Origin of the sequence: Mycobacterium paraense, from assembly GCF_002101815.1 — a bacterium.
In the GTDB taxonomy this organism is placed as follows: domain Bacteria; phylum Actinomycetota; class Actinomycetes; order Mycobacteriales; family Mycobacteriaceae; genus Mycobacterium; species Mycobacterium paraense.
Genome location: NZ_LQPM01000003.1, coordinates 1 through 55336, shown reverse-complemented (window position 1 = coordinate 55336; position 55336 = coordinate 1). Strand labels below are relative to the sequence as shown.

General features: G+C 69.2%; 57 protein-coding genes and 2 tRNA genes (1 of these 59 cut by a window edge). 35 read left to right on the top strand and 24 right to left on the bottom strand.

The window, feature by feature from the left end:
* Positions 1-604, bottom strand: partial view of an Abi family protein gene (locus AWB89_RS01430; protein ID WP_142282403.1) — the 5' portion only. The gene continues 71 nt to the left of window position 1, outside the view; the window shows 604 of its 675 coding nt (coding positions 1-604); its start codon is at positions 602-604; its stop codon lies beyond the left edge, outside the window.
* 146 nt (positions 605-750) lie between these two features.
* A complete protein-coding gene (locus AWB89_RS26830) occupies positions 751-1182 on the bottom strand; it encodes a hypothetical protein (RefSeq protein ID WP_142282402.1) in 432 nt (143 codons plus the stop codon).
* A gap of 405 nt (positions 1183-1587) precedes the next feature.
* Between AWB89_RS26830 and AWB89_RS01420 the strand changes: the two genes are divergently transcribed.
* The 12 genes from AWB89_RS01420 (at position 1588) to AWB89_RS01365 (ending at position 13958) form a co-directional block, all read left to right on the top strand.
* A complete protein-coding gene (locus AWB89_RS01420) occupies positions 1588-1992 on the top strand; it encodes a hypothetical protein (RefSeq protein WP_142280184.1) in 405 nt (134 codons plus the stop codon).
* Between the two features lie 122 nt (positions 1993-2114).
* A complete protein-coding gene (locus AWB89_RS01415) occupies positions 2115-2552 on the top strand; it encodes a hypothetical protein (protein ID WP_085171244.1) in 438 nt (145 codons plus the stop codon).
* A gap of 67 nt (positions 2553-2619) precedes the next feature.
* Complete coding sequence (locus AWB89_RS01410) at positions 2620-4062, top strand: catalase (RefSeq protein ID WP_085171243.1); 1443 nt, start codon at positions 2620-2622, stop codon at positions 4060-4062.
* Between the two features lie 52 nt (positions 4063-4114).
* Entirely contained in the window at positions 4115-4762 is a 648-nt protein-coding gene (locus tag AWB89_RS01405; RefSeq protein WP_142282418.1) for a sensor domain-containing protein, read from the top strand.
* 134 nt (positions 4763-4896) lie between these two features.
* Complete coding sequence (egtA, locus tag AWB89_RS01400) at positions 4897-6156, top strand: ergothioneine biosynthesis glutamate--cysteine ligase EgtA (RefSeq protein ID WP_085171241.1); 1260 nt, start codon at positions 4897-4899, stop codon at positions 6154-6156.
* Positions 6153-7448: an ergothioneine biosynthesis protein EgtB gene (gene egtB, locus AWB89_RS01395; RefSeq protein WP_085171240.1), complete on the top strand. Its 1296-nt coding sequence runs from the start codon at positions 6153-6155 to the stop codon at positions 7446-7448. The genes egtA and egtB overlap by 4 nt, the downstream gene beginning before the upstream one ends.
* Complete coding sequence (egtC, locus tag AWB89_RS01390) at positions 7448-8146, top strand: ergothioneine biosynthesis protein EgtC (protein WP_085171239.1); 699 nt, start codon at positions 7448-7450, stop codon at positions 8144-8146. The genes egtB and egtC overlap by 1 nt, the downstream gene beginning before the upstream one ends.
* The gene (egtD, locus tag AWB89_RS01385; protein WP_085171238.1) at positions 8143-9108 is read left to right on the top strand and encodes an L-histidine N(alpha)-methyltransferase; all 966 of its coding nucleotides are present in this window, start codon (positions 8143-8145) and stop codon (positions 9106-9108) included. The genes egtC and egtD overlap by 4 nt, the downstream gene beginning before the upstream one ends.
* The gene (gene egtE / locus AWB89_RS01380) at positions 9105-10247 is read left to right on the top strand and encodes an ergothioneine biosynthesis PLP-dependent enzyme EgtE (protein ID WP_085171237.1); all 1143 of its coding nucleotides are present in this window, start codon (positions 9105-9107) and stop codon (positions 10245-10247) included. The genes egtD and egtE overlap by 4 nt, the downstream gene beginning before the upstream one ends.
* A gap of 213 nt (positions 10248-10460) precedes the next feature.
* Complete coding sequence (locus AWB89_RS01375) at positions 10461-10733, top strand: PPE domain-containing protein (RefSeq protein WP_085171236.1); 273 nt, start codon at positions 10461-10463, stop codon at positions 10731-10733.
* Between the two features lie 2 nt (positions 10734-10735).
* The gene (locus tag AWB89_RS01370; protein ID WP_085094946.1) at positions 10736-12070 is read left to right on the top strand and encodes a PE family protein; all 1335 of its coding nucleotides are present in this window, start codon (positions 10736-10738) and stop codon (positions 12068-12070) included.
* Positions 12071-12560: 490 nt separating this feature from the next.
* Positions 12561-13958: a PE family protein gene (locus AWB89_RS01365; protein ID WP_139830547.1), complete on the top strand. Its 1398-nt coding sequence runs from the start codon at positions 12561-12563 to the stop codon at positions 13956-13958.
* Positions 13959-13969: 11 nt separating this feature from the next.
* Here AWB89_RS01365 and AWB89_RS01360 read toward each other — a convergent pair whose 3' ends face one another.
* Positions 13970-14647, bottom strand: a complete 678-nt coding sequence (locus AWB89_RS01360) for a class I SAM-dependent methyltransferase (protein ID WP_085171235.1) — start codon at positions 14645-14647, stop codon at positions 13970-13972.
* Positions 14648-14665: 18 nt separating this feature from the next.
* Positions 14666-16138, bottom strand: a complete 1473-nt coding sequence (locus AWB89_RS01355) for a glutamate-cysteine ligase family protein (RefSeq protein ID WP_085171234.1) — start codon at positions 16136-16138, stop codon at positions 14666-14668.
* Positions 16139-16222: 84 nt separating this feature from the next.
* Here AWB89_RS01355 and glpK point away from each other — a divergent pair, with 84 nt between their 5' ends.
* A complete protein-coding gene (gene glpK / locus AWB89_RS01350) occupies positions 16223-17788 on the top strand; it encodes a glycerol kinase GlpK (RefSeq protein WP_142282401.1) in 1566 nt (521 codons plus the stop codon).
* A gap of 24 nt (positions 17789-17812) precedes the next feature.
* Here glpK and AWB89_RS01345 read toward each other — a convergent pair whose 3' ends face one another.
* Positions 17813-18523, bottom strand: coding sequence for a PadR family transcriptional regulator (locus AWB89_RS01345; protein WP_085094938.1), 711 nt, complete (start codon positions 18521-18523; stop codon positions 17813-17815).
* A 204-nt stretch (positions 18524-18727) separates the two neighbouring features.
* Here AWB89_RS01345 and AWB89_RS01340 point away from each other — a divergent pair, with 204 nt between their 5' ends.
* A complete protein-coding gene (locus AWB89_RS01340; RefSeq protein ID WP_085171233.1) occupies positions 18728-19117 on the top strand; it encodes a hypothetical protein in 390 nt (129 codons plus the stop codon).
* On the opposite strand, the gene AWB89_RS01335 is transcribed toward AWB89_RS01340, so the two are convergent.
* Positions 19114-19989: an RDD family protein gene (locus AWB89_RS01335; RefSeq protein ID WP_085171232.1), complete on the bottom strand. Its 876-nt coding sequence runs from the start codon at positions 19987-19989 to the stop codon at positions 19114-19116. The two genes, AWB89_RS01340 and AWB89_RS01335, sit on opposite strands and share 4 nt — an antisense overlap.
* Positions 19990-20025: 36 nt before the next feature.
* Here AWB89_RS01335 and AWB89_RS01330 point away from each other — a divergent pair, with 36 nt between their 5' ends.
* Positions 20026-21018, top strand: coding sequence for a stage II sporulation protein M (locus tag AWB89_RS01330; protein WP_085094932.1), 993 nt, complete (start codon positions 20026-20028; stop codon positions 21016-21018).
* An 18-nt stretch (positions 21019-21036) separates the two neighbouring features.
* Here AWB89_RS01330 and AWB89_RS01325 read toward each other — a convergent pair whose 3' ends face one another.
* The 5 genes from AWB89_RS01325 to AWB89_RS01305 are packed head-to-tail and all read right to left on the bottom strand — an operon-like array spanning position 21037 to position 26494.
* Entirely contained in the window at positions 21037-22359 is a 1323-nt protein-coding gene (locus AWB89_RS01325) for a DUF58 domain-containing protein (RefSeq protein ID WP_085171231.1), read from the bottom strand.
* Positions 22359-23336: an AAA family ATPase gene (locus AWB89_RS01320; RefSeq protein ID WP_085171230.1), complete on the bottom strand. Its 978-nt coding sequence runs from the start codon at positions 23334-23336 to the stop codon at positions 22359-22361. Before AWB89_RS01320 ends, AWB89_RS01325 begins: the two co-directional genes overlap by 1 nt.
* Positions 23333-24505 carry a DUF4350 domain-containing protein gene (locus tag AWB89_RS01315; RefSeq protein ID WP_193791351.1) on the bottom strand — a complete coding sequence of 391 codons (1173 nt, stop codon included), beginning with the start codon at positions 24503-24505 and terminating at the stop codon, positions 23333-23335. Before AWB89_RS01315 ends, AWB89_RS01320 begins: the two co-directional genes overlap by 4 nt.
* On the bottom strand, positions 24487-25140 hold the full coding sequence (locus tag AWB89_RS01310; protein ID WP_085171229.1) for a DUF4129 domain-containing protein: 654 nt from the start codon (positions 25138-25140) through the stop codon (positions 24487-24489). Before AWB89_RS01310 ends, AWB89_RS01315 begins: the two co-directional genes overlap by 19 nt.
* Before the next feature lie 13 nt (positions 25141-25153).
* On the bottom strand, positions 25154-26494 hold the full coding sequence (locus tag AWB89_RS01305; RefSeq protein ID WP_142282400.1) for a DUF7847 domain-containing protein: 1341 nt from the start codon (positions 26492-26494) through the stop codon (positions 25154-25156).
* Here AWB89_RS01305 and AWB89_RS01300 point away from each other — a divergent pair.
* Positions 26493-26957, top strand: a complete 465-nt coding sequence (locus AWB89_RS01300; protein WP_085094920.1) for a GatB/YqeY domain-containing protein — start codon at positions 26493-26495, stop codon at positions 26955-26957. The two genes, AWB89_RS01305 and AWB89_RS01300, sit on opposite strands and share 2 nt — an antisense overlap.
* Positions 26958-27019: 62 nt before the next feature.
* On the opposite strand, the gene AWB89_RS01295 is transcribed toward AWB89_RS01300, so the two are convergent.
* From AWB89_RS01295 to AWB89_RS01285, 3 genes are all read right to left on the bottom strand, one after another.
* On the bottom strand, positions 27020-28714 hold the full coding sequence (locus tag AWB89_RS01295; protein WP_085171227.1) for a selenocysteine-specific translation elongation factor: 1695 nt from the start codon (positions 28712-28714) through the stop codon (positions 27020-27022).
* The gene (gene selA / locus AWB89_RS01290) at positions 28702-29994 is read right to left on the bottom strand and encodes an L-seryl-tRNA(Sec) selenium transferase (protein ID WP_085171226.1); all 1293 of its coding nucleotides are present in this window, start codon (positions 29992-29994) and stop codon (positions 28702-28704) included. Before selA ends, AWB89_RS01295 begins: the two co-directional genes overlap by 13 nt.
* Positions 29995-30012: 18 nt before the next feature.
* Positions 30013-30107: transfer RNA gene (locus tag AWB89_RS01285), tRNA-Sec, on the bottom strand.
* A gap of 27 nt (positions 30108-30134) precedes the next feature.
* Here AWB89_RS01285 and selD point away from each other — a divergent pair.
* The 10 genes from selD (at position 30135) to AWB89_RS01230 (ending at position 41484) form a co-directional block, all read left to right on the top strand.
* Positions 30135-31127, top strand: coding sequence for a selenide, water dikinase SelD (selD, locus tag AWB89_RS01280; protein ID WP_085094915.1), 993 nt, complete (start codon positions 30135-30137; stop codon positions 31125-31127).
* Positions 31128-31166: 39 nt separating this feature from the next.
* A complete protein-coding gene (gene fdh / locus AWB89_RS01270) occupies positions 31167-34484 on the top strand; it encodes a formate dehydrogenase (RefSeq protein WP_174627797.1) in 3318 nt (1105 codons plus the stop codon).
* The gene (locus AWB89_RS01265; RefSeq protein WP_085171224.1) at positions 34447-35418 is read left to right on the top strand and encodes a 4Fe-4S dicluster domain-containing protein; all 972 of its coding nucleotides are present in this window, start codon (positions 34447-34449) and stop codon (positions 35416-35418) included. Before fdh ends, AWB89_RS01265 begins: the two co-directional genes overlap by 38 nt.
* 6 nt (positions 35419-35424) lie before the next feature.
* Complete coding sequence (nrfD, locus tag AWB89_RS01260) at positions 35425-36510, top strand: NrfD/PsrC family molybdoenzyme membrane anchor subunit (RefSeq protein WP_085171223.1); 1086 nt, start codon at positions 35425-35427, stop codon at positions 36508-36510.
* Positions 36511-36587: 77 nt separating this feature from the next.
* Complete coding sequence (locus AWB89_RS01255) at positions 36588-37574, top strand: LLM class F420-dependent oxidoreductase (RefSeq protein WP_085171222.1); 987 nt, start codon at positions 36588-36590, stop codon at positions 37572-37574.
* Positions 37575-37751: 177 nt separating this feature from the next.
* Positions 37752-38702, top strand: a complete 951-nt coding sequence (locus AWB89_RS01250; RefSeq protein WP_142282398.1) for an SRPBCC family protein — start codon at positions 37752-37754, stop codon at positions 38700-38702.
* Positions 38699-39868 (top strand): zinc-dependent alcohol dehydrogenase, encoded by a 1170-nt coding sequence (locus tag AWB89_RS01245; protein WP_085171220.1) that lies wholly within the window; start codon positions 38699-38701, stop codon positions 39866-39868. Before AWB89_RS01250 ends, AWB89_RS01245 begins: the two co-directional genes overlap by 4 nt.
* A gap of 13 nt (positions 39869-39881) precedes the next feature.
* Positions 39882-40436 (top strand): type 1 glutamine amidotransferase domain-containing protein, encoded by a 555-nt coding sequence (locus tag AWB89_RS01240; RefSeq protein ID WP_085094900.1) that lies wholly within the window; start codon positions 39882-39884, stop codon positions 40434-40436.
* A gap of 110 nt (positions 40437-40546) precedes the next feature.
* Positions 40547-41236 (top strand): HemK2/MTQ2 family protein methyltransferase, encoded by a 690-nt coding sequence (locus tag AWB89_RS01235; RefSeq protein WP_085171219.1) that lies wholly within the window; start codon positions 40547-40549, stop codon positions 41234-41236.
* Entirely contained in the window at positions 41233-41484 is a 252-nt protein-coding gene (locus tag AWB89_RS01230; RefSeq protein ID WP_085094896.1) for a CDGSH iron-sulfur domain-containing protein, read from the top strand. Before AWB89_RS01235 ends, AWB89_RS01230 begins: the two co-directional genes overlap by 4 nt.
* Here AWB89_RS01230 and AWB89_RS01225 read toward each other — a convergent pair.
* Genes AWB89_RS01225 through AWB89_RS01200 form a run of 6 tightly spaced genes read right to left on the bottom strand, consistent with a single transcriptional unit; the run spans position 41426 to position 47032 of the window.
* Positions 41426-42451: an iron-containing redox enzyme family protein gene (locus AWB89_RS01225; RefSeq protein WP_085171218.1), complete on the bottom strand. Its 1026-nt coding sequence runs from the start codon at positions 42449-42451 to the stop codon at positions 41426-41428. The two genes, AWB89_RS01230 and AWB89_RS01225, sit on opposite strands and share 59 nt — an antisense overlap.
* 43 nt (positions 42452-42494) lie before the next feature.
* Positions 42495-44711 (bottom strand): SpoIIE family protein phosphatase, encoded by a 2217-nt coding sequence (locus AWB89_RS01220; RefSeq protein WP_085094892.1) that lies wholly within the window; start codon positions 44709-44711, stop codon positions 42495-42497.
* The gene (locus AWB89_RS01215) at positions 44708-45280 is read right to left on the bottom strand and encodes a SpoIIE family protein phosphatase (RefSeq protein WP_085171217.1); all 573 of its coding nucleotides are present in this window, start codon (positions 45278-45280) and stop codon (positions 44708-44710) included. The genes AWB89_RS01220 and AWB89_RS01215 overlap by 4 nt, the downstream gene beginning before the upstream one ends.
* A gap of 46 nt (positions 45281-45326) precedes the next feature.
* Positions 45327-45737 (bottom strand): ATP-binding protein, encoded by a 411-nt coding sequence (locus AWB89_RS01210; protein ID WP_085095269.1) that lies wholly within the window; start codon positions 45735-45737, stop codon positions 45327-45329.
* Complete coding sequence (locus tag AWB89_RS01205; RefSeq protein ID WP_066916656.1) at positions 45727-46116, bottom strand: STAS domain-containing protein; 390 nt, start codon at positions 46114-46116, stop codon at positions 45727-45729. The genes AWB89_RS01210 and AWB89_RS01205 overlap by 11 nt, the downstream gene beginning before the upstream one ends.
* Before the next feature lie 22 nt (positions 46117-46138).
* A complete protein-coding gene (locus AWB89_RS01200; RefSeq protein ID WP_085094888.1) occupies positions 46139-47032 on the bottom strand; it encodes an STAS domain-containing protein in 894 nt (297 codons plus the stop codon).
* Between the two features lie 152 nt (positions 47033-47184).
* Between AWB89_RS01200 and AWB89_RS01195 the strand changes: the two genes are divergently transcribed.
* Together AWB89_RS01195 and AWB89_RS01190 are read left to right on the top strand one after the other, a co-directional pair.
* Positions 47185-47553: an STAS domain-containing protein gene (locus tag AWB89_RS01195; protein WP_231971434.1), complete on the top strand. Its 369-nt coding sequence runs from the start codon at positions 47185-47187 to the stop codon at positions 47551-47553.
* A 59-nt stretch (positions 47554-47612) separates the two neighbouring features.
* Positions 47613-48113: a DUF6328 family protein gene (locus tag AWB89_RS01190; RefSeq protein WP_085095265.1), complete on the top strand. Its 501-nt coding sequence runs from the start codon at positions 47613-47615 to the stop codon at positions 48111-48113.
* On the opposite strand, the gene AWB89_RS01185 is transcribed toward AWB89_RS01190, so the two are convergent.
* Positions 48087-48800, bottom strand: coding sequence for an HAD family hydrolase (locus tag AWB89_RS01185; RefSeq protein ID WP_085171216.1), 714 nt, complete (start codon positions 48798-48800; stop codon positions 48087-48089). The genes AWB89_RS01190 and AWB89_RS01185 overlap by 27 nt on opposite strands.
* Before the next feature lie 156 nt (positions 48801-48956).
* Between AWB89_RS01185 and AWB89_RS01180 the strand changes: the two genes are divergently transcribed.
* The 7 genes from AWB89_RS01180 (at position 48957) to AWB89_RS26825 (ending at position 52919) form a co-directional block, all read left to right on the top strand.
* Positions 48957-49253: a hypothetical protein gene (locus AWB89_RS01180; RefSeq protein ID WP_085171215.1), complete on the top strand. Its 297-nt coding sequence runs from the start codon at positions 48957-48959 to the stop codon at positions 49251-49253.
* A 48-nt stretch (positions 49254-49301) separates the two neighbouring features.
* Positions 49302-49571, top strand: coding sequence for a hypothetical protein (locus AWB89_RS01175; RefSeq protein ID WP_142282397.1), 270 nt, complete (start codon positions 49302-49304; stop codon positions 49569-49571).
* A 149-nt stretch (positions 49572-49720) separates the two neighbouring features.
* Positions 49721-50020 (top strand): DUF4193 domain-containing protein, encoded by a 300-nt coding sequence (locus AWB89_RS01170; protein ID WP_085171214.1) that lies wholly within the window; start codon positions 49721-49723, stop codon positions 50018-50020.
* Positions 50021-50056: 36 nt separating this feature from the next.
* Positions 50057-51466, top strand: a complete 1410-nt coding sequence (locus AWB89_RS01165) for a cytochrome P450 (protein WP_142282396.1) — start codon at positions 50057-50059, stop codon at positions 51464-51466.
* Between the two features lie 104 nt (positions 51467-51570).
* Entirely contained in the window at positions 51571-52164 is a 594-nt protein-coding gene (locus AWB89_RS01160) for a restriction endonuclease (RefSeq protein ID WP_085171213.1), read from the top strand.
* Between the two features lie 175 nt (positions 52165-52339).
* Positions 52340-52648 (top strand): DUF732 domain-containing protein, encoded by a 309-nt coding sequence (locus AWB89_RS01155; protein WP_139830540.1) that lies wholly within the window; start codon positions 52340-52342, stop codon positions 52646-52648.
* A 52-nt stretch (positions 52649-52700) separates the two neighbouring features.
* Positions 52701-52919: a hypothetical protein gene (locus tag AWB89_RS26825; RefSeq protein WP_139830539.1), complete on the top strand. Its 219-nt coding sequence runs from the start codon at positions 52701-52703 to the stop codon at positions 52917-52919.
* Between the two features lie 89 nt (positions 52920-53008).
* Here AWB89_RS26825 and AWB89_RS01150 read toward each other — a convergent pair.
* From AWB89_RS01150 to AWB89_RS01140, 3 genes are all read right to left on the bottom strand, one after another.
* Positions 53009-53082: transfer RNA gene (locus AWB89_RS01150), tRNA-Pro, on the bottom strand.
* A gap of 61 nt (positions 53083-53143) precedes the next feature.
* Positions 53144-54259 carry an L-cysteine desulfhydrase Cds1 gene (cds1, locus tag AWB89_RS01145; RefSeq protein WP_085171212.1) on the bottom strand — a complete coding sequence of 372 codons (1116 nt, stop codon included), beginning with the start codon at positions 54257-54259 and terminating at the stop codon, positions 53144-53146.
* Entirely contained in the window at positions 54256-55215 is a 960-nt protein-coding gene (locus tag AWB89_RS01140) for a metallophosphoesterase (RefSeq protein ID WP_085171211.1), read from the bottom strand. Before AWB89_RS01140 ends, cds1 begins: the two co-directional genes overlap by 4 nt.
* Between the last annotated feature and the right edge of the window lie 121 nt (positions 55216-55336).

Genomic DNA, 55336 nt, shown 5'->3' with positions numbered 1-55336 from the left:
TATATCCCGCAACGGTGAGGATGTCCGCGTAATGCGCGGCCATGTCCAGAGACCAGATTCGATGGTGGTGGCCTATTCGGTTGCGGACGGTCCGCAGCCGGCTAATGGGATCATGAACGGTTGCCTGACTCCTGTTGGGACTAAAGGGAAACGCAGCGACAAGGTTGGGCCAAATGCGCACTTGGCGCTTGGAAACTAATTGATGCCAGAACCCGAAAGAGATCTCGGAGATGATCTGACCGGGTGTCACGCGCTTCTTATTCTGACGAACGCGCGAAATGGCGGTGGCTACGTGCTGGTACGGGTAGTTATGCTTGCCGGCGCCCTGTGCGTCACGGCCGAGCTCTCGAGCGTCATCGAAGATCCAATGACTCGGCCTCCCTTTGCTTAGATGGAGGGCTTGCATCTGTCGGTCTAACGCATTACGGAGCGCCACCTCGAGGTAGCCCAGCGACTCCCAGAATGCTGCGGAGACGGCGGTATTCCACTCATACAGCTCCATTGCGCGCTGGTGGTCACCCGAGCACTCACCGAGATAGTGGACAAGCCTGGCCGAGGCGAAGTGGTGCTCGAACGACGGCCACGACATAGGGTTGTTGCTCACTTACGCTCGACCGCCTACCCTAGATCTTGAACACCCCAGAACCGTCCCTGTAGTCAATCCGGACGACCCCCGTAGTCACTACGGGGTGTACGGAATGCCCGATCAAACGGCTGGGGTTTTGTTTTGCGCATCGGCGACTGTCTCCATCACGACGACTGTTGTGCTAGTAGGTCTGTCTCCAGCGCGCGCATTGCAGCGAGACCATCTTCGATGTCACCGGCCTCGATGAGTTCAATGGCACCGCGGAGGGCGAACCGGTCTTGTAGGAGCCAGTCGCGGAAGCGCTGGATAGCGTGGCCCTTACTCTCCAGTTTCTCGGCCGTCTCCTGTAACGCTTCGGCGACCTCGGCAAGCGAGAGCGCCTGACGTGAACCTAGCTCGCCTGCAACGACCTCGTCGGTGTCGGCATCGGCCAGCATGTAGCCGCCATAGTCGACTGCGCGGGGATCGCGTGAGCGAGATTTGACTAGGACAAGTCCTTGCCGCTTGGCAGCCCGGCGTAAGCGATTCTCCAGCACCTTTTGTTCGGTGCCGGTCATGGCGTTCTTGTCACCAGAGGACGGGATGCTTGGATCCATGCCCAGAACTATACCCCAAGAGATGCTGGAGTCCATACCTGAAGCTATGCTTGGGGAGAGAGCGCATTGCGACTGTCGGTCGTAGTTACCGTTGTCGGCGCATCGAAGAGGTACAAGCCTCAGGCCTGTTTGTTCTGCGGGACGGACAAACCGGCCAGTCCGCAGCCAGTCCGCAGCAGAACTTGCGACAACTCAAACTGACCGTCGCGCCCAGCGCTGTGACTAGGCCCTTTTTGCGCAATCAACGCAGCTTCGCGGTCCCAATGCCGAGGTAACAGTTCGCGGTCAACCCGTTCAAGCCGGATTAGGCTTCCCCGGGGGTGGTTTGTGCAGGTAAACAAGGTTTTCAGCTCATAGCCGCTACTTAACTAGCGCATAGCCATAACTATTGTGAACGCCCGCATCATGAGTCTCATGAGTGAAACATCTGACACCCCCACTGCGCGGACTCACACCGCGACCGCACCGGCGCCTGCGGCTGCAACCGAAGCGGCGCTCTTCCGGACCCCCCGCGTCTTCATCGCCGCGGCATGGGTCGCCATCGTTGCCGGCGTCGTCTTCATCGTCTCGGTGATCTTCTTCACCGGGATGGCGCTCGGGCATCACGGCCACGGCGGCATGCACCACCACAAGCACCACGCCGCCTTCATGCATCCGCACCGCTTCGGCGGCCCGGGCGGTCCCGGCGGCCAGGGTGGCCCGGCCGGCGGCCCCGGGGCGGTCCAGGGCGGCGGGCCCGCGTCGGCGACACCGGGTGCGCCCGGACCCAGCCAGATCCCGTCGTCGGTCGCGCCGTCGCGCACGCCGTAGGCGGGTAGTCAAACCTCCACCGATAGCCCGGCGCTCGAATGAGCGCCGGGCTACACAATTCACAGCAACTTTTGTCGGCGCAGCCTGTTATCGCGGTTGACGAGACGGGCAATATGCAAGGCATGACCCAAACACCTGAACCGTCAACGCAACCGACTTCCGTCGCCGCGCCGCCACCGCCGGCGCCCGCGTACGAGCGGGTCAAGCCGCCCAGGCTCTACGTCGCCGCCGCGTGGGTGGTGATCGTGGCCGGGATCGTCTTCATCCTGTCGACCGTCTTCTTCGCCGGCGCCATGATCGTCGGGTTCAACCATCACTGCCACCACAAGCACCACCCCGGCATGATGTACGGCCCCGGCGGCCCCGGCGGACCGTGGCAGTTCGGTGGCCCGGGCGGTCCGGGCATGATCGTCGGCCCGTGGGGCCCGCCGCCGCCGGGATTCGGCCCGGGCGGCCCGCCTCCCGGTTTCGGTCCGGGCGGCCCCGGCGGTCCCAGCCAGTCGCCGACCCCCAGCCCACCCGCGCCCGCGCCGAACACCCCCGGCAACCCGCGCCCGTAGGCGTGACGTTGGTGCTCCCGGCACCGAACGTTCTTAGGCCCATTCGATTTAACGAGGAGGCAGCGACATGACGGAGCGCCACACCACCACCGACGCCGGAATTCCCGCGCCCAGCGACGACCAATCGTTGACCATCGGCCCCGACGGGCCGATCCTGCTGCAGGATCACTACCTGATCGAGCAGATGGCGATGTTCAACCGGGAGCGCATCCCGGAACGCCAGCCGCACGCCAAGGGCGGCGGCGCCTTCGGCCACTTCGAGGTCACCAACGACGTCAGCCGCTACACCAGGGCGGCGGTGTTCCAGCCGGGCACCAAAACCGAGACGCTGATCAGGTTCTCGACCGTCGCGGGCGAGCGCGGCAGCCCGGACACCTGGCGGGACCCGCGCGGTTTCGCGCTCAAGTTCTACACGACCGAGGGCAACTTCGACATGGTCGGCAACAACACGCCGGTCTTCTTCATGCGCGACCCGATGAAGTTCCAGCACTTCATCCGGTCCCAAAAACGCATGCAGGCAACGAATTTGCGCGACCACAACATGCAATGGGATTTCTGGACGCTGTCACCGGAGTCCGCGCACCAGGTCACCTGGCTGATGGGCGATCGCGGAATCCCCAGGAGCTGGCGGCACATGAACGGCTACAGCAGCCACACCTACAGCTGGATCAACGCCGCCGGCGAGATCTTCTGGGTGAAGTACCACTTCATCACCGATCAGGGCGTCGACTTTTTGACGCAGGAAGACGCCGACCGGCTGGCCGGGGAGGACGGCGACTATCACCAGCGCGACCTCTACGAGGCGATCGAGCGCGGCGAGCATCCGAGCTGGACGCTGAAGATGCAGATCATGCCGTATGAGGAGGCCCGCACCTACCGGTTCAACCCGTTCGACCTGACCAAGGTGTGGCCGCACGGCGACTACCCCCTGATCGACGTCGGCAAGCTGACGCTCGACCGCAACGTCACCGACTACCACACCGAAATCGAGCAGGCGGCCTTCGAGCCCAACAACACCGTGCCCGGCACCGGATTGAGCCCCGACAAGATGCTGCAGGCCCGCGGCTTCTCCTACTCCGACGCGCACCGCGCCCGGCTGGGCACCAACTACCGGCAGATCCCGGTCAACACGCCGAAGGTCGAGGTCGACAGCTACTCCAAGGACGGCGCGATGCGGATGAACAACGTCTCCGATCCGGTGTATGCGCCCAACTCCTACGGAGGCCCGCAGGCGGACCCCGCGCGCGCCGCGGAGGTGCGCTGGCACGCCGACGGCGACATGGTCCGCGCCGCGTACACGCTGCACGCCGAGGACGACGACTGGGGCCAGGCCGGCACCATGGTCCGCGAGGTGCTCGATGACGCGGCCCGGGAACGCTTGGCGCACAACATCATCGGCCACGTTTCGAAGGGCGTCAAAGAGCCGGTGCTGTCGCGGGTGTTCGAGTACTGGCGCAACGTCGACCCCGACCTCGGCAAGAAAGTGGAGGAGGGCGTGCGGGGGCAATAATCCGGCGTTCGCCCTCGCGCACTCGGCCCTGGCATGATCGAAACCCATGACCATGCGGATCTGGGCCGCGGTGGTAGCCGTCGGCGCGGCGGTCGGGACGGGGTTGGGCGTTCCAGTCGCCGCCGCGCATCCGTCGGAACCCGGGGTGGTCAATTACGCGGTCCTGGGCAAGGGGTCGGTAGGCAACATCGTCGGCGGGCCGATGGGCTGGGAGTCGACATTCACCCAGCCCTTCCAGGGCTTCTCGGTCGACGTGCCGGTCTGCAACAACTGGGCGGACATCGGGCTGCCCGAGGTGTTCGACGATCCGGATCTGGCGTCGTTCAACGGGGCGACCACCCAGACGTCGGCCAACGACCAGACCCACTTCGTCAAACAGGCGGTGGGGGTGTTTGCCACGAACGATGCCGCGGCCCGGGCGTTCCACCGTGTGGTGGACAGGACCGGCGGTTGCTCCGGGCAGACCACCGCGATGCATCTGGACAACGGCGCCACGCAGGTGTGGTCGTTCGACGGCGGTCCGGCGACGGGCACCGACGCGAATTGGACCAAGCAGGAAGCCGGCACCGACCGGCGCTGTTTCGATCAAACCAGGCTGCGCGAAAACGTGTTGCTGCAGGCCAAGGTCTGCCAGTCTGGCAACGCGGGCCCCGCGGTCAACGTCCTGGCGGGGGCTATGCAGAACGCGCTGGGGCAGTAGCGTGGACCGGAATGCTCGGGAGGGCCGTGTCGGGACGGCCGGCGGGAACGGGAATATGTCGGAGCCGTCTGCTAGATGAAGTAGTGGCGATTAATTTTCCGCCAGCTGCGCAACCAGCCCGAAGGGATCGTGATATGGCCTTCGCCGCCGTCAGCGCCGCCCAGGCCGAGATGGTCGACGCTGCCGCCGCCGCGAAATACATCGCCGAGGGCTGTCTGCTCGACGCACCGCTGGGGCGTATCGGTCTGGAGCTGGAAGGGCATTGCCACGACCCCGCCGACCCGCACCGCCGGCCCGGCTGGGACGAAATCTCCGATGTGCTCGAGCAGCTGCCCGCCCTGCCCGGCGGCAGCGCCGTCACGGTGGAACCCGGCGGGGCTGTCGAGCTGTCCGGCCCGCCCGCCGACGGGGTGCTGGCCGCCATCGACGCGATGAGTGAGGACCAGGCGGTGCTGCGGTCGGCCTTCGCAGCCGCCGGGCTGGGTCTGGTTTTCCTGGGGGCCGATCCGCTGCGCCCGCCGAAGCGCATCAACCCGGGCGCGCGCTACCGCGCCATGGAGGAGTTCTTCCACGCCAGCCGCTCCGGGGAGGCGGGCGCGGCGATGATGACGTCCACCGCATCGATTCAGGTCAACGTGGACGCCGGCCCGCGGGACGGCTGGGCGGCGCGGGTCCGGCTGGCGCACGCGCTGGGCCCGACGATGATCGCGATCTCCGCCAACTCCCCGATGCTGGGCGGCGAGTTCACCGGCTGGGTGTCGAGCCGCCAGCGGGTGTGGGGCGACATGGACTCGGCGCGCTGCGGGCCGATCCTGGGCGCCAGCGGCGATGACCCGGGCACCGACTGGGCGCGCTATGCGCTCAAGGCCCCGGTGATGCTGGTGCACGACCCCGAGGCGCTGGCCGTCACGCGGTGGGTGCCCTTCGCGGACTGGGTGGACGGCCGGGTATTGCTCGGCGACCGGCGGCCGACCGTCGCCGACCTGGAATACCACCTGACCACGCTGTTCCCGCCGGTGCGCCCCAGGCAGTGGCTGGAGATCCGCTACCTCGACAGCGTCCCGGACGTGTGGTGGCCGGCGGTGGTCTTCACGCTGGTGGCCCTGCTCGACGACCCGGTCGCCGCCGACCTCGCGGCCGAGGCCGTCGAACCGGTGGCCACCGCCTGGGACACCGCGGCCCGGGTGGGCCTGCGCGACCGGCGGCTCTTCGAGGCTGCCAACAAATGCGTGGCGATCGCCGCCGAGCGGGCGCCGGCGGAGCTAGCTGAGTCGATGCGGCTCCTGCTGGCCGGCGTCGAGCGGGGCCGATGTCCGGGCGACGACTTTTCCGACCGAGTCATCGAGCACGGCATTGCGCCGGTGGTGGCGCGGATGGCGCGAGGGGGCCTGTGACGTCCCGGGAGAGGCTTGCCGACGACATGGCGCGGGCGCGGGCGCGGACGCTGCGACTGGTCGACTTCGACGACGACGAGCTGTGGCGGCAGTACGACCCGTTGATGAGCCCGCTGGTGTGGGATTTGGCGCACATCGGTCAGCAGGAGGAGTTTTGGCTGCTGCGGGGCGGTGACCCGGCCCGGCCGGGGATGTTGCCGCCGGCCGTCGAGGGCCTCTACGACGCGTTCGAGCATTCCCGGGCCAGCCGGGTGGAGCTGCCACTGCTGTCCCCGGAGCGGGCGCGGTCGTACTGCCGGACCGTGCGGTCGGCGGCGCTGGACGCCTTGGACGCGCTGCCCGACGACCCGGCCGGCGAGCAAGCGGCGTTCGCCTTCGGGCTGGTGGTCAGCCACGAGAACCAGCACGACGAGACCATGCTGCAGGCGCTGAACCTGCGCACCGGCGCTCCGCTGTTGACCGACGGTTGCGCCCTGCCCGCGGGCCGGCCCGGGGTGGCCGGGACGTCGGTGCTGATCCCGGGCGGCCCGTTCGTGCTGGGCGTCGACGCCGCCGGCGAACCGTACTCGCTGGACAACGAACGCCCCGCCCACGTCGTGGACGTGCCGGCGTTCCGGATCGGCCGGGTTCCCGTCACCAACGGCGAGTGGCGCCAGTTCATCGACGACGGCGGCTACCACCGGCCGCAGTGGTGGTCGCAGCGCGGCTGGCAGCATCGCCAGGCCGCGGGCCTGACCGCGCCGCAGTTCTGGAGTGCCGACGCCAAGACCCGCGCCCGGTTCGGCTACGTCGAGGACGTCCCGGCCGACGAGCCGGTGCAGCACGTCACCTACTTCGAGGCCGAGGCCTATGCCGCCTGGGCCGGTGCCCGGCTGCCCACCGAAGTCGAATGGGAGAAGGCCTGCGCGTGGGACCCGGCGACCGGCACCCGGCGGCGCTACCCGTGGGGCGAGCAGGAGCCGTCCGGCGCGCTGGCCAACCTGGGCGGTACCGCGCTGCGTCCCGCGCCCGTCGGCGCGTACCCCGCCGGAGCCTCGGCCTACGGCGTCGAGCAGATGCTCGGCGACGTCTGGGAGTGGACGGCCTCGCCGTTGCGGCCCTGGCCGGGTTTCGTCCCGATGATCTACGAGCGCTACTCGCAGCCGTTCTTCGACGGCGACTACCGCGTGCTGCGCGGCGGCTCGTGGGCCGTGGAGGCGGCGATTTTGCGGCCCAGCTTCCGCAACTGGGACCACCCGATCCGGCGCCAGATCTTCTCCGGTGTCCGCCTGGCGTGGGATGTGGACGACTGATGTGCCGTCACCTGGGCTGGCTCGGCGCCGACGTGACGGTCTCGTCGCTGGTGCTGGACCCGCCGTGCGGGCTGCGGGTGCAGTCGTACGCCCCGCGCCGCCAGAAGCACGGCCTGATGAACGCCGACGGTTGGGGCGTCGGGTTTTTCGACGGCGAGGTGCCCCGGCGCTGGCGCAGCCCGGCGCCGCTGTGGGGCGACGCGTCGTTCGACTCGATCGCGCCGGCGCTGCGCAGCCACTGCGTGCTGGCCGCGGTGCGCTCGGCGACCGTGGGGATGCCGATCGAGGCCACCGCGACCGCGCCGTTCACCGACGGCCGCTGGCTGTTGTCGCACAACGGGATCGTCGACCGCGCGGTGCTGCCGCTTACCTCATCGGCCGAATCGTCTTGCGACAGCGCGATTCTCGCGGCGACCCTATTCGAGCGCGGCCTAGACACGCTGGGCGAGACCATCGCCGAGATCGGCGCCGCCGACCCGCTGGCGCGGCTCAACGTGCTGGCCGCCGACGGCTCCCGGCTGCTGGCGACCGCTTGGGGCGACACCCTGTTCATGCTGCGCCGCGACGACGGGGTGGTGTTGGCCAGTGAGCCCTACGACGACGCGCCCGACTGGGAAGACGTGCCCGACCGGCACCTGGTCGAGGTCACCCCGGCGGGCGTCAGGATGACGCCGCTCAATTCGGAAGGATCTCGATGACGCTGACGCTGTCCAACCACCTCGCCGCCGACTCCGCGTATCACGCGCTGCGTCGCGACGTACTCGACGGCCTGCAGCAGACGCCGAAAACATTGCCGCCCAAGTGGTTCTACGATTCGGTGGGCAGCGACCTGTTCGACCAGATCACCCGGCTGCCGGAGTACTACCCGACCCGCGCCGAGGCCGAGATCCTGCGCGCCCGGTCGGGCGAGGTCGCATCGGCCAGCGAGGCGGACACGCTGGTGGAGCTCGGCGCCGGGACGTCGGAGAAGACGCGGCGGCTGCTGGACGCGCTGCGCGACCGCGGTTCGCTGCGCGGGTTCGTGCCGTTCGACGTCGACGCCAGCGTGCTGTCGGCCACCGCCACCGCCATTCAACGCGAATACCCGGGCATCGAAATCAATGCCGTCTGTGGGGATTTCGAGGAGCACCTGACCGAGATTCCCGACGGCGGCCGGCGGCTGTTCGTGTTCTTGGGGTCAACGATCGGCAACCTGACGCCCGGGCCGCGCGCGGAGTTCCTCGCCACCCTGGCCGGGGTGATGCGGCCCGGGGACAGCCTGCTGCTGGGCACCGACCTGGTCAAGGACACCGAACGGCTGGTGCGCGCCTACGACGACGCCGCCGGGGTGACTGCCCGCTTCAACCGCAACGTGCTCGCGGTGATCAACCGGCAACTCGACGCCGATTTCGACGTCGAGGCCTACCACCACGTGGCGCGCTGGAACGCCGACGAGGAACGCATCGAGATGTGGCTGCGGGCCGGCCGGCGCCAGCGGGTGCGGGTCGGCGCCCTCGACCTGACGGTCGATTTCGCGGACGGCGAGGAAGTGCTCACGGAGGTGTCCTGCAAGTTCCGCCCGGACGGGGTCAGCGCCGAATTGGCCGAGGCCGGGCTGCGCCGCGTCCGGTGGTGGACCGACGGCGCGGGCGACTTCGGGCTGTCGCTGGCGGTGAAGTGACGGCAGATTCGCTGGCCGACCGGTGGCGGTCGGCCCGCCCACCTGCGGCCGGGCTGCACCTCGACAGCGCCGCCTGCTCGCGCCAGAGCTTCGCGGCAATGGATGCCGCCGTCAAGCACGCGCTGCACGAGGCCGAGGTCGGCGGGTACGTCGCGGCCGAGGCGGCGGCCCCGGTGCTCGACGCCGGACGCGCCGCGGTCGCGACGCTGTGCGGCATGCCCGACGCCGCGGTCGTCTTCACCACCGGCTCGCTGCACGCGCTGGATCTGCTGCTGGGTGCTTGGCCCACCGACCGGCGCACGCTGGCGTGCCTGCCCGGCGAGTACGGGCCCAACCTGGCCGTGATGGCGGCCCACGGGTTCGAGGTGCGCACCTTGCCCACCCTGGACGACGGCAGGCTGGCGCTGGACGACGCGGCGCTCCGACTTGACGAGGATCCGCCGGATTTAGTCCACCTCACGCCCCTGGCCAGCCACCGGGGCGTGGTGCAGCCGCTGGCCATGGTGGCCAAGCTCTGCCGTCAGCTGGGCGTGCCGCTGGTGGTGGACGCCGCGCAGGCGCTGGGGCACATCGACTGCGCCGTCGGCGCCGACGCGACATATTCGTCGTCGCGCAAATGGCTCGCCGGGCCACGCGGCGTCGGCGTTCTGGCCGTGCGGCCCGAGCTGATGGACCGGCTGACGCCGCGGCTGCCGGCACCGGCCTGGGCCACGGGCCTGTCGGTCGCGCAGCAGCTGAGCTTCGGGGAGGCCAATGCCGCGGCGCGCGTGGGTTTTTCGGTCGCTGTCGGCGAACATCTGGCGTGCGGGCCTGAAGCGATCCGAGCCCGGCTGGCCCATCTCGGCAACGTCGCGCGCACCCTGCTGGCCGACCTCGACGGCTGGGCGGTGGTCGAAGAGGACGAGGAGCCGAGCGCCATCACCACGCTGGCCCCGGTCGACGGCGCCGACCCCGAGGCGGTGCGGGCGTGGCTGCTCGCCGAGCGGCGCATCGTGACGACCTACGCGGGAGTGGCGCGGGCTCCGCACGAACTGTCCGCGCCGGTGCTGCGGATCTCGCCCCACGTCGACACCACGGCCGACGACCTGGAGGGCTTCGCCGAGGCGCTGATCGCGGCCACCGCGGCGACCGGCAGCTAGCTCTTCGCCGCGCCTGCCGGCCAGGCAGCTCCGGGGTAGAAACCGGACCTTAGGGCTTTTCGCCGAATCCTTGACTAAAAGTATGAAAATGCGGTAATTGTTAGACCTCACACTCGGCAATTCGGGCAGCCGTGGTGGGGCGCCGGTTAGGGGCCTTGGTCCCTGCGGCCGGAGCTCCAGTTCGATGGCGCGCTGGTCCGAAGGGGTTTGCGGATGAACATCTCTGTGCTCTCCCCAGAATTCAATACCTCATTGATCCCCGCCGGAGCCGGGTCCGCCCCGGTGCCGGAGGCGGCAGCGTCCTGGAATGGGGTGGCCGGTGAATTGGCTTCGGTGGCAATCTCATTCGACCCGGCCGCGTCAGGGCCAGCCGCCGCGCCCGGGCAATGTCTGGCATACCGGACGACGGCCGGAGCTACCGCTCCACCCGTCGTTGACTTCTCGATGAATTACCCCGCCGTTTGCTGTGCGTGTGAAGGGAGATAGCGATGTCGTATGTGACCACCGTGCCGGAAGCCGTGCAAGGTGCAGCTGAGGACCTGGCGGGCATTCGAGCCTCGCTCGCCCAGGCCGCTGCGACCGCGGGCCCCACCACCGGGATCGCGGCCGCCGCCCAGGACGAGGTTTCGGTGGCGCTCGCTGCGCTGTTCGGCAGCGCCGGCCAGCAATTTCAAGCTCTCAGCGCCCAAGCGCGGGCATTCCAGGCCGAGTTCGAAAGCCTGTTGAGCGGCGGCGCGGCGGCATATGCGGCCGCCGAGGCCACGAACGCGGGGCAACTCCTGACCGATGCGGCGAATGGGGTCTCCCTGGCCGCGCCCGCGGCGGCCGTACCCGCCCAGGTCACACAGTCGATCAACTTGCTCGGCGGCATCATCAACCTTCAAATTGAGCAGACCGGCGGCATTCTGGTCTCAATCGGTACCCCCGGAATCCTCCTGCCAGCGGTGCACGTACCGCCGATAAATCTCTCCGCTTTCAGCCTGCCTCAGATAACTATTCCCCCGATAAGCATTCCGGCCGGGACGACGCCCGCCAATGTCATGCTGAGCGCATTCAACTTGCCGCAAATCACACTGCCATCAATCAACATCCCGGCCGGGTCGACGCCGCCCGGCGTAACGGTCGGATCATTCAGCCTGCCGCAGATAACCACGCCCACCATAGCGGTGCCGCCGATAACCCTGCCCTCGGTGACGGTACCGGGCTTCAACTTGCCCTCGATCGGCATTCCCACGATTGGTTTTCCGTCGATACAATTCCCGGATCTCGCTGTTATGGGGAATAATCAAACGCTCGTCACTATTGGCGGTCTCGGGCCTTTGATCCCTGGTCCCATAACCGTCAACCTTGAAAACTTCGACATCGTGGCATCGCTGGGCTTAAACACCCCGGGCTATATCAACGCATTCAACATCCCTCCCATTAGCATTGGCGGATTTACCCTGCCGCCCATCGGCCTTTCCGGTTTCAATATCCCGGGCCTGACCATTCCGCCCATCAACCTCGGCCAATTCACCCTGCCGCAGGTCAGCTGGCCGGGGTTCGCCACGGCGCCGTTGACCATCCCGCCGATCGGCGTCGGCAACTTCACGCTGCCGCAGCTCAGCTGGCCCGGCTTCGCCACGCCGCCGTTGACCATCCCGCCCATCGGCCTCGGCGCATTCAGCCTGCCCGACGTCCTCATCCCCAACATCGCCATCGAACCCCTCGTGATCGGCCAGTTCCAGATCCCGCCGGTGACCAGCTACATCAGCACCGCAGCCGCCAACGTGAACGCCTTTGTTTCAGAGTTGGAGTTCGTCGGCGGCAGCCTCATCGGCTGACCCGCCGCTTGACGCCGAGCCGAGCGCCGGCGCAACGAACGAGCGTGGAAGTCGCCTCGTGCGGCGTCAGGTGAGCACGCTCGGGACCGGCGGAATCTTCGCATGACTTTCTCGCCGCGGCTGTCGGAACGCGAGGTCTTGCCGAGGCGCTGATCCTGGCTTCCGCGGGCGAGAGGCAACTGGCCTGCGGCGGGACGCGGGCCGAAGATACCGATTTGGGAATCCGTACGGCTGATTTTGACGAAAAGTATGAAAAGCACTGTGCTTATTAGGCACGTGTGGGGTAGGTTTCTCCTAGCGCGCGCCCGGGGTAAGGGTCGGCCCGCGACGGCACGCCTCTTGATGACGAGTTGGTCAGAAAGGGTGCCGAATGCGATCTGCTCCGATGTTGGAGGCGGCGGCGCGGTGTGGGCTGGTCGGTGAATTGTGTTCTGCCGCGGCGTCATTCGGCGCGCCCTTCTCTTCGTGGCGGGCCTGAAAGGAGATGGAGATGTCGTATGTGATCACCGTGCCGGACCTGGTGCAGGGTGCAGCCCAGGACTTGGCGGGTATTCGTGCCTCGCTGACCGACGCCGCCGCGACCGCCGGCCCGACCACGGGGATAGCGGCATCCGCCGCGGACGAGGTATCCGTCGCGATCGCTTCGCTGTTCGGCAGCGCCGGCCGGCAATTCCAGGCCCTCAACGCACAAGCGCAGGCGTTCCATGCGGAGTTCGAAAGCCTGCTGAGTGCCGGTGCGTCGGCGTATGTCAGCGCCGAGGCCGCTAATGCGGGGCAGGTCGGCCAGGCGGCCGCCGCGGCCGTACCCGCCGCGACCGTACAAACGTTCACCCTGTACGGCGACATCATCAATCTCCAGATCAGCCAGGCCGGAATCCTGGTCACCGTCAGCACGCCCGGGGTCATCCTGCCGGAAGTGAACATCAACCCGATCAACCTCTCGGCTTTCAATCTGCCGCAGTTGACTATTCCGTCCATAAACATTGCGGCCGGGACCACGCCCCCGAATGTAACGGTGAGCCCGTTTAACTTGCCGCAACTCGCGATACCGTCGATCACGATACCGGCCGGGTCGACTCCGCCCGGCGTGACCGTGGGCGCATTCAGCCTGCCGCAGATAACGACGCCCACCATCTCGGTGCCGCCGATCAGCTTGCCGTCCATCGATATTCCGCAGTTCCAGACGCCGAAGATCGTCCTCAGCAACTGGAGCCTGCCCACCGTGACGATCCCGGGATTCAACTTCCCCCAGATACAGTTTCCGGATATAAATATCACGGGCGGCAGCGGAGATGTGACGGTGCTCAGCCTTAATACCGGCAACATCATCGCGCCCAACTATGACATCGTTCTCCACGGGTTCGATTTCGCACCGAATTTCGGTTTCCACACGCAAGGCTTTATCAGCACGATCAACTTCCCGGGCATCCAAATCGGACAATTTCAATTGCCGGTCCTCACCATCGGCAATCCCAGCGGCTCGGGCGACTACGTCTTCCCGTCGATCGGCCTTTCGAGCTTCAACATCCCGTCCATCACCGTTCCGCCCATCGGGGTCAGCGGTTTCACCCTGCCGCAGGTCAGCTGGCCGGCGTTCGCCACGGCGCCGCTCACCATCCCACCGATCGGAGTCGGCGGCTTCACGCTGCCGCAGCTCGGCTGGCCGGCGTTCGCCACGGCGCCGCTGACCATCCCGCCCGTCGGCGTCGACGCGTTCAGCCTGCCCCACGTCCACATCCCCAACACCACGATCGAACCCATCACCTTCGGGCAGTTCCTGATCCCGCCGGCGACCAGCTACATCAGCGAGCTGCAATCCAACTCGAGCGCCCTGCTCGCGGAGTTGGCGTTCATCGGTACCGCCCTCACCGGTTACGGCACCATCTGACGCTTTGGAGCTCAGCCGGCCTTGTGCGCCGTCAGCAGGTAGGCCGGCAACTTCATCCGCCCCTTCTCGTCGCGGTCGTGCGGCGGAAACTCGAACGGCGCGTTGGACATCGGGGGAATGTTCGCGTGGATGTAGGCGGGCCGGATCTCGTCGATCTCCCAGTACTTGCTCACTGCGGCGCGCAACTCGTCCTCGTCGACCTCGTTGGGCTTCGGATCCATCTCGGCGGGGAAGGCGCCCTTGGCGAACACCAGCACGAAATAGCCGGCCCCCGGCGCGGCCGCGCCGTGGATCGAGCGCAGGTAGCCGTCGCGGCCCTCCACCGGTAGCGAATGGAACAGCGTGCTGTCGACGACCGTCGAAAAGCGCCCGTCGTACCCCGTGAAGGACGTGATGTCGGCCTGCACGAAGCTGGCGGTGCTCAGGCCGCGCTCTTGCGCCGCTTTGGTGGCCGCCGCGACGGCCGTCGGCGTGAGGTCGATGCCGACCACGGTGTACCCCTGCGAGGCCAGCGCCAGCGACAGCTCGGCGAACCCACAGCCGGCGTCCAGCACGTCGCTGCGGAACTTCCCGGCCTCGACGAGCGCCGCCAACTCCGGCTGCGGCTCACCGATGTTCCACGGCGGCGGGCCCTCGAATTCGCCCTCCTCGCGATAGGCGCTGTCCCAATCCATGATGTCGGACGACATGGTTACCCCTTTGCGCTGCTATAGATCCCAGGTGTGCACCGGCTCGTTGGCGTGCATGTGTTCGCAGTACCGTCGCAGCATCTCGGCCAGTGCCGCGGGCCGGCTCATACCGCCGTCCTCCAGGGTACGCACGGTGGACACCTGCCAGGTCGCCCCGTTGCGGCCGGCGCGGGCGCGGCCCTCGATGACGCCCAGGAAACGGTCGCGCACCTCGGCGTCGACGCCCCAGCGGCGCAGGCCGTCGTCCGCGATCGGCAGCAGCGTGTCGAGGACCAGTTCGGTGGCCGTGACTTCGCCGACGCCGGGCCAGTGCATCCGGGCGTCGATGCCGTGGCGGGCCGCCTCGAGGAAGTTCGCCTGTGCCACAACGAAACCCATTCTGTTCCACAGCGGGTCCTCCGCCTCGGACAGGGCGCGCAGCACCCCGTAATAGAAGGCGGCGTTGCCGAGCATGTCGATGACGGTCGGCCCGGCCGGCAGCACCCGGTTCTCCAGCCGCAGGTGCGGGCGCCCGTCGACGACGTCGTACACCGGCCTGTTCCACCGGTACACGGTGCCGTTGTGCAGCCGCAATTCCGCGAGCTGTGGGGTGCGCCCGGCCGCCACCTCGGCGACGGGGTCCTCGTCGGACACCTCGGGCAACAGCGAAGGAAAGTACCGGAGGTTCTCGTCGAACAGGTCGACCACCGAGCTGATCCACCGTTCGCCGAACCACACCCGCGGCCGCACGCCCTGGGCCTTGAGCTCCTCGGTCCTGGTGTCGGTGGACTGCGAGAACACCTCGATCCGCGTCTCCGACCACAGCTGGTGGCCGAAGAAGTACGGGGAGTTGGCCGCCATCGCCAGTTGCGGGGCCGCCAGGACCTGGGCGGCGTTCCAGTTGGCGGCGAATTCCTCGGGCGCCAGCTGGAGATGCAATTGCATGCTGGTGCAGGCTGATTCGGGCGCGATGGTCGCGGCCCGCCAGCTCAGCGGCTCAGGGCCGGAGATGTCGATCGGGATGTCCTCGCCGCGCGCGGAGAAGATCGAGTCGTTGAGCGCCGCGTACCGCTTCGATTCGCTCATCCAGTTGTCGTCGAGATGCTCGGGCATCAGCGTGGGCAGGATCCCGATCATCACGATGTGGGCCCCGCCCGAATTCGCCTTGAGCTCGGCGTCGTTGAGACTGGCCCGCACCTCGGCCTCCAGGTCCAGCCCGGTGTGGCCGGGCAACGGCCGGGGCGGCACGTTGAATTCGATGTTGTAGGCGCCCAATTCGGTCTGGTACGCCGGATCGGCGATCGCGTCCAGCACGACACGGTTCGACATGGCCGGCTGGTAGTCGGCGTCGACGAGGTTGCACTCGATCTCCATGCCGGTGAGCGGCCGGTCCGCATCGAAGCGCGACTGAGCAAGCATCGTCTCGAAGACGTTCAGGCACAGCCGCACCTTGCGCCGGTATTCCTCGCGCTGCGCGCGGTCGTACGTGGTGCGCTTGACCTCTTCGCCCACACCGCCGATGGAACAGGTTTACCGGCCCTAACGCAAGGGCGACAGGCTGACCTGTGCGGACGGGCGCCGCGCGGGTAGACCATCATGGAGCGTGCACGTCCGACATGGGTGGAGGAGAGCTCGTTGGCCGAGTCCGCGGAATTCGTAGCCGCCATAGATCAGGGCACCACGAGCACCCGGTGCATGATCTTCGATCACGACGGCGCCGAGGTGGCGCGCCATCAGCTCGAGCACGAGCAGATCCTGCCCAGCGCCGGGTGGGTCGAGCACGACCCGGTCGAGATCTGGGAGCGCACGTCGTCGGTGCTCATGTCGGTGCTGAACCGCGCCAACCTGTCGCCGAAGGAGCTTTTGGCGCTGGGCATTACGAACCAGCGGGAGACGACGCTGGTGTGGAACAAGCGGACCGGGCGGCCGTATTACAACGCGATCGTCTGGCAGGACACCCGCACCGACCGGATCGCGTCGGCGCTGCAGCGGGACGGTCGCGGCGACGTGATTCGCCGCAAGGCCGGCCTGCCGCCGGCGACCTACTTTTCCGCGGGCAAGCTGCAGTGGATCCTGGAAAACGTCGACGGGGTGCGCGAGGCCGCCGAAAGCGGTGACGCCCTTTTCGGCACCGCCGACACCTGGGTGTTGTGGAACCTCACGGGCGGCCCGCGGGGCGGCGTGCACGTCACCGACGTGACCAACGCCAGCCGCACGATGCTGATGAACCTCGAGACGCTGGACTGGGACGACGAGCTGTTGTCGTTCTTTTCCGTCCCCCGCGCGATGCTGCCCGCGATCGCGCCGTCGTCGCCGCTGCAGCCCTACGGCGTGACGCTGGAGTCGGGGCCCCTCGGGGGCGAGGTGCCGATCACCGGCGTCCTCGGCGACCAGCACGCGGCGATGGTCGGCCAGGTGTGCCTGGCCGAGGGGGAGGCCAAAAACACCTACGGCACCGGCAATTTCCTGCTGCTCAACACCGGCGAGACGATCGTGCGGTCGGACAACGGCCTGCTGACCACCGTCTGCTACCAGTTCGGCGACGCCAAACCCGTGTACGCGCTTGAGGGTTCGATCGCGGTGACGGGCTCGGCGGTGCAGTGGTTGCGCGATCAGCTGGGCATCATCAGCGGCGCCGCGCAGAGCGAGTCGCTGGCCCGCCAGGTTCCCGACAACGGTGGCGTCTATTTCGTCCCGGCGTTTTCGGGGCTGTTCGCCCCGTATTGGCGATCCGACGCCCGCGGCGCGATCGTCGGGCTGTCGCGGTTCAACACCAATGCGCACCTGGCCCGCGCGACGCTGGAGGCGATCTGCTACCAGAGCCGCGACGTGGTGGACGCGATGCAGGCGGATTCCGGTGTGCGCCTTGAGGTGCTCAAGGTCGACGGTGGCATCACCGGAAACGACTTGTGCATGCAGATCCAGGCCGACGTGCTGGGTGTGGACGTGGTGCGGCCGGTGGTCGCCGAGACCACCGCGCTCGGCGCCGCCTACGCGGCGGGACTGGCGGTCGGGTTCTGGGCGGACCCGTCCGACCTGCGGGCCAACTGGCAAGAGGACAAGCGCTGGACGCCGTCGTGGGACGACGACCAGCGCGCCGCGGGGTATGCGGGCTGGCGCAAGGCGGTGCAGCGGACCCTGGACTGGGTCGATGTGACCTGATCCAGGGCCCGCCGCTGCCGGGGTTCAGTCCTCGCCGAGGATGCCGTAGACCTCGCGGCGGGCGTTGTTGAGGATCTCGACGATGCGCTGCTGCTGCTCGGCGGTGGCGGTGTGCGCGGATTGCGCGACCGCGCCGAACAACTGGCCGATCGCGGCCCGCAGGTTCACCTGGCCGGGATCGGCGCCTTCGGCGATCTCGTCCCACGGCGGGGTCTCGATCTTCTCGGCGGCCGCGCGGCCCTCGTCGGTCAGCGTGAAAAGCTTTTTGCTGCCGTCGGTTTCGCTGGCGCTGATGAGGCCCTCGTCGTCCAGCAGCTGCAGGGTCGGGTACACCGACCCGGGGCTGGGCTTCCAGATTCCGTTGCTGCGCTCGGCGATCTGCTGGATCATTTCGTAGCCGTGCATCGGCCGCTCGGCCAGCAGGGCCAGGATGGCCGCTCGCACGTCACCGCGGCGGCCACGGCCGCGGCCGCCACGACGTGACCCGCGCCGGCCGCCCGGACCGAAGCCGAATCCCGGGCCGAAACCCGGCCCGAAGCCGGGGCCGAAGCCAGGTCCGAAACCGGGGCCGAAGCGATCGCCGCTGTGGTCGCGGAGGTGTTCACGGAATTCCCGTCGGGCCTGGCGCCTGGCGTCGTGCAGGGCGCGCCGGTCCAGGGGGCCGGGGCCGAAGCCGAAGCCGAAACCGGGCCGGGGGGCGAACGGCCCCTCGGGCGGAGTGAATGGGTTGCTCATGTTGCTAGTCCTTACGTTGTGGGGAAGCGCACCGGTCGTGCGCTTCGGAGTATCACGATATATCGGAAACTAACGCGATGCAACAAGATATTCCGAAACAACCCGGTGCGTGGCCTCCGCAGCCGCCTGACCTGCGGGAAGAGAAATCGAGGTCGCCGCCCTCGCGCGGTTTGCCTCCCACGGACCGCGGGTAGGAACAGTGGGATGGACGCTGACAACAACGTGACCGTCGGCGGCGAAGCCCGAAGCGTGGCCGAGGCCCCGCCGGGCGACCGCGGCCGCGGCCGCAATGCGTGGCCTTGGGTCAACTGGGGGCTGGCGCTGGCGACGGTGCCCGCCGCGGCCATCGTGATGCTCTTCGCGCTCGGCGCGGTGATGAGCACCGACGGGTGCAGCGAGCGCACGTGCCAGAACCTGGGCCGCGGCGGCATCGACTTCGGTGTCGCGTTCTACGGCGCGCCCGTCGTGGCCTTCGTCGTCATCGTCATCTCGTTCTTCACCGCTAAGCGCCGCGGGGGCATCGCGGTCCCGCTGGTCGGCTGGGCGCTCCTGATCCTCGACGTCGCCCTGATGGCGGCGGCCGTGTCCGGCTAGACCGGCGGGGCGAAGCCACCCGGTTGCGCACCTGGCGTCGCCGGGCCCGGTTGCGGCCAGGGCGCGCCCGCCGGTGGCGCAGGGGGCCAGCCGGGCGGACGCTGTTGGGGCCACGGCCCGGCCGGGGGCATCGCGGGGCGGAGCCGCGCCAGCTCGCGCCGGTGCCGCTCGGCGAGCACCGCGGCCAGCACCAGCTCCGGCGGGGCGCCGGGCGGCGGTGGCGGGGCGATGCGCGACACGACGTCACCGGCGATTCGGTACGCCATCTGCTGGCGTAACTGGCGGTCGAGTTGTGGTGCGCGGGAAAGGAATTGGCGCGCGACCTCGGCCTGGCCGCCATCCAGGCCCGACAACTGCAATGAGGCCGCCCACCACGCCAGCGACGGCGGCATCACGGGCGGCGGGTCGGAGCGAGGCCCGCGTTCACTGATCACCACCGTGCCGGCGAAGACGTCGCCGATGCGCTTGGCCTTCGGGGACAACAGGCTGCAGATAACGGCGGGGCTTCCCGCGAGCATCCAAATCTCGACCACGGACGCCAGCGCGCGAAACAGCGCCTGGCGGAAGCGTTCTGGGCCGCCGTCGTCGGACACCACGCGCAGGCCCATCACGATCTTGCCGACCGATCGCCCACGGGTGGCGGTTTCGAACAGCAGCGGATAACCGACGATCACCAGGACCGTGAAGATGAGCAGGATCGCGGCGCTCAGGGCGCTGTCGAACTGAGTGAGGGTGGCCGCCCACAGCATCAGGCCGAGCACATAGCCCACGAAGATCACCGCGATGTCGATCAGCGCACCCACCGCCCGCACCGGCAACTGGGCGATCTGCACATCGAGCACCACGGCATCCCCGGTGACGACCTCCGACATAACACCGAACGGTACAGGGCGATTAGGCTGCGCAGCGTGGACGTCGACGCATTCGTGCTGACCCATCGCGCAACGTGGGACCGGCTCGACCAATTGGTCAAACGGCGCCGATCCCTGACCGGCGCCGAGGTCGACGAGCTCGTCGAGCTCTACCAGCGGGTGTCCACGCACCTGTCGATGCTGCGGTCGTCGTCCTCGGATTCGCTGCTGATCGGTCGGCTCTCCAGCCTGATCGCGCGGGCCCGGTCGGTGGTGACCGGCGCCCACGCGCCGCTGAGCAGGACGTTCGCCCGGTTCTGGACGGTGTCGTTCCCGGTCGTCGCGTACCGCACGTGGCGGTGGTGGGTGGGCACCGCGGCCGCGTTCTTCGCCGTCGTGGTGGTCATCGCGATCTGGGTGGCCGTCAACCCGGAGGTGCAGTCGGCCCTCGGAACGCCAAGTGACATAGACGAATTGGTAAACCACGATGTGGCGTCGTACTACAGCGACCACCCCGCCGCGGCGTTCGCCCTGCAGGTTTGGGTCAACAACTCCTGGGTTTCGGCCCAGTGCATCGCCATGTCGGTCGTGTTGGGGCTGCCGATCCCGATCATCCTGTTCAACAACGCCGCGAACCTGGGGCTGATCGCGGGCCTGATGTTCCAGGCCGGCAAGGGCGGCATCCTGTTGGGGCTGCTGGCCCCGCACGGGCTGCTGGAGCTGACGGCGGTGTTCCTGGCCGGGGCGACGGGGATGCGATTGGGGTGGTCGGTGATTTCGCCCGGGGACCGGCCGCGTGGGCAGGTCCTCGCCGAGCAGGGCCGCGGCGTCGTCTCGGTCGCCGTCGGGCTGGTGGCGGTGCTGCTGGTCTCGGGTTTGATCGAAGCCCTGGTGACGCCGTCCCCGTTGCCGACGTTCGTCCGGGTGGGCATCGGGGTGATCGCCGAGGCGGCGTTCCTGTCCTACATCGTGTACTTCGGTCGCCGCGCGGCCAGGGCCGGCGAGACCGGCGACGTCGAGGACGCGCCGGACGTCGTCCCGACCGGCTAGGCCGCCTCGGGCCGAAAGCTAAAGCCGGCCGGTCGCTTTCATCGCCAGGTAGTGGTCGGCCAGCGCGGGCGCGATCTCGGCGGGTGGCGCGTCGACGACCTCCACCCCGCTGTGGCGCAGCCGGCTGGCGATCGCGCGCCGGTCGTTGCGGGAGCGTTCGGCGGCCGCCGCGTCGTACACGGTCGCCGCGTCCGAGCGCCCGGCCGCCATCTGGTCGACGCGGGGATCGCCGACCGCGGCGATCATCACGTGGTGTTTGGCCGACAGCTGGGGCAGCACCGGCACCAGCCCCTCGTCCAGCGCGGTCGCGTTGAGGTCGGTCAGCAGTACCACCAGCGAACGGCGCCTGGTGCGCCGCAGCACGGCGGCAACCATTGCGCGCCAATCGGGTTCGATCAGTGCGGGCTGCAGCGGGGCCATCGCCTCGACCAGCTGGGCGAGCAGCTCGGTGCGCGACGCGCCGAACACTGCGGCGCGGCTCACCCGGTCGTGGGCGAGGAAGTCGACGTGGTCGCCGGCCCGGGATGCGAGCGCGGCCAGCAGCAACGCGGCGTCCATCGACCAGTCCAGCCGGGGCCAACCCGCCGGATCGGCGGACGTCGGGTCGACGCCGACGCGTCCCGCAGCCGTGCGTCCGGTGTCGAGCACGATGACCACGCGCCGATCGCGTTCGGGCCGCCACGTGCGGACCACGACGTCGGAGCGGCGCGCCGTCGCGCGCCAGTCGATCGACCGCACGTCGTCGCCGACGACATACTCACGCAGCGAATCGAATTCGGTGCCCTGCCCGCGTATCAGCGTCGGCAGGAGGCCGTCGATCTCGCGCAGCTTGGCCAGCCGCGACGGCAGGTGCTTGCGCGACAGGAACGGCGGCAGCACCCGGACCTGACCGGGCACCGCCTGCGAACCCTGCCGCCCCGCCAGGCCCAGCGGCCCGACCGACCGCGCGGTGACCAGCGCCGCGCGCTGATCGCCCCGACGAACCGGCCGCAGCCGCGACTGGACCCGCTGTTGTTCCCCGGCGGCGATGCTCACGGCATGACTGCGTGGTTCGGCGCGCGCGCTGGGCGGCCAGGCGTCGCGCACCTGGCCGCGGAACCGGCGGCGGCCGTCGTTGTGAATCACCAGGTCCATGTCGACCTGCTGCGCGAGTCGCGCCGAGCAGTCCGGCGACCGGGCATAGCGCAGTCCGCGGGGGCTGGCCGCCAGCGCCGCATCGGCGATGACGACCGCGCACAGAGCGAGTAGCAGGACGACGAAAGCCCTTGCGGGCCAAGGCGCTGCCGCGATGGGTAGGACGCAGATCAGCGCCACCAGCCCGGTGCGTCCGGTCAGGATCACTAGCGCGGCACCGGAACCGACGCCAGGATCCCGTCGAGCACGCCGTCGGGCGTGGCCCCTTCGAGCTCGGCCTCCGGGCGCAGCATCACCCGGTGCCGCAGCGTCGGGCGGGCCATGGCCTTGACGTCGTCGGGGGTGACGTAGTTGCGGCCGGACAGCCACGCCCAGGAGCGCGCGGTGGCCAGCAGCGCGGTCGCCCCGCGCGGCGACACCCCGAGCTGCAGTGCGGGGGAGGATCGGGTGGCGCCGACGATGTCGACGATGTAGCCTAGCACCTCGTCGGCGACCAGGACCTGTTGCACGGCTTCGCGTCCGGCGGCGAGCTCGGCGGGCCCGGCGACCGGCTTGATCGCCGAGAGGTCGCGCGGGTCGAAGCCGTGCGCGTGCCGGGCCAGGATGGCGATCTCCGCGTCGCGCGCCGGTAGCGTCACGTTCAGCTTGAGCAAAAAGCGGTCGAGTTGCGCTTCGGGCAGCTGGTAGGTGCCCTCGTACTCGATCGGGTTCTGCGTCGCGGCGACGATGAACGGGTCGGGCAGCGCCTTGGCCTCGCCTTCCACGCTGACCTGACGCTCCTCCATGGCCTCGAGCAGCGCGGCCTGCGTTTTGGGCGGGGTGCGGTTGATCTCGTCGGCCAGCAGCAGGTTGGTGAACACCGGACCCCGCCGGAATTCGAATGCGGCGGTGCGCGTGTCGTACACGAGCGAGCCCGTCACGTCGCCCGGCATCAGGTCGGGGGTGAACTGCACCCGCTTGAACTCCAGCTGCAGCGCGGCCGCCAGCGACCGCACCAGCAGTGTCTTCGCCACTCCCGGAACGCCTTCCAGCAGGACGTGGCCGCGACACAGCAGCGCGATCACCAGGCCGCTGACCACCCCCTCCTGCCCGACGACGGCCTTGGCGAGCTCGGCCCGCAACGCCAGCAGCGCCTCGCGCGCCGAATCGGTTGCGGGCGTCTGGGCGGTAGATGGTTGCGTCACGTGTGGGTGACCTGCCTTTCGATGTCGTCGAGCGCACGGGCGAGGTGTAACAGGTCCTGGTCGGTGGCCGGGGGTGGCCCGAACAGGTGGTAGGAGACGAATCCCGGGTCGGCGCCGGTGCGTTGGGCCACGGTCGCGACCACCGCCGGTACCGGCGCGCCGGGGCCGAGGCCCAGGCGGGGCAGCAACCGCTGCACGGTCGCGGTGCGCAGGGCGGCGGCGGCGCGATCGCGGGCCCGCCGCGAGCGGTAGAGCCGGCCGCGGCCCTCGACGGTCTCCGAGGCTCGCACCACGACCGGCAACTCTTCGGCCACCAGCGGCCCGGGCCGGCGGCCCTTCCACAGGGCCACCAGCAGGACGACCAGGCACAGCTGCCACACGATCCAGGTGACGTTCTCCGGGATCAGATCGAAAACCGAAGACGGCGCGGATGTTTCACCCTCGACGCGGTGCGGCGCGTACCAGACGAGGCGGGGCCGGCCGCCCGCGAGGTTCATCGCCAGCGCGGCGTTGCCCGCCTGCAACAGGCCCCCGTTGGTCATGAAGTCGGTGTTGCCGACGGCCGTGACGGTCCGCCCGTTGTCCCGGTAGCGGATCAGCACCCCGTCGTAGCAGCTGGTCATGGCGCGGGCGTCGGTGGCCTGGTACGTGTCGCTCGGCCCGAACCGAGCGCTCCCGGCGCGATTGGCCTCGCGCAGCGTGCAATTCGGGTTGCTGTCGAAGGAAATGCTCCCGACCGATTTGCGCACGCCCGGCATCAGCGCCTCACGGGTGCGTGCCGTCGGTTCCACCAGCAGCAGGTCGCCGGGTACCTTCGCCAGCCGATCCAACAGCGTGGCGTCGCTGAGGAATTGGCTCTGTGCCACCAGGATCTGCGTGCCGGGCCGGGCGGCGCGTTCGACGTCGGCGATGGTGTCGGCGACCACGACCTCGACGCCGCCGTCGCGCAGCAGCGTCACCAGCGCCCGCGCCCCGTCGGGCAACGTCGATTCCGGGTCCATCCGGTCGCCGGGCCGCGGCGCGGTCAGGTAGGCGCCGAGGCCGGCGATGGCGGCCAGCACCACGATGGTGAGAACCGCCCAGGCCCACGGTCCCCAGCGCCGTGCCGGCTTCGCGGACCCGGCCGCCGGACGCGCCGCGACGGTGGCCGTCACCGGACGTGCGCCCATGCTTCGGAAGCGGCGGGCCGGCCGGCCATCGCCGGGGTAGCCGGTGCGCGGGACCGCAGATGATCGTCGAGGTCGGTGATCATCCGGTAGGCGGCCTCGGTCCCGGGCTGCTCGCCATACGTCACGTCGTTGAATGCCGTAGCCGCCCGGGATAATTCGTCGGCCAGGTGGGGGAGCGCCCCGCCGGCATCTCGGCCGAGCTCGTTGGCGGTGCGTCCGGGGGCCGGCTCCAGCACGCCGGTCTCCTCGAGCTGCCGCGCGACGGCGCGCAGCCGGTGCCGGATCGCGGCCGACCAATTCCCCTCTGCCGCATAGCTTTCGGCGGTGGCACGATGCTGGGCGGCGGTGAGTTGGGCGGCCTCGAACAGCAGGTAATCGCCCCCGCGGTTGGTGCGCATGGTGCGTCGCGCGATGTGGATGCCGACCACCACCGCTACCGCCAGCAGGATGAGGAGCACGGTGGTGGTGAACCATCCGCCCGGTATCTTCGCGGTTTTTTCGAGCAGCCGGTACAACTGTTCGTTGAGCCACTCGGCGAATTGCCGGGCCGCGGAACCCTGGGAGTAGATCGGTTTGTTCAGCTCGATCTGTGCGGCCTGATGGGCGGCATCGCGGTCGATGTCGATGGAAGGCACGGTCAGTGGGTCCTTATACCGGTCGGGTCAGCCATAGGTTGTCGGTGGACTCGGCCGCGTACGGCCCGCCGGCGGCGCCGCTCTGCAGCACCAGGTCGAACGCCTCGGCCCGCATCCGGCGGTCGGTGTAGAGCAGCACGATCACACCGGCGTTGAACGGCGCGGTGATGATCTGGCCGATCGCCGTCCCGACGGCGGCGATCGCGGTGCTCAGCAGCAGGCCGCCCGTGGACGGGGTCATGGCGGCGAGCAGGACCTGGCCGCCGATGGCGAACGGCGCCGCGACGGCGTTGCCGATGAAGGACGCCACGATGAACGTCAGGGTCCGGATGCCCAACACCCGCCAAAAGCCGTTGCGCACCAACGCGAACGATCGGGTGACCGCCTCGAAGACGGGCAGCCGCTCCAGGACGATCAGTACGGGCGCGAACAGCACCACGGTGTAGAGGTAGACCAGCAACGCGATCACGATGAGCACCAGCGGCAGCCCCAGCAGCACCGCGGGCGCCGGGCCGCCGGCCACGGCCAACAACGCGATGGCGACGGCCACCAGCCCGAAAAGGACCGCCAGCACGGCGGCTTCCAGCAGCGCCAGCCCGAGTAACGGGATCAGGCGCCCCCGGATCTTGAGCCAGGTTTCACCGATCGTGATCGGCGATCCGAACACCGCCCGGCCGACGATGACGGTCAGCATGCCGGACAGCAGCATGCCGCCGAGCCAGGTGACCAGCATTCCGGCGGCCATCGACGCCATCCAGGCGCCGACGATGCCGCCGCTCAGCTCGTTGGAGCGCGCGATCGTGATCCTGCCGTAGGCGGCCAGCGGGCCGAACGTCGCCGCCAGGGAGATCAGCTGCATGAGCACGACCACCATCGCGGTCAGCCCCAGCGTGGCCCGAGGGTTGGCCCGGACGTAGCCGACCGCGCCGTTGAAGATGTCGCTGAGCGTCAGCGGGCGCAGCGGGATGATCCCGGGTTTGATCGCCCCGGGCACCAACTGCGGCGGACCGTAGGGCGCCCCGTAACCGGGCGGCGGGCCATACCCCGGCGGCGGACCGTAACCGGGCGGCGGGCCATACCCCGGCGGCGGGCCGTAACCGGGTGGCGGGACATAGCTCGGTGGCGGGCCGTAGCCGGGCGCGGCGCCGTAGCCGGGCGGGGGGCCATAGGCCGGCGGGGGCCCGTAGGCGGGGGGAACAACCGGATAACCGGGCGGCGGCGCGTTCACCGTGTGCTGAGGCCTTCGCAGCCACCTTCGCAACCGGGCCAGTCGTTCGTCATGGGCTCCATCCTGTCGGCGGTCCGGGCATTTCACAATCTTGACCGCTGCCCCGGCGCGTAGCGTCTCAGGCATGGCGGAACTGAAATCCCGGCTGCGGGCCGACCTCACCCAGGCGATGAAGTCCCAGGACAAGTTGCGAACCGCGACGCTGCGCATGCTGCTGGCCGCGATCCAGACCGAGGAGGTCTCCGGCAAGCAGGCGCGCGAGCTTTCCGACGACGACGTCATCAAGGTGTTGGCCAGGGAATCGCGGAAGCGCGGTGAGGCCGCCGAGATTTACACCCAAAACGGTCGCGGTGAGCTCGCCGCCAGCGAACACGCCGAGGCGCGGATCATCGACGAGTACCTGCCCACCCCGCTCACCGAGGCCGAGCTGGCCGACGTCGCCGACACCGCGATCGCGCAGGTCGCCGAGGAGATCGGCGAGCGGCCGGGCATGAAGCAGATGGGGCTGGTGATGAAGGCGGCCACCGCGATCGCGGCCGGCAAGGCCGACGGCGCGCGGCTGTCGGCGGCGGTGAAGGAGCGACTGTAGGCCGCTGATCCGGAACCGGTTCCACCGCAACGTCTTTCGCGCGGGAACCGAGCACGGGCCGGTCAGACGACCGTCCGGGTGCCGTCCCCGCCGCGCCGCGTGACGCGTTGCGCGTCGAGTCGCTCCAGCAATGGCACGGCGACCCGACGGGTGGTGCCGAGCGCGCGGCGCGCCTCGCTCACGGTGAACGGTTGGGGCAGCGCGGCGAGGACCGCGGCCGCTCGGTCCAGCGCGCCGGGTCCCAGCACGACACCGTCGGCGATCCGGGTCAGCCGGCCGGCGCGCACCGCCGCGGCCAGCTCGCGGGGCCCGAGCTTCAGGTCGGCCAGCTCGTCGGCCTCGGGCGCGCGGAAGGGCTCGGCGGCCAGCCACTCCTCGATCGCGCGCACGCCCTTGTCGACGCGGGGCGGCAGGCCCGCGCCGGGCGCGCGGACCAACCCGTCGATCACCTCGAGGCCGGTGCCGGCCAGCAGCGGCGCCAGCAGTTCGGCCGCGGGGAGCCCGGCACGCTGGCGCAGCGCCTCCAGCGGCATCCCCGCCGCGATGTCGTGCTGGTCCGCCCAGCGCCGTACCGCCGCGGTCGCGCCCTCGCGGCGCTCGGCCCACCACCCCGGGTCCACGACCCAGTCGCCCACCCGAACACCGGAAAGCGGCAGGCCCATGGCACGCAGGTCGGCCGCCCGCGCGCAGTCGGGCGGGTGCGCACCGCCGGTTGCCAGCTCGGCGGCGCGGTCGCGGGCCGCGCCCCGTCGGCGCAGCCCGGGCGGGTGGACGTCGAGGACTTCGACGCCCGCCGCGATCCGGTGCTCGCCGGGATCGCGCAGCAGCCCGACATCGGAGACGCGCAACGGCAGCGGTTTCGCCAGCCGCAGCCGCGCGGCGGCCGTGCCCAGCGGGCGCACCTGAACAGGCACCGCGGCGGACCCGATGTGCAGGACGAGCTGGCGGTGCAAGGCGTCCGGCGACCGCAGGCCGACGTCGATCTCCGCGGTCTCCAGCCAAACGCCCGGCGTCCGAACGGCATCGCCGCGTCCGATGTCGTGGCGGTCCACGCCGCGCAGGTTGAGCGCGACCCGCGAGACCGGGCCCATCGCGTCCGCACCGCGGCCCAGCGACTGCAGCCCGCGGACGGTGACGCGCCGCCCGGCGACCTCCAGCTCGTCGCCCACCCGCACCGTGCCGGCGCCCAGCGTGCCGGTCACGACCGTGCCCGCGCCGCGGACGCTGAAGCTCCGGTCGACCCACAACCGCACGTCGGCGCCGGGGTCGGGGGGCGGTAGCCGCTCGGTCAGCGCCAGCAGCTCCGCCCGCACCGCATCGAGGTCGGTGCCGATCGCGACGGGGACGCCGCCGAGCGACGTCGCGGCGAACCGCTCGGACACCTGCGCGACGGCCGGTCCGGGGTCGGCGAGGTCGGCCTTGCTGATCACCACCAGCCCGTGGCGCACCCCGAGGGCGTCCAGCGCCGCCAGGTGCTCTTCGGACTGCGCCATCCAGCCCTCGGTGGCGGCGACCACGAACACGACGGCCGGGACGGCGCCCACCCCGGCCAGCATGTTGGCCACGAACCGCTCGTGGCCCGGCACGTCGACGAACGCCAGCTGACGCCTGCCGATGTCGGTCCAGGCGAAGCCCAGATCGATGGTCAGGCCCCGGCGTTGCTCCTCGGCCAGCCGGTCCGGCCACATCCCGGTGAGCCGGTGCAGCAAGGTCGACTTGCCGTGGTCGACGTGCCCCGCGGTGGCTAGGACGAACACGCCAGCACCGCCGCCGCCAGCAGCGCGTCGTCCTCCGGCGCCACCGTGCGCAGGTCGAGCAGGCAGCGGCCGGCCTCGAGGCGCCCGACCACCGGCGGGCTGCCGGCGCGCAGCGCGGCGGCGTACGACTCGGGCAGGCTCACGGCGGCGCTGGGCAGCTCGACGCCCGGCGCCCCGCCGCCGCCGACGGCCCCAACGCAGTCCACCGCCACCGCCCCGGGCAACTGGGCGGCGAGCGATTCGGCGCGGGCCCGCAGCCGGGCGGCGTCCGCGGCGAGCGCCTGGTGCACCGGCGGCGGCGGGCCGGTCAGGGTCGCTTCCAGCGCGGCGAGGGTGAGCTTGTCGACGCGCAGGGCGCGCGCCGACGGGTGGCGGCGCAGCCGCTCGATGAGCCCGGCGTCGCCGAACAGCAGGCCGGCCTGCGGGCCGCCCAGCAGCTTGTCGCCGCTCGCGGTGACCAGGTCCGCGCCGTCGGCCAGCATCGACGCCGCGTCCGGCTCGTCGGGCAGCGCGGGATGCGGGGCCAGCAGCCCGGAGCCGATGTCGACCACCAGCGGCACGTCGCGCTCGGCCAGCACCCGCGCCAACTCCGCGACGCTCACCGCCGAAGTGAACCCGGTGACGTGGAAGTTCGACGGGTGCACCTTCAGCACGAAACCGGTCTCCGGCCCGATGGCGTCGGTGTAGTCGCGCAGGCTGGTGCGGTTGGTGGTGCCGACCTCGCGCAGCCGCGATCCCGCGGACGCCAGCAGCTCGGGGATGCGGAACCCGTCGCCGATTTCGACGAGCTCGCCGCGGCTGAGCACGATCTCCTTGCCGGGCGCCAACGTGACGGCGGCCAGCAGCAGCGCGGCGGCGTTGTTGTTGACGACGTGGACGCCGCCGGCCGTCGGCACCGCCTGGGCCAGGGCGGCCAGCGCCCCGCGGCCGCGGCGCGCGCGCCGGCCCGTCGCGAGGTCGAACTCGACGTCCGTGGTGCCCGCCGCGGCGACCACCGCGTCCACGGCGGCCCGGGACAGCGGCGCGCGGCCCAGGTTGGTGTGCACCACCACGCCGGTGGCGTTGATGACGGGGCGGAGGCTCGAGGCGGTGGGCGGCAGCGCGGCGACCGCGCATTCGACGACGCGTTCGGGCTCGATCTCTCCGGCGCGCGCACGCTGCTGCGCGTCGGCGATCACCGACTTCACCAGCGCGCGGCCCAACACCCGCTCGGCCTGGGCGAGGCGCGGGTCGGCGAGCAGCGTGTCGGTGCCGGGCACCCGCCGGCGCGGGTCGCTCATCTCGGGCTCGACGAAGTATGGCGGAGGCGGACGGGAATCGAACCCGCCAGCGGCAGCGTCTGCCGTTCGACGGTTTTGAAGACCGCGCCGGTCACCAGACCGGACACGCCTCCTCGGACCATGCGGACAATTATGTATCCGTGAGCTACCGACTGACTCAGTACGCCCATGGCGGCGGCTGCGCGTGCAAGATCCCGCCCGGCGAGCTGGAGGACGTCGTCCGCGGGTTGGGGGCGAGCGCGCCGCGCGACCCGGTCGGCGAACTGCTGGTCGGGCTGGACCACGGCGACGACGCGGCCGCGGTGCGGCTCGAGGGCGGCACGGCGCTGATCGCGACGACGGACTTCTTCACCCCGGTGGTCGACGACGCGTACGACTGGGGGCGCATCGCGGCCACCAACGCGCTGTCCGACGTCTACGCGATGGGCGGGCGGCCGGTGGTGGCGGTGAACCTGCTGGGCTGGCCGCGCGAGGTGCTGCCCTTCGAGCTGGCGGCCGAGACGTTGCGCGGCGGGCTGGACGTCTGCGGCCTGGCCGGCTGCCACCTCGCCGGCGGGCACAGCGTCGACGATCCCGAGCCCAAATACGGGCTGGCGGTCACCGGGATCGCGGACCCGAACCGGTTGTTGCGCAACGACTCCGGCAAGCCGGGCACCCCGCTGTCGCTGACCAAGCCGCTGGGGATCGGCGTGCTCAACAGCAGGCACAAGGCCACCGGCGAGCGCTTCGAGCAGGCGATCGAGGCGATGACCACGCTCAACGCCGAGGCGGCGGCCGCGGCGCTGGCCGCCGGCGTCGAATGCGCGACCGACGTCACGGGTTTCGGCCTGCTCGGGCACCTGCACAAGCTGGCCCGGGCCAGCGGCGTCACCGCGATCGTCGACGCGGCGGCGGTGCCCTACCTGGAGGGCGCGCGGGAGGCGTTGGCGGCGGGCTACGTCAGCGGCGGCACCCGGCGCAACCTAGACTGGGTGGCGCCGCACGCCGACCTGTCCGGGGTCGGCGAGGACGAGGCCCTGCTGCTCGCCGACGCGCAAACCTCGGGCGGCCTGCTGATCGCGGGCGAGATCCCGGGCGCGCCCGTCATCGGCGAGCTCGTGGCCGGCGGCGAGCACACCATCGTGGTCCGCTGAGCGAGCGGGGTTTCGCCGGCGCGCACTAGGGTAGAAGTCATGCCCATGCGGAGGATTTTTCTGGAGTGGCCCGTCTTGCGTCAGCTGCGTTCGGGCGACAAGCTCGGCCGCGGGTCGGCCGTGACCTCCAAGCACACCCGCGCCATCACGCCGCGCACGACGACGGCCGACCGGGTGGTGCAAAGCATCTGTCCGTATTGCGCAGTCGGTTGTGGGCAGCGGGTGTACGTCAAGGACGAGCGGGTGGTGCAGATCGAGGGTGACCCGGACTCGCCGATCTCGCGAGGCCGCTTGTGCCCCAAGGGCGCTGCCAGCGAACAGCTGGTGAACTCGCCGGGTCGGCAGCTGCATGTGCTCTACCGCCCGCCGCGGGCGACCGAATGGCAGCCGCTGGACCTTGACACCGCCATCGACATGGTGGCCGACCGCTTCGTCGAGGCCCGTCGCCACGCCTGGCAGGATATCGACAAAAAGGGGCACCCGCTGCGGCGCACCATGAAGATCGCCGCACTCGGCGGCGCCACCCTGGACAACGAAGAGAACTACGTCATCAAGAAGCTCTTCACGGCCGCCGGCGCCATCCAGATCGAGAACCAAGCTCGTATTTGACACAGCTCCACGGTTCCCGGTCTGGGAACCTCCTTCGGGCGCGGCGGCGCCACCCAAACACTGCAAGACATGGCCAACGCCGACTGCATCGTCATCCAGGGCTCCAACATGGCCGAATGTCATCCCGTCGGCTTTCAGTGGGTCGAGGAGGCGAAAGCCCGCGGCGCCAAGGTGATTCACGTCGACCCGCGTTTTACTCGCACCTCGGCGGTCTCGGACAAGCACATCCCGATCAGGGCCGGCTCGGACGTGGTGTTGCTCGGCGCGCTGATCAACCACATCATCAGCAACGATTTGTGGTTCAAGGAGTACGTCGTCGCGTACACCAACGCGGCGACCCTGATCAACGAAAACTACCGCGACACTGAGGATCTGGGCGGTCTGTTCTCCGGTTACGATCCCGAGACCGGCCAATACGACTCATCGACCTGGGCGTACGCGGGACAAGAGCAGGACGAAAGCCGACAAGAGCACGGCGCCAGCGCATCGGCCCGAGCGGCCGGTGACGTGCACGGCAGCGGCGGTCCGCCGTTGCCCCATGCCCGCGTGCAGCGCGACGAGACCCTGCAACATCCCCGAACGGTGTTTCAGATCGTCAAGCGGCATTACGCGCGCTACACGCCGGAGATGGTGCGTGACGTCTGCGGCATCAGCGTCGACGACTTCGGCTACCTGGCCCGGTCCATCGTCGAGAACTCGGGGCGCGAGCGCACCACCTGCTTCGCCTACGCCGTCGGTTGGACGCAGCACACGCTCGGGGCCCAATTCATCCGCACCGCAACGATTCTGCAGCTGCTGATGGGCAACGTCGGTCGCCCGGGCGGCGGCATCATGGCGCTCCGCGGACACGCCACGATCCAAGGGTCGACCGACATCCCGACGTTGTTCAACCTGCTGCCGGGCTATCTGTCGATGCCGAAGGCCGGCGTGCACGACACGTTCCGGGAGTACGTCGAAGCGGTCGGACCCAAGAACCAGAAGGGTTTCTGGGCCGACGCGGACACCTACTTCGTCAGCCTGCTCAAGGCGTGGTGGGGCGACGCCGCCCGTGCCGACAACGACTGGGCCTACGACTACCTGCCGCGGTTGTCCGGCCCGCACGGCACCTATCAGACGGTCATGTCGATGCTCGACGACGACGTCGACGGGTACTTCTTGCTCGGCCAGAACCCGGCCGTCGGATCGGCACACGGCCGGATGCAGCGCATGGGTATGTCGCACCTGAAGTGGTTGGTGGTGCGCGATCTCAACCTCATCGAGTCGGCCACGTTCTGGAAGGACGGCCCGGAGATCGCATCCGGCGAGCTGAAGACGGAGGAGATCGAGACGGAGGTGTTTTTCTTCCCGGCGGCGACCCACGTCGAGAAGGCCGGCTCGTTCACCCAGACCCAACGCTTGGTGCAGTGGCGGCACAAGGCAGTCGATCCACCCGGCGACTGCCAGAGCGAGCTGCAGTTCTTCGTCGAGCTGGGCAAGCGAATCCGCCAGCGGCTGGCCGGATCCACCGACGAACGTGACCGGCCGCTGCTCGATCTGACGTGGGACTATCCCACCGACGAGCATGGCGAGCCCGATCCCACTGCGGTGCTGGCCGAGATCAGCGGCTGCTATCTGACCGGTCCCAAAGCCGGCCAGCCCGTTCCCGGGTACACCGAATTGGGGGCCGACGGATCGACGTCATGCGGATGCTGGATCTACTCGGGCGTGTACGCCGAAGGTGTCAACCAGGCCGCCCGGCGGGCGCCGCTGGGCGGTCCGAGTCCTAGCCAGTCGGAGTGGGGGTGGGCGTGGCCGGCCGACCGCCGCATCCTCTACAACCGCGCCTCGGCCGACCCCGACGGCAAACCGTGGAGCGAGCGCAAGCGCTATATCTGGTGGGATGAGCAGCAGTCCCGCTGGGTGGGCGACGACGTGCCCGATTTCCCCGTCGACCGTGCTCCGCACGTCCGGCCGGATCCGGATGTCGGCGGCCCGGACGCCCTGGCCGGCGACGACCCGTTCATCATGCAGGCCGACGGCAAGGCTTGGCTGTTCGCGCCGAAGGGCATGGTCGACGGGCCGCTGCCCACGCACTACGAACCGCAGGAGTCGCCCGTCACCAACGCCTTGTATCCGCAGCAGCGGAATCCGGCGCGAATCACCTTCCCGCGCAAGGACAACCTGAGCGCGCCGAGTGCCGACGAGCCCGGGGCCGACGTGTACCCGTACGTGTTCACCACCTACCGGCTCACCGAACATCACACCGCCGGTGGCATGAGCCGGTGGCTGCCTTACCTCTCGGAGCTGCAACCGGAGATGTTCTGTGAAGTCTCCCCGGAGCTGGCCGCCGAACGCGGTCTCGAGCCCTACGGCTGGGCCACCATCGTCTCGCCCCGCGCGGCGATCGAGGCACGGGTGCTGGTCACCAAACGCGTTGCGCCGCTGGTCGTCAACGGCCACACGGTGCACCAGATCGGGTTGCCGTACCACTGGGGCGTCGGGAGTGACGCGGTGGTCAGCGGCGACGCGGCCAACGACCTGCTCGGGGTGACGTTGGATCCCAACGTGCAGATCCAGGAATCCAAGGCCGGGTCGTGCGATATCCGGCCGGGGCGCCGACCGCAGGGCGAGGAGCTGCTGCGTCTGATCGCCGAGTATCAATCCCGCTCCGGCGCCACCACCGAAACCGGCAACGCGCGGATCAGCGACGGCGTGTGGGAAGGGGGAGCCGATGGGCCAGCTGAGCGGGCCGACCGACCCGACGAGTGACGCCGGCTGGGCAGTTCCCAGGCCGCGCAAGGGTTTTTTCACCGACACCTCGATCTGCATCGGCTGCAAGGCCTGCGAGGTGGCGTGCAAGGAATGGAACCGCAACCCGCGCGACGGCGACCTCGAACTGCTGGGGTCGTCCTACGACAACACCGGCTCGCTTGGCGCGAGCACCTGGCGGCATGTGGCGTTCATCGAGCAGGGCCGGGACCGCATCGAGGAGGCGCGGGAATCCGGCCGCGCCCTGATCGATTTGGGCATGCCTCCGATTCCCGGGGCCGCGAGCCGCCCCGACATCACGCCGCCGGACACCCCGGAGTTCCGCTGGCTGATGTCGTCGGATGTGTGCAAGCACTGCACGCACGCCGGCTGCCTCGACGTCTGCCCGACGGGGGCGTTGTTCCGCACCGAGTTCGGCACCGTCGTCGTGCAGGATGACGTCTGCAACGGCTGCGGCACCTGCGTGGCCGGGTGCCCGTTCGGTGTGGTCGAGCGCCGCAACGACGGCACGTACACCACGCCGGCGCAGCGGCCCGGCCGCCCGGTCGAAAAACCGGTCAGCGGCGTGGCCCAGAAGTGCACCCTCTGCTACGACCGCCTGGTCGAGGATCAGATACCGGCGTGCGCCAAGACCTGCCCGACGACCTCGATCAAGTTCGGCGATCACGACGACCTGGTGGTCAAGGCCCGCGAACGGGTCGCCCAGCTGCACGCCCAGGGGCTCACCGAGGCCCGCCTCTACGGCGCCAACGAACACGACGGCGTCGGCGGGATCGGGTCGATCTTCCTGCTGCTCGACGAACCGGAGGTCTACGGGCTGCCGCCCGACCCGCGGGTGTGTACGGCCGACCTGCCGCGGATGTTCAAAAGGGCGAGCGTGGCTGCGGCCGGCATGGTTGCGGCCGCGGCGCTGGCCTTCTGGAAAGGCCGGTGAAATAGCGTGAGCACTTCGGAATTCGACAGCCTCCGTCCGCCGGAGCCCGAGGGCGGCAGGCGGCGCAGAGGCAGGCGCGCGGGCCGTCGCGGTGGTGGGGACGGTTCCCGCGAGATGCCGATGGTCCCCGAGGCCGAGTTCACCTCCTATTACGGACGGCCGGTCGTCAAGCCCGCGCCGTGGGGACACGAGGTGGCGGCTTATCTGTTCCTGGGCGGTGTCGCAGGCGGGTCCGGTCTGCTGGCGGCGGGCGCCCAGCTCACCGGGCGAAACACGTTGCGCCGCAACACCAGGCTGTCCGCTTTGATCGCCGTGATGGTGGGCGCCGTCGCGCTGGTCAAGGACCTGGGCCGGCCCGAGCGTTTCGTGAACATGCTGCGAACCGTCAAGCTGACCTCGCCGATGAGCATCGGCTCGTGGATCCTCAGCTTCTTCAGCGCCGGCATCGGCATCGCGGCGGTCTCCGAGGTCGACAGGATGACGGGCGGACGAATCCCGCTGGGCCCATTGCGGCCCGTGCTGCGCGCCGTGGAGGGACCGGCGGGTCTGGAAGCCGCCGTGTTCGCGGCCCCGTTGGCGGTCTACACCGCGGTGCTGCTCACCGACACGGCGACGCCGACCTGGAACGCCGCCCACCGAGACCTGCCGTTCGTCTTCGTCAGCTCGGCCAGCCTGGCCGGAGCGGGCCTGGCGATGATCACCACCCCGGTCGCCGAGGCCGGCCCCGCCCGCAGGCTGGCCGTGATCGGTGCGATCGGTGACCTGATCTCCGCGCGGTTCACCGAGTACCGGATGGACCCGGTGACCAGGGAACCGCTGCATCGGGGCAGGCCGGGCCGCCTGCTGGCCTGGAGCGAACGGCTCGCGGCCGCGGGCGGTCTGGGCGCGTTGATCGGCGGGCACCACCGCGGTGTCGCCGCGTTGTCCGGTGCCACGTTGCTCGCGGCGTCGGCGCTGCTGAGGTTCGGTTTCTTCGAAGCCGGGCTGGAATCGGCCCGGGACCCCCGGTACACGATCGAGCCGCAGAAACGCAGGCTGGCCGCCCGCCGGGCGGCCGGGGTCACCGGCGACTCCATCACCACCGCGGACTGACCGAACTCCGCCGTGGAACCGGCGCGGGGCCGCTCCTCGCGCGGTTTGCGCCCGGCGGACCGGGGTACGTATAACGCATGACGAATTTTGGCTACACTCTGATGACCGAGCAGAGTGGACCCAAAGACCTTGTGCGCCAGGCTGTCTCGGCGGAGGAGCGGGGCTTCGACTTCGAGGTGTGCAGCGACCACTTCTCGCCCTGGCTGACGTCGCAGGGGCACGCGCCCAACGCCTGGGCCGTGCTGGGCGCGGTGGCGCACGCCACCGAGCGGGTCGACCTGTATACCTACGTGACCTGCCCGACGATGCGGTATCACCCCGCGATCGTCGCGCAGCAGGCCGCCACCGTGCAGATCCTGTCCGACGGCCGGTTCACCCTGGGGCTGGGCAGCGGTGAGAACCTCAACGAACACGTGGTCGGCAGAGGATGGCCGACCGTCGAGCGCCGGCAGGACATGCTGCGCGAGGCCATCAAGATCATTCGCGAGCTCTTCGGCGGGCAGCTGGTGAACTGGCGCGGCGAGTACTTCCAGGTCGATTCGGCGCGGCTGTGGGACGTGCCGGACGTTCCGGTCGCCATCGGTGTGGCGATGTCCGGGGCGAAGGGCGTCGAAAAGTTTGCCAAGCTGGCCGAACACCTGATCGCCGTGGAACCCGACGGGGAACTCGTCCGCGAGTGGCACGCCGCGCGGCAGGCCGCCAACCTCGCCGGAGGTGGCCGGGTGGTCGGCCAGATCCCGGTGTCCTGGGATCCGGACCGCGACGCCGCCATCCGGCGCGCGCACGACCAGTTCCGCTGGTTCGGCGGGGGCTGGAAGGTGAACGCCGACCTGCCCACGCCAGCCGGTTTCGCTGGTGCGACCCAGTTCGTGCGACCCGAGGACGTCGCCGATTCCATCCCCTGCGGCCCCGACCTGGACGCGATCGTGGACTCCGTCCGCCCCTACTGGGAGGCGGGGTTCACCGACATCGCGCTCGTCCAGATCGGAGGCGAGACTCAGGACCTCTTCCTCAAGGAGGCCGCGCAGCCTTTGCTCGATGCACTGCGCGACGCCTCCGGTTGATGACAAGTTTGGGCCGGTCCGGTAGGGGTACCCGACTGCCATCGTGGGCATCGGGCTACCACCGGCAGTTTGACATACCGACAAAGGCCTAGAGCCGGGCGGGCGGACGGCGGGTAAACGCGCTGTCCAGCAGCCACTTTGCGCCATCGCCTGCTCGGCATGGCAAGGGAGCAGACGATGAATGATGAATCCGGCAACACCACCGCACCGTTGGTGAAGGCGCTCGCCGGCGCCAGCTTCGGGCTGGGTCTGGCCGAGCTGGTGGCGCCCCGGAAGGTTGCTGCGGTTGCCGGCGTGGACGACACGCTCCGGTCCCGCCGCGTCATCCGCGCGCTGGGTGCGCGGGAATGCGCCCACGGAGCGGCGCTGTTGGCCGGTTCCGACAAGCTGGTGTGGACGCGGGTGGCCGGCGACGTGCTGGACGTGACGCTGCTGCTGGCCGGCGTGGCGGCTCGCGGCCGCGGGCGTCGGCGGCGGGGCGCCGTAGCGGCCGTCGTGCTGGGCGGCATCGGGGCGGTTGACCTCTATGCTGCGTTGCGCTCCACCCGCGAGGGCGGCGCCCGACACGCCGGCGGGGCGCGGCGCCGTACCGTGCGCGCCGCCGTCACGGTGCAGCGCCCGCCCGAAGAGGTCTACCGCTTCTGGCGCGATCTGGAGAACCTGCCCAGCTTCATGCACCACCTGCAGTCGGTGACCGCCGGCTCCGACGGTCGTTCACACTGGGTCGCCAGCGCACCCGTCGGCCAGCCGGTGCAGTGGGATGCGCAGATCACCGAGGACCGGCCCAACCAGCGGGTCGCCTGGCAGTCGCTGCCCGGCTCGGCGATCGACAACGGGGGCAGCGTCGAATTCACGCCGGCGAGCAACGGCGCCGGGACCGAGGTCCGGGTCCGGATCGGCTACCAGATGCCGGGCGGCGTCGTCGGCAAGGCCGCCGCGACGCTGTTCGGCGAGTCGCCCGATCAACAGGTCAACGACGACCTCCGCCGGTTCAAGCAGATCCTCGAGACGGGCCAGGTGCTGCGATCGGACGGCTCGCCGGAGGGCACCGCCGCGGCCCGTCAAATGCATCAGCAGCCCGCGGCGCCCAACGGACACAACGGAAGCAGCGAAGGAGCCACCGCATGAGAGCCACCGTCTGGGCGGGACGCAACAGCGTTGAGGTGCAATCGGTTCCGGACCCGAAGATCCTCAACGATCGCGACGCCATCGTGCGCGTCAGCTCGACGGCGATCTGCGGATCGGACCTGCACCTCTACGACGGCTACATCCCGACCGTGAAACGCGGGGACGTGCTGGGCCACGAGTTCATGGGCGAGGTCGTCGAGGTCGGCAAGGCGGTGAACAACCTCGCCGTCGGCGACCGGGTGGTGGTGCCGTTCCCGATCGCCTGCGGCGCGTGCGCGGCCTGCGAACGCGACCTGTACTCGCTGTGCGAGAACTCCAACCCCAACGCCGGCATCGCGGAGAAGTTCATGGGCCACTCGCCGGCGGGGTTGTTCGGCTATTCGCACATGCTCGGCGGATTCGCCGGTGGCCAAGCCGAATACGCGCGCGTGCCGTTCGCCGACGTGGGGCCGCTCAAGATCGACGACGACCTCACCGACGAGCAGGTGTTGTTCCTGTCGGACATTCTGCCGACCGGCTACATGGGCGCGGAGATGTGCGACATCCAGCCGGGCCAGGTCGTCGCGGTCTGGGGCGCAGGACCCGTCGGGCTGTTCGCGATCATGAGCGCATTCCTGCTCGGTGCGTCCAAAGTCATTGCCATCGACCGGGTGCCGTATCGCCTGGCGCTCGCGGAGAAGATCGGCGCGACACCGGTCAACTTCTCCGAGACGTCGGTGCTCGAGGAGCTGCAGGACATCACCGCCGGCCGGGGACCCGACCACTGCATCGACGCGGCCGGCATGGAAGCCCGCAACGGGTCCACCCCGGTGGACGCCTACGACCGCGTCAAGCAGGCGATGCGCCTGGAAACCGAACGCCCGCACGCACTTCGGGAAGCGGCGATGAGCTGCCGCAACGGCGGCACCATCTCGATCGTCGGGGTCTACGGCGGGCTGATGGACAAGTTTCCGATCGGCGCGATCATGAACCGGTCGCTGACCATCAAGACCGGCCAATGCCACGTGCAGCGCTACATGCGACCGCTGCTGGAGCGGATCCGCCGCAAAGAGATCGACCCGACCATGATCATCACCCACCATCTGGGTCTCGATGAGGCGCCGCACGGCTACGAGATCTTCAAACACAAGCAGGACGGCTGCACGAAAGTCGTCCTCCATCCGTGAAGGAGGTACCGCGATGTCAAATGAGTTGCAAGGGGTAAAGATTGCCATCCTGGCCGCCGACGGCGTGGAGAAGGTCGAGCTCGAGCAGCCGCGCGCAGCCGTCGAAGAGGCCGGCGCACAGGTCGAAGTGTTGTCGCTGAAGCCGGGCGAAATCCAGGCGCGCAACCACGACCTCGAGCCGGCCGGAACCTTCGCGGTGGACCGCGCGGTGTCGGACGCGTCGGTGGGCGAGTTCGACGGCCTGGTGCTCCCGGGCGGCACGGTGAACCCGGACAAGCTGCGCCTCGACCAGGCCGCCGTCTCGTTCGTGCGCGACTTCGTCGTCTCCGGTAAGCCCGTCGCCGCGATCTGTCACGGGCCGTGGACGCTGGTGGAGGCGGGCGTGGCCGTGGGTCGGACGCTGACGTCGTACCCCAGCATCCGCACCGACCTGCGGAACGCGGGCGCGCATGTGGTCGACGAAGAGGTTGCCGTCGACGGCAATTTGATCACCAGCCGCTCACCGTCGGACCTCCCGGCGTTTTGCGACACGATCATTAAGCAATTCGCTCGCGCCGCTACGGGATAGCTGAAGCGAAATCATTCCGCACAGTTTTAACCCCCGATTTTGGGGGCATTACACAGGCCAAGGCCGTGATCGCCACGGCGATCTCCTGCAGGCTGAGTGAAAGGCCCACATTGACCACCACCTACCCAGAGCCCGTCATCTCGGTTGCGCACAACGTGTATCAGCCGCAAGAAGATTCCCGTTTGCTGGTCGACGCTATGCACCATTCCGCGCTGATTCCGGGACGACGGGTGCTCGATCTCTGCACCGGCAGCGGATTCGTCGCCATCGCCGCGGCCGAAATGGAATGTGCCAGCGTGACAGCTTTCGACATCTGCCCGCATGCGGTGCGTTGCTGCGCAGACAATGCCGCGCTTGCGGGCGTGGAGGTGGATGTCCATGAGGGATCGTGGCTGGACGCCGTCGACCTCGCACCGTTCGACGTGGTGTTGGCGAATCCTCCTTACGTTCCAACGCCTCCCGGCGACGATTCCGGATCGATCGGCCCCGGCGCCGGCCCGTCGTTGGCCTGGAACGCCGGCGCCGATGGCCGCCTGATCCTCGACCCGCTGTGCGAGGCCGCGTCAAAGTTGCTGTGCGACGGGGGATCACTGCTGCTCGTACACTCCGCCATCGCCGGCGTCCAGCAATCGCTGGATCGCCTGAAGTGGGCCGGCATGGAGGGCGAAGTCATTGCCTCCAAGTGGATCCCGTTCGGCCCCGTCATGTCGGCGCGGGCAACGTGGTTGGAGGACACCGGCCGGATCCCCCGGGGACGCCGCGAGGAGGAACTCGTCGTGATCCGGGCGGACAAGCCATGACCACCACCCGCGTACAGGTGGTCAAGGGAGGGCCCGTGTTGGTGTCCGGCCCGGTGCGTATCGAGATGCCCGACGGGGAGGTCGTCGAGTCCGACCGGTTCATGGTGGCGATCTGTACGTGTCGGCGCAGCGCCGCATATCCGTTGTGCGACACCAGCCATCGGCGCTGCCGCGGCACCGGGAAGCGGGCTAACGCCAATCCAGCGGCCGCCGCAGCGACGTCTGACCGCGCTGCCACGACTCCATAAGCTTGTCCGCCAAGCGGTTTTCGACCGCGGCGTGCGCCCGGATCCCGAACACCACATCGGCGTCGAGCTGCGGCTCGCGGGCGACGAGGTCGCCGACGACGTCGATGCGCACCACCTGTTCGTGCACCGCGTCGGCTTCGACGTGCTCGCCGTAGAATTCGATGCACTCCGACGGCGCCCCCATCCGCTGCAGCGCCTGAACCATCCGCCGGGATCCCGGCGGGGACGTGATCTCCGTCGAGGCGAAGTGCCCGACCGCGGCGCCCCGCAGCGAGCGGTGCAGCCCGAACAACGACATCAGATTGACCGCCGCCAGCGACTCGGCGGGGACGGCGTCGAGGTAGCCGAGGTACGTCGAATCCAATTCCGCGGCCGCCAACAGGTCGGCGAAGAGTTGCTGATGTAGCCGCGGCCCCCGACCGGCGCCGTATTCATCGAACTCGACGGCCACGAACGCCGCCTTGGCGGTCCCCATCAGCCGCGGAATCGCGAACGCGTGCGGATCGCCCTCCTTCAGGTGATACACCGACCGGTGCGCGAAGTATTCGCGCATCTGCTCCCAGGTTCCCGTGTCCCGCAGGTAATACGACGGCCCGGTGCCGTCGGTGGGCTCGATGGAGATCGCCTCCATCTCGGCCGCCGCCGTGCTCCCGGGCTCGATGGGGCCGACGTCGCGTCGCACGCCGGCGAGAAAAACGCGTTCCAGTTCGGCGCGCAACTGCAGCAGCGCGGGATTCCACTCCCAGTCGGGGTCGACGCCCGCAAAACCGCGGTAATGCAGCTCGTAGCACATGCACAGCGCCAGCTGGAGATCGAGGCCATAGGGGTCGGAGTCGCGGACGGACGCACCGATGCGCGTGAGGTGATCGTGGGAGGGCGGCCCGACCAGCGCGTGCCGCACGGCCGTCGACAGCGGTCCGTGGGCCGCCGGCAGGGCGGGTTCCACCGGGATTGATGTGCGGGTCACGCCGATGACTACCCGTCAATCGGGCGGTGCAAACGGTGGCCCGTCACCGCCCCGCTCCGGGAACTTCGAAGGTGATGTCGACGGTGGTGCCCGTCGGGCCGCTCTGGAGTTCCATCGCGTTGCTGAGCGCGCGCATCAACACCAGCCCGCGCCCGCTGTTACCCGGCTCGGTGGCGGGTGTCTTCCAGGAGCCGGCGTCGGTGATCCTGGTCCGGACCCGGCCGGCTTCGACCCCGGCCTCGAGCAGCATCGTCCCGATGCGGTGCCCGCGGTAGGCATGCTCGACGCAGTTGGTGCACGCCTCGTTGACCACCAGCACGATGTCGGCTGTCACCGCCTCCGGGACATTGGCGGTGCGCAGCCACGCGGCCAGGCGATGCCGGACGTTGGCCAATTGCCCGGCGAACGCCTCGCTTTCGATTCGGAGCTGCGTCGGCAGGTGCCGGTAGATCACCATCGCGACGTCGTCGTCATACCCCGACGCCGGGGCCAGCGCGCCGACCACGGCCTCCGGGACTTCTTCCAGCGCCAGCTTGGCCGTCCCGAGCAAAACGTCTGCGGCGCGGGCGATTCCGATGTCGATCGACTCGTGCTTGCGCTCGACCAAGCCGTCGGTGTAGAGCATCAACGTCGAGCCCGGCGGCAGCACCCGGGAGGCCTGGGGTCGCGGCTCGTCCCGGCGGACTGCGAGCGGCACCGACGCGGCGTCGGTCAGCACCATCGTGTTCGCCGGCGGCGGCCCGGCGACCATCGCGGGCATGTGGCCGGCGTTGCTGTACTCCAGAACTCCCGTCTCGGTGTCCAGGACCGCCAGAAAAACCGTGGTGCAGTAGGCATTCGGGATGAGCGACGCCGCCAAGTCGAGTTGCTCGAGCAGCAGCGCCGGTTGGGCGCCGTTGATCAACAGCGCGCGCGCCGAGCTGCGAAGCTGGCCCATGGTCGCGGCCGCCTGCAGTCCACGCCCGACACAGTCGCCGACGACGATGCCGATGCGGTTGTCGCCGAGGGAAAGCACGTCATACCAGTCGCCGCCGATCTCCAACGGTGGCACCGCGGGTTCGTAGCATACGGCGAAGCCGGTAGGCGTCTGCGCCGTGGGCAGCATCGCGCGCTGCAGGGTCAGCGACGTCTCGCGGGCGCTCTCGAACTGGCGAACGTGCTGCATGGCCAGGCTGAGATGGCCGATGAGAACCGTGACCAGGAGCCGGTCTTCGGCGCTTACCCAGCGCGGGGAACGAAGCTCCAGCCACAAAGCGAGGTCTCCGGCGTTGGACAGCACCGCGACCAATCCCTGTGCCTTGCCGGGATTGTCGGGCCGGTCGACGGTCTTGGCGGTCAGCGGCAGCTGGTTTCGCGCGTCCTGGAAAGTGCCACGCAACCAGGGATCCATTCCGCGCCAGGATGTTTCGGGTGGGTCGCCCGCTACCTGGACGTCCGGTTCGCCACCGCCGGTGGGCCACGACACGGCGATCACGCGTTGGACGTCGATCGCCGCCCGGCATTCGTCGAGAGTGATCGACAGCAGCTCGGCGACGCTCTTGGCGACCGCCACGGCCGTCGCCAGTCGCAGGACGGCGCTCTCCCGCGCGGCGAATGCCCGCTCCGCGGTGACGTCTCGGATCGTTCCCACGTAGACGTCGCGATCGCTGCCGGCCTCCTTGACGGCGTTGATGCTGACCATCACCCACGCCAGGTGACCGTCGCGGTGCCGGATCGGGGTTTCGTACTCGGCGCTGCCGTTGCTGCGGACCAGGCCTTGCTGTTCGCGGGCGGTCTTCTTGTCGACCAGCCAGGGGTGGGGCCAGCGGTAGGGCAGGCCCGTGGCGGGATAGCCGAGGATGTCGATGAAGGCCTTGTTCATCTCGATCACCGAGCCCTCGTGGTCGGCGACGAAGAAGCCTTCCTGCAGCGAATTCACCAGGGCGGTGCGGAATTTGTCGCGATCGGCCAGGCCCTCGGCGCGAGCCCGCTCCCGCGCGTAGAGCTTGGTGCCATCGACGAATCCCCGGCTCGCCACGTCCAGCGGCGCCAACGTCTGCAACAGGAATTCCAGTGCGATCGGCGCGTCAATCCGGTAGTCGCTGGACACCTCGAGAACCAGCCGAACGTGATGCTCGATGATTTCGAGCATGCTGATCTGCTCTTGCAAGGCGCGGCGCCCGAGCTCGTGCGCGACGGCCAGGCTGTCCTCGTCGCGCGCGTTCAGGTAGGCGCGCAAGGCCGCCGCGTATTCGGCGTGAAAGTCGTTGTTGGCGCTCATGTCGATGTCCCCCGGTGGCGCGCGGCCAGCACCATCGCATCGTCGGTCTCCTTGGCATGCTTACCGAGGAGTTCTTCGGCGATGACCACGGCGTGGGCCGCAAAGTCGATGTGCTCCAAGAAATCTTCGGCGATGCCGTCGGTGCTGATGACCAGCAGGTCGCCCGGGCGGATCGGAAGCGTCTGGGCCGGCCGGATTTCCGGGATGCGGTAGCCGACGATCCCCGCGGTGAGGCGCGCGCTGGACCGGATCGCGACGCCGGTCGGGGCCTTGGCCACCAGATCGGCGGTGACGTTGCCGACGCCGGTCCACGCCAGCGTGTTGGTCGCAAAGTCGATGCGCGCCAACGTCATCGCGACGCCTCGTGTGCCGGCCAGGATGCGATGGCAGAGCTGGACCAGGACCTCGAGCCGCTCGGAACTGGCGCGCTTGACCGCGTCGACGGCGCGCAGTGCGGCGGTCGCGGCTTCCGGGCCGTGACCGAGCCCGTCCACCAAGCCGAACAGTGCGGCCTCGCCGTCGAGATCGACGGCGATGCCCTGGTCGCCGGACATGAACTCGCTGGGCATCGGGCGACCCGCCCGTGCCCACTCGATCGGCCCGAATCGCCCGTTCTCATGCACGAGCGGGAACCCACTTCCACATCTCGATGACGGTCCCGTGGCCCAGGGTCGAGTCGACCACCAACCGGTCCATCAGCCGTCGCGCTCCCGGCAGGCCCAGCCCCAACCCCCGACCGGTCGAGTAGCCGTCCTCCAGCGCGCGCTCGATGTCGGCGATGCCGGGCCCGTCGTCCTCGGCGCGCACCACCAGGGCCTTGCGGCCGTCCCGGTCGTCCACCCAGAGATGGACCGTGCCCCGGCCGGCGTAGCTGGTGATGTTGCGGGCGACTTCGGAGATCGCCGTGGCGACCATCGTGACGTCGGTCAGCGAGAAGCCCAGATCGAGGGCGAGCTGATGTCCGGCTCTGCGGGCGGCGACGATGTCGTCGGAATTGTTGATGTCGACGACAACGTCAGCCGCCACCATCGCGCCCGATCGTCGATTTCCCCAGTCCCAGTTGCCGGTTCAGCAGGGCAAGGCCCTCCTCGAGATCCAGCGCGGTGTTCATGTCGTCGAACGCCAGCCCGAGTTGGACCATCGCGAAGGCGACCTCCGGCTGCAGGCCCACGATGACGGTGTCCGCGCCCCGCAGGCGGGTCATGTGCGCGATGGTCCGCAGCGATCGGGCGGCAAAGGAATCCATCACATCGATGGCGGTGACGTCGACGATGATGCCCTGCGCGCGAAACCTGCTGACCCGCTCCATGAGGTCGAGCCGCAACCGTTCGGTCTCGGAGTCGGTCAGGGCGGACTGCACCGTTGCGATCAGGATCGCGCCCTGTTTCAGGATGGGGACTGGCATGGAGTGCTCGCGCTGATGCTGTCTACCCGGTGGTCTCGCCGGTGCGGGTGACCTCGTAGCCCAGCAGGCGTTCGGCTTCTTCGATACCGCCCTGCAGGTCGCCGACGGCGTTCATCTTGGACAGGTCCAGCCCGATCGTCACCAGCGTCAGGGCGATCTCGGAGGACAGGCCGGTGATGATCACGCTCGCGCCCATCAGGCCCGATGCGTCGACCGTCTGCACCAGGTGGTTGGCCACCGTGGAGTCGATGGTGGGCACACCGGTGATGTCGATGACGACGACTTTCGCGCGGTTGGCGCGGATGGCCCGCAGCAACTGTTCGGTGACCTGGCGGGCGCGCTGGCTGTCCAGCACGCCGATGATCGGCAGAATCAGCAGCTGCTCGCGCACCTGCAGCACCGGCGTCGACAGCTCGCGGATCGCTTCCTGCTGCTGGCGGATGATGCGCTCGCGTTCCTGCACGAAGCTGACGCCCACGGTGTTGGCGATGCGGTTGGCCGCCGGCTCGTACGCGTCGAGCACGCGATTGAGCATTTCGAAGTCAGTCTGGTACTTCTCGAACAGCGAGCGCGCCAGCACGTCGCGCAGCAGCAGGACGATGCCCAGCACCTCGTCGGTCTCCACACCCCGGGGGATGATGCGTTCCGACAGGTCGCGCGCGTAGGCCTGCAGGGCCTCGACGCTACCGGTCTCGAGCACCTCGACGTAGTTGTCGTAGACGGCGGTGGCCTCGGAGAAGAGCTCCTCGGGGGTCATCGCGGTGAGCAGCTGCGCCTCGGTGATCCGGCGGGCCCATTCCTCCCGCAAGACGGTGCGGTTCTGGCGCAGGTGCTGGACCAACTGCGGCAGCAGGCCCTCGCTGACCGTCTGCGCCGCGGTGGTGGTGCTCGCGAAATCCGACGACAAATCTGACATCTGGCCTCCCGTTGCCGCGCCGCGCTCAGCAGTGCCTATGGGGAGCCTAGTCTGAGTTATCGCGCGGCAAGTGTCGAGGGCATATTCTTCTCGCAGTTCGCACGGCAGGTTACGCTTGCACCACACTTACGGCCCGGGACAAAGGATCGCCATTGTCAGCTCCTGATTCGATTACCACGCTGGTTACCGACCACGATGGTGTGTCTGTGGTCAGCGTCAGCGGCGAAATCGATCTGGTCACCGCCCCGGCGCTCGAACAGGCCATCGGCGCGGTGATCGCGGACGGCCCGACGGCCCTGGTCATCGACCTTTCCGCGGTGGAGTTTCTCGGCTCGGTGGGGTTGAAGATCCTTGCCGCGACCTACGAAAAGCTCGGTAAATCCACCGAGTTCGGTGTGGTCGCCCGGGGACCGGCGACCAGGAGACCGATACACCTGACCGGTCTGGACAAGACCTTTCCGCTGTACCCGACGTTGGATGACGCCTTGACCGCCGTCCGGGACGGCAACCTCAACCGCTGAGGTCTCCCCGCCGCGAGCCTTCCTATTACTTGGCGGCCGCCGGTGCGAGGATCACCACCATGGACGTCGATCACCCCCAGGACGACCAGCAGTGGGACCGCGATGAGCGCGGCGAGACCGAAATCGAACGGCTGGACCGCAATTGGAACAGCCTGCTGCAGGAGCTGCGCGTGGTGCAGACCGGGGTGCAGCTGCTCACCGGCTTCCTGTTGACGCTGCCGTTCCAGCAGCGCTTCAACATCCTCAGCGAACAGATGCGGTTGGTGTATCTGGGGACGGTCGCGTGTTCGGTGGGCGCAACGGTGCTGCTGGTCGCCCCGGTAGGCATTCACCGGTTGCTGTTCCGGCGGCACCGCCTGCAGGTCCTGGTCTCGGCCGCCCACCGGTGTGCCTACGCCGGGCTCGCGCTGCTCGGCACCGCACTGACGGGCGTGACGGTGATCGTTTTCGCCTCGGTGGCCGGAAACGTTACGGCGTTGATAGCGGGAGCCTGTGCGCTGGCGTTGTTTACGTTCTTTTGGTGGGTATTGCCGTTACTGCTTCGCACCCGCGGTATGTAGCTCGGCGATGCGGGTGGACCCGAGATGATCGAGGAGGTCCCGCGGATCCGCGAAAATCGGTGACGCGCCGGCGGCCTCCAATTCGGCGCCCGAGATGCCGCCGCACAATACCCCGATGCACGGCAATCCCGCGGCCGCCGCCGCGTGCGCGTCCCACACGGCGTCGCCGACGAATACCGCGTGGTTGGCGTCCACGCCGGCCCGGTCCAGCGCGACCTGCACGATGCCGGGTTCGGGTTTGGCCGTGTCGACATCCTGCGACGACGTCGTTTCGGAGATGACGTCGTCGCAGTCGAGCGCCTTGAGCAGCGCCTCGAGTTCGTCCTCGGGCGCCGAGCTGGCCAGCACCACTTGCAGTCCGAGGCCGGCCACGTGCCGCAGCAGCTCACGGGCGCCGGGCAGCGGTGCCAGCATCGGCAGGACGTCGCGGTAGTACCGGCTGTGGCCATCGCTGAGCCGCTCCTGCACGTCGTCCGGCGCGTCGTTGGACAAGATGCGTACCAACTTGGAGCCGTCCATGCCGATGCAGCGGTGGATCTTCCATGCGGCGACCGGCATTTTTTCGTCGTCGAACGCGCGCTGCCAGGCGTAGACGTGCAGATAGTTGGAATCGACCAGGGTTCCGTCGACGTCGAACAAGACGGCGGGGGTGCCCTGAAGGCGTCCCGCGGGCTTCGCGGCTGTCATCTGCGCGGCATACCCCCGCCGGACGCCTCCGACACCCGCCGTTTGGCCCGTCGATCGGCGGGTACGCACCAAGAGACCCCCAGTCCGGCGTCTCGCCACGCGAACGGCGTTGGCAGACCACATGTTTCACGAGGAGGGGCATTGAAGACTCGCAAGATGGACCCGGTTGATCACTCGCGCACGTTCCGTCAGCACGCTGGCGAGACCTTCACCTATGGTCCCCACACGACCGGCGTCGCGGGGGTGGCCGCCGCCGTGGTCGCTTTGGTAATCGGCTTGTGCGCGTTCGCGACCGGGCATGTCGGCGGTGGCGTAGCGGCCGTGGTGGCGGCCGCCGTGGTGGGTGCGCTGGCGACAGTCTGGTTGCTGCGCAGCCACCATAAAGTCCGCGCCGCCGAGCTGCGCTGGCACAGGGAGCATTCCGACGAGCCCGCACCCCCGCCGGCCAGCTGACCGGCGCACCGGGGTTTAAATTTCGGCCTGACCGGGTAAAACGTCGCCATGCTCGACACGTCCGACAGGCTGCACGCCGGAATCGATTTCGGCGTCCCCGGCCGGGTGGCGGCGGCGCTTTGGGCGCTGGGCGTCCTCGCCGGTGTGCTCGCGCTGCTGACCGGGCACGCCGGGTTGGCCATCGCGGGACTGGTAGTGGCCGTCGCGGCGCCATGGTTGGGGCTGGCCTGGGTCTCGAATAGCCGCCGCCGGCCCGACGAGTCCGCGTGGGCCCGTTCAGCGTCGCTCGTCAGCGGGCCGGTCCGCCTGCGCAGTTGAACTGATCGACGCCGGAAGGCGTCTATTGTCATGCCCGCAAATTTTTTGGGCTGGATTAGGTGTGAGGGACGCCCGATCGGGGTATCGACTCAGCCACGGGTGAGTACAGGCAAGTGCGGGGACCCGTCAATAGCAGGAAGGGAACGCCCATGGCGACCGCAAGCGATTACGACGCACGCCGCGTATCCGACGTCGAGGCGCAGGACCCGTCCACGCTCCGCGAGCTGGCCACTCTGCCCGCCTCAACCACCGCGGTCGTCGACGAGGACCCTAACGACGTGCTCTTCTTCGAGCTGCCGGGCGCAGACCTGTCGAGCGAAGAGCTCTCGGTGACGGTGATTCCCCAGCGCGCGGACGAGTTCACTTGCTCGAGCTGCTTTTTAGTGCAACACCGCAGCCGGATGCGCAAGTCGGGCTCGGGACTTCCCGTCTGCGCCGACTGCGCCTGACGGAGGGATAGGGGTGCGGGGGCCAACCGCCGCACCTTGACCAACCCGAGGCGCCGTGTTTCTGTCGTCAACGTGGCAGCCTCCGCGATTCGTCCGGACGGTAAGCCGGACGCCTTGAGCCCGCCGCCGGGCCTGCCCGCCCCGCGGGCACTTCGCCCGGCCTTCGCCGCCGCGTACGCGGTCGCCTACCTTGTCGGCGGCGAGCGCCGAATGCTGCGGCTCATCCGTCGATATGGGCCGATCATGACCATGCCCATCCTCAGCCTGGGCAACGTCGCGATCGTGTCCGATCCCGAGTTGGTCAAGCAGGTGTTCACCGCGCCGCCGGACGTCCTGCTCGGCGGCGAGGGGGTGGGGCCCGCGGCGGCCATCTACGGGTCGGGATCGATGTTCGTGCAGGAGGAACCGGAACATCTGCGGCGGCGCAAATTGCTGACGCCCCCGCTGCACGGCGCCGCGCTGGGCAGTTACGTGCCGGTCATGGAGAACTGCGCCCGCGCGGCGATGCACAGCTGGCCCGTCGACCGTCCGTTCGAGATGCTGAAGGCGGCGCGGGCGCTCACCCTGGACGTGATCGTCAGGGTCATCTTCGGAGTGGACGATCCCGACGAGGTTCGGCGCCTGGGCCGACCCTTCGAGCGTCTGCTGAACCTCGGTGTCTCAGAGCAATTGACGGCCCGCTACGCGCTGCGCCATCTCGGTGCGTTGCGGGTGTGGCCACAGCGCGCGCGAGCCAACCGCGAGATCGACGACGTCGTGATGCCGCTCATCGCGCGGCGCCGCAACGACCCGCGCCTGAGCGAGCAGCTCGACATCCTCGCGTTGCTGATGTGCGCCCGCGGCGAAGACGGAGAAGCGCTGTCCGACAGCGAGATTCGCGATGATCTGATCACCCTGATGCTGGCGGGGCACGAAACCACCGCTACCACGCTCGCGTGGGTGTTCGATCTGCTGCTGCACCACCCCGAGGCGCTGCGGCGCGTGCAGGCGGAAGCGCTGATCGGGGAGGAGGCCTTCACCACCGCGGTGATCCACGAGACGCTGCGGGTGCGGCCGCCCGCACCGTTCACGGCTCGCGTTGCGGCGCAACCCTTTCCGATCGGCGGCTACCTGGTCGAGGCCGGCACGCGCATCGTCGTTCACATCATCGCGATCAACCGCAACCCGGCCACCTACGATCACCCGAACGAGTTCCGGCCGGAGCGGTTCCTGGGCAGCCGGCCCGAAACCTATGCGTGGGTGCCGTTCGGAGGCGGGGTGAAACGCTGCCTGGGTGCGGCGTTCTCGCTGCGCGAGTTGATCACCGTGCTGCACACGCTGCTGCGCGAGGGCGAGTTCAGCGCCGTCGACGACGAGCCGGAGCGGATCGTGCGGCGGTCCATCATGCTGGCGCCGCGCTACGGCACCCGGGTGCGGCTGCGCCCGATTCAGGCGGGCGCGCGATAGGCGGTCGGTCGTCCCGCGCCTGTGCCTGCGCCTGTGCCTGCGCCGAATTGTCGCACCCATCGGTTAGGTTCAGCGGCGAGTCCGTGCCGTCACCGTGAGGAGCCATGGAGAAGATACTCGGATCCTCCCTGTTACTGGGGTTCGCTCTCCCTTGGTTTTTCACCCAGCGCGCGACCGGCAGTGTGGTCGCGGGGTTCTGGGCGGGGCTGGGCGGGCTGGTGTTGACGGTGGTCGCCCTGTTGTGGCTCGGTGTGCGGCGCGACCGCTACCGGACCGAGCGGCAGCGACGGCGCGACCTGCGGTACGCGATGTCGGATCTCGCGGCCGTCGACGACATGTCGGGGATCGAGTTCGAAGCGTTCGTCGCGGCGCAGCTTCGGACCGTGGGGTGGGGCGTCACGCACACCGCCAGCACCGGTGACTACGGCGTCGACCTGGTCGCCCAGAAGGACGGCACCCGCATGGCGGTCCAGTGCAAGCGGCAGGCGAAGGCGGTCGGTGTCGCCGCCGTGCAGCAGGTCGTCGCCGGTGCCCGCCAGCACGGCTGCGACCGGGCGGTGGTCGTGACCAATCAGGCGTTCACCAAGGCGGCCCGCCAATTGGCGGCTACCCACCGCTGCCGCCTGGTCGGCCGCGAGCAACTGCACATCTGGACCCGGGCCGAGCGCCGGCGGGTGCAACCGGGGATGGAGAGTTAGCGCCTCGCATCAAGATGAAACTCGGCCGAAACGAGAGATGAACGGCTGGTTGAACTTTGGAACTGGCGATCAGGAACTCTCGATCGCGGGGAATACCCGAGTACGGGTCCTCGACGCGTTGCTTCGGGTGCCCCACTTGGTTCCGAGTGTCATGTGAGCCTCGAAGGTGGTGCAGATGATGATCAAGAAGATGTGCGGGGGCATGCTCGGCGCTGCGGTGGCCCTGATGCTGGTGCCCGCAAGCGTCGCCAGCGCCGACAATAAGGACGCGGAATTCACCAATTACCTGGCGTCGAACGGCATCCATCTTGGTACAGCGGCCCAGACCGGAAATATGGGGCGGACGATGTGCCAGGACCTCGCCTCCGGCTACACCCAGAACGATGAGATCGACCAGCTGAAGCTACGGATGGACCAGGCCCAAGCCAGGCTGTTCGTGCTCGCTGCCACCGCGGAATACTGCCCGGAAAAGCACAAGTCGTAGTTTCAGCGTCAGCGCGACGGCCCGGCGCAACGGGGCAGTGGGGAGAAGAAAAATGCGGAAACCAACCATCGCCGCGGGGCTGGCGCTCGTCGCCCTGGCGTCCAGCTCGGGGGTCGCGCAAGCTGACCCGGACCCGAATGATCCCGGCAACCAGGCCAACTGGCCCTGCGGCGTGACGGTCGGACCGGTAACCACGACGACGGGAACGATCATTGGAATACGCGGCGGCAAGCCATGCCCGCCGCCGCCCCCACCGCCTGAACAACAGTGACGGCTCGACCCCACGCCGGTGTCGATAGGGGCGGCGCAGGCTCAACCCGCGCGTCGCGCAGGCTCTAGGTCAGACCCTTGAAATAAGAGTCGGGGTGGCGGGATTCGAACCCACGGCCTCTTCGTCCCGAACGAAGCGCGCTACCAAGCTGCGCCACACCCCGCTTGAAGCCACGACAGCGTATCGCACCGGGCCGCCGACTGACCAAACCGCAGGCTACCGGGCTAGCTCCACGCGCAGGTGCGCTCGAATTCGACCAGCGCCTCGGCCGGGCCGGTCGGGTCGAGCCCCTGCGCGGCCACCCACTCGTCGCTGAAATAGGTGTCGGCGTAGCGGTCGCCGCTGTCGGCGAGCAGGGTCACCACCGACCCGCTGCGGCCCTGCGCGACCATCTCGGCGATCAGCCCGAAGCAGCCCCACAGGTTGGTGCCCGTCGACGGCCCCACCCGGCGGCCCAGCACGGCGCTGACGTGGCGGGCCGCGGCGATCGACGCCGCGTCGGGCACCGCGACCATGCGGTCGACCACGCCGGGCAGAAACGACGGTTCGACCCGCGGCCGGCCGATGCCCTCGATCCGCGAGGACGCCGGCATCACGAGGTCTTCTGGGTCGTACCGACCTGCGGCGTACGCCGGAAAGAACGCGGAGTTCTCCGGGTCCACGACGCACAGCCGGGTCGCGTGCCGCCGGTAGCGGATGTAGCGGCCGATCGTCGCGCTGGTCCCGCCGGTACCCGCGCCGACGACGATCCACTCCGGGATGGGGTAGCGCTCCTCGCCCATCTGCTCGTAGATCGATTCGGCGATGTTGTTGTTGCCGCGCCAGTCGGTGGCACGCTCGGCGTTGGTGAACTGGTCGAGGTAATGTCCGCCGGTGTCATGCGCGACCCGCTCGGCCTCGGCATACACCTGGCTCGAGTCCGTCACGAAATGGCAACGGCCGCCTTGTGATTCGATCAGCGCCACCTTGGCCGGGCTGGTCGACGCCGGCATGACCGCGACGAACGGCAGCCCGAGCAGGGCCGCGAAGTAGGCCTCCGACACCGCCGTCGACCCCGAGGACGCCTCGACGACCGTGGTGCCCTCGCCGATCCACCCGTTGCACAGCGCGTACAGGAACAGCGAGCGCGCCAACCGGTGCTTGAGGCTGCCGGTGATGTGCGTGCTCTCATCCTTGAGGTACAGGGCGATGTCGACGCCGGTGTCCCAGGCGGAGGGCAGCGGATAGCGGAGCAGGTGGGTGTCGGCGCTGCGCCGGGCGTCGGCCTGGATCAGCCGGATCGCGTTGTCCGTCCAGTCTCGTGGCAGGGTGCGGACCGCGATGCGCGCCCGATCGCTCACCGCACCGATGCGGTGGGCTGCGAACGGCTCAGGTCGCTGGTGGTGTCGCGGTCGCCCATCGGGGTGGCGATCAGCGTCAGCAGCGTCGCCTCGGGCCGGCAGCAGAATCGCACGGGCGCGAACGGCGAGGTGCCGATGCCGGCGGACACGTGCAACTGCATGTTGGCGCCCCACCGGGACGGTCCCTTGGCGCGGGAGCGGTCCAGGCCGCTGTTGGTCACCAGGGCGCCGTAGAACGGCAGGCAGAGCTGACCGCCGTGGGTGTGCCCCGCCATCACCAACTGGTAGCCGTCGGCGGCGAAGCGGTCCAGCACCCGAGGCTCCGGGGAATGGGTCAGCCCTAGCCTCAGGTTCGCGGCCGGGCTGGCCGGGCCGGCGATCGTGTCGTAGCGGTCCCGGTCGATGTGCGGGTCGTCGACGCCCGCGGCGGCGATGTGCAGGCCGGCCACCTCGAATTCGCGGCGGGTGTGGGTGAGGTCGAGCCAGCCGCGCTCGGTGAACGCCGCCCGCAGGTCCTGCCAGGGCAGCGGCTCGCCGCGGACCCGATGCGTCGGGTTGGTGAGGTAGTTCAACGGGTTCTTCAGCCGCGGCCCGAAGTAGTCGTTGCTGCCGAACACGAAGACGCCCGGCCGCGACAGCAGGTCGCCCAGGGTCTGCACCACCGCGGGCACCGCCTTGGGGTGCGCCAGGTTGTCGCCGGTGTTGACCACCAGGTCGGGCTCCCAGGCGGCCAGCTCGCGCAGCCAGGCCTGTTTGCGGCGCTGGTTGGGCAGCATGTGGAGGTCACTGATGTGCAGCACCCGCAACGGCGTGGATCCCGGCGACAGGACGGGCATGGTGATCTCGCGCAGCACGAATGCATTGCGCTCGACGAACGCGGCATAACCGATGCCGGCCAGGGTCGAGCCGAGCGCGACCGCGCCGGTGCGCATCAGGACGGGCATAACTTCAGCCATGCTGGCAGCCTACTGCCGGTTGGCTTCTGGCCGCGTATAGCTTGCGCGACAGCGCCAAAGAAAATGCTTGCGCCTACGGGGGCGGCGGGGGGCCGCCCGGGGGCGGCCCATCGGGCGGCGG

Excerpts from the sequence above, each read along its gene's own strand:
- AWB89_RS01250 (WP_142282398.1), top strand. The coding sequence starts at position 37,752 with ATGAATGATGAATCCGGCAACACCACCGCACCGTTGGTGAAGGCGCTC.
- AWB89_RS01190 (WP_085095265.1), top strand. The coding sequence starts at position 47,613 with ATGGACGTCGATCACCCCCAGGACGACCAGCAGTGGGACCGCGATGAG.
- AWB89_RS01230 (WP_085094896.1), top strand. The coding sequence starts at position 41,233 with ATGACCACCACCCGCGTACAGGTGGTCAAGGGAGGGCCCGTGTTGGTG.
- AWB89_RS01180 (WP_085171215.1), top strand. The coding sequence starts at position 48,957 with ATGGACCCGGTTGATCACTCGCGCACGTTCCGTCAGCACGCTGGCGAG.
- AWB89_RS01205 (WP_066916656.1), bottom strand. The coding sequence starts at position 46,116 with ATGCCAGTCCCCATCCTGAAACAGGGCGCGATCCTGATCGCAACGGTG.
- AWB89_RS01200 (WP_085094888.1), bottom strand. The coding sequence starts at position 47,032 with ATGTCAGATTTGTCGTCGGATTTCGCGAGCACCACCACCGCGGCGCAG.
- AWB89_RS01240 (WP_085094900.1), top strand. The coding sequence starts at position 39,882 with ATGTCAAATGAGTTGCAAGGGGTAAAGATTGCCATCCTGGCCGCCGAC.
- AWB89_RS01305 (WP_142282400.1), bottom strand. The coding sequence starts at position 26,494 with ATGCCTGAGACGCTACGCGCCGGGGCAGCGGTCAAGATTGTGAAATGC.
- AWB89_RS01160 (WP_085171213.1), top strand. The coding sequence starts at position 51,571 with ATGGAGAAGATACTCGGATCCTCCCTGTTACTGGGGTTCGCTCTCCCT.
- AWB89_RS01315 (WP_193791351.1), bottom strand. The coding sequence starts at position 24,505 with ATGGGCGCACGTCCGGTGACGGCCACCGTCGCGGCGCGTCCGGCGGCC.
- AWB89_RS01265 (WP_085171224.1), top strand. The coding sequence starts at position 34,447 with ATGGGCCAGCTGAGCGGGCCGACCGACCCGACGAGTGACGCCGGCTGG.
- AWB89_RS01365 (WP_139830547.1), top strand. The coding sequence starts at position 12,561 with ATGTCGTATGTGATCACCGTGCCGGACCTGGTGCAGGGTGCAGCCCAG.
- glpK (WP_142282401.1), top strand. The coding sequence starts at position 16,223 with ATGGAGCGTGCACGTCCGACATGGGTGGAGGAGAGCTCGTTGGCCGAG.
- AWB89_RS01420 (WP_142280184.1), top strand. The coding sequence starts at position 1,588 with ATGAGTCTCATGAGTGAAACATCTGACACCCCCACTGCGCGGACTCAC.
- egtD (WP_085171238.1), top strand. The coding sequence starts at position 8,143 with ATGACGCTGACGCTGTCCAACCACCTCGCCGCCGACTCCGCGTATCAC.
- AWB89_RS01415 (WP_085171244.1), top strand. The coding sequence starts at position 2,115 with ATGACCCAAACACCTGAACCGTCAACGCAACCGACTTCCGTCGCCGCG.
- selA (WP_085171226.1), bottom strand. The coding sequence starts at position 29,994 with ATGAGCGACCCGCGCCGGCGGGTGCCCGGCACCGACACGCTGCTCGCC.
- AWB89_RS01375 (WP_085171236.1), top strand. The coding sequence starts at position 10,461 with ATGAACATCTCTGTGCTCTCCCCAGAATTCAATACCTCATTGATCCCC.
- egtA (WP_085171241.1), top strand. The coding sequence starts at position 4,897 with ATGGCCTTCGCCGCCGTCAGCGCCGCCCAGGCCGAGATGGTCGACGCT.
- AWB89_RS01340 (WP_085171233.1), top strand. The coding sequence starts at position 18,728 with ATGGACGCTGACAACAACGTGACCGTCGGCGGCGAAGCCCGAAGCGTG.
- AWB89_RS01335 (WP_085171232.1), bottom strand. The coding sequence starts at position 19,989 with ATGTCGGAGGTCGTCACCGGGGATGCCGTGGTGCTCGATGTGCAGATC.
- AWB89_RS01360 (WP_085171235.1), bottom strand. The coding sequence starts at position 14,647 with ATGTCGTCCGACATCATGGATTGGGACAGCGCCTATCGCGAGGAGGGC.
- AWB89_RS01140 (WP_085171211.1), bottom strand. The coding sequence starts at position 55,215 with ATGGCTGAAGTTATGCCCGTCCTGATGCGCACCGGCGCGGTCGCGCTC.
- AWB89_RS01185 (WP_085171216.1), bottom strand. The coding sequence starts at position 48,800 with ATGACAGCCGCGAAGCCCGCGGGACGCCTTCAGGGCACCCCCGCCGTC.
- egtC (WP_085171239.1), top strand. The coding sequence starts at position 7,448 with ATGTGCCGTCACCTGGGCTGGCTCGGCGCCGACGTGACGGTCTCGTCG.
- AWB89_RS01255 (WP_085171222.1), top strand. The coding sequence starts at position 36,588 with ATGACGAATTTTGGCTACACTCTGATGACCGAGCAGAGTGGACCCAAA.
- AWB89_RS01345 (WP_085094938.1), bottom strand. The coding sequence starts at position 18,523 with ATGAGCAACCCATTCACTCCGCCCGAGGGGCCGTTCGCCCCCCGGCCC.
- AWB89_RS01300 (WP_085094920.1), top strand. The coding sequence starts at position 26,493 with ATGGCGGAACTGAAATCCCGGCTGCGGGCCGACCTCACCCAGGCGATG.
- AWB89_RS01220 (WP_085094892.1), bottom strand. The coding sequence starts at position 44,711 with ATGAGCGCCAACAACGACTTTCACGCCGAATACGCGGCGGCCTTGCGC.
- AWB89_RS01215 (WP_085171217.1), bottom strand. The coding sequence starts at position 45,280 with ATGCCCAGCGAGTTCATGTCCGGCGACCAGGGCATCGCCGTCGATCTC.
- AWB89_RS01370 (WP_085094946.1), top strand. The coding sequence starts at position 10,736 with ATGTCGTATGTGACCACCGTGCCGGAAGCCGTGCAAGGTGCAGCTGAG.
- AWB89_RS26830 (WP_142282402.1), bottom strand. The coding sequence starts at position 1,182 with ATGGATCCAAGCATCCCGTCCTCTGGTGACAAGAACGCCATGACCGGC.
- AWB89_RS01155 (WP_139830540.1), top strand. The coding sequence starts at position 52,340 with ATGATGATCAAGAAGATGTGCGGGGGCATGCTCGGCGCTGCGGTGGCC.
- AWB89_RS01410 (WP_085171243.1), top strand. The coding sequence starts at position 2,620 with ATGACGGAGCGCCACACCACCACCGACGCCGGAATTCCCGCGCCCAGC.
- AWB89_RS01245 (WP_085171220.1), top strand. The coding sequence starts at position 38,699 with ATGAGAGCCACCGTCTGGGCGGGACGCAACAGCGTTGAGGTGCAATCG.
- AWB89_RS01405 (WP_142282418.1), top strand. The coding sequence starts at position 4,115 with ATGCGGATCTGGGCCGCGGTGGTAGCCGTCGGCGCGGCGGTCGGGACG.
- AWB89_RS01170 (WP_085171214.1), top strand. The coding sequence starts at position 49,721 with ATGGCGACCGCAAGCGATTACGACGCACGCCGCGTATCCGACGTCGAG.
- AWB89_RS26825 (WP_139830539.1), top strand. The coding sequence starts at position 52,701 with ATGCGGAAACCAACCATCGCCGCGGGGCTGGCGCTCGTCGCCCTGGCG.
- AWB89_RS01175 (WP_142282397.1), top strand. The coding sequence starts at position 49,302 with ATGCTCGACACGTCCGACAGGCTGCACGCCGGAATCGATTTCGGCGTC.